Below are 56,898 nucleotides of genomic sequence, written 5' to 3'. Positions count from 1 at the left end.
CAGCCTGTACCGCATCGCCCATTCTGATCTGAAAACGTTGCATTAACCCTAACAGCCCCCTTCTTCTTTGTTCAAATACCTTGCGGGGGGTTCGGGGGGCGCAAAGCCCCCCGCTTCGAGGAGAGAACATATGGCCGCGCAACTCTGGTGCTTTGGTGAATCGGGTAACGCCTACAAGGCAGCCCTGACGATGGAACTCGCGGGTTATGACTGGACGCCCGTCTATGTTGATTTCTTCAACGGCGAGGCGCGGACACCCGAATTCCGCGAAATCAACGAGATGGGCGAGGTGCCGGTCTTCCGCGAGGTCGATCTGACGCTGACCCAGTCCGCGGTGATCCAGCTTCATATCGCCGAAAAGACCGGGAAATTTCAGGGCAGGGACCGGAACGAGGTTCTTCGCTGGCTGATGTTCGACAATCACAAACTGTCCGGCCAGGCCGGAGCCACCCGTTTCCTGATGAATTTCCTGCCGGAGGAAAAGCGCCCAAAAGAGGCGATTGCGTTCATGCAGGGACGGTTGAAGGCCACTTACAAGGTGTTGGAGCATCATCTCGCGGGCCGCGACTGGGTGGCCGATAGCGGCCCGACGATCGCGGATTTCGCCTGTTGCGGATATCTGTTCTATCCCGAACCTTTCGGCTTCGACCGCGCCGAATGGCCGAATATCGACCGCTGGCTGGATGGCGTCGCCGCCTTGCCCGGCTGGAAACATCCCTATGATCTGATGCCCGGCAATCCGTCCGACCGGGCCTAAGGAGGCAATATGACCGAAGCATATATCTATGACGCCGCCCGCACGCCGCGCGGCAAGGGCCGCCCCGATGGCAGCCTGCATGAAGTGACCTCGCTGGCGCTGTCGGCGCGGCTGCTGAACGCCGTGAAAGAGCGTAACGGGCTGGAGGGTCATGCGGTCGAGGATGTGATCTGGGGCAATGTCACTCAGGTCAAGGAACAGGGCGGATGTCTGGCGCGCTCGGCCGTGCTGGCCTCGGGCCTGGACGAATCCATTCCGGGCCTGTCGATCAACCGTTTTTGCGCCAGCGGGATGGAGGCAGTTAACCTTGCCGCCAATCAGATCAAGGGCGGCGCAGGGCACGGCTATATCGCCGGCGGTGTCGAGATGATGGGCCGTGTGGCCATGGGCAGTGACGGCGCCGCGATTGCCGTTGACCCGAGCCTTGCGATGAAGACTTATTTCGTGCCGCAGGGGATCAGTGCCGATATCATCGCGACCGAATATGGTTTCAGCCGTAAAGAATGCGATGCGCTCGCCGTGGAATCGCAGCGCCGTGCCGCACTGGCCTGGGACGAGAACCGCTTTGCCAAATCCATCGTTCCGGTCACCGATCAGAACGGGCTGACCATTCTGGAGCGCGACGAATACATGCGCCCCGGAACCAGTGTCGAGGATCTGGCGAAGCTGAAGGCCAGCTTCAAGGAAATGGGCGAGATCATGCCCGGTTTCGATCAGGTGGCGATGCTGAAATATCCGCATCTGGACCATATCGATCATGTCCACCATGCCGGAAATTCCTCGGGCATCGTCGATGGGGCGGCGGCTGTTCTGCTGGGCAGCAAGGAATTCGGCGAGGCGCATGGGTTGAAACCCCGCGCCCGGATCCGCTCGACCGCCAAGATCGGCACGGATCCCACGATCATGCTGACCGGGCCGGTTCCCGTGACCGAAAAGATCCTGGCCGACAGCGGCATGTCCATCGGCGATATCGACCTGTTCGAGGTGAACGAGGCATTCGCCGCGGTCGTGCTGCGCTTTATGCAGGCATTCCAGGTCGATCCGGCAAAGGTTAATGTGAATGGCGGCGCGATCGCGATGGGGCATCCTCTGGGCGCGACCGGGGCGATCATCATCGGCACGCTTCTGGATGAACTCGAACGGCAGGATAAGCAGGTCGGCCTTGCGACCCTGTGCATCGCGTCCGGCATGGGCGCGGCCACCATTATCGAGCGCGTGTAAGGAAGGGTACGGATATGACCGATTTCACCATCAAGACCGACGCCGATGGCGTGGCGATCATTACCTGGGACGTGCCGGGCAAGTCGATGAATGTGCTGTCTCTGGACGGCGCGGCAGAGCTGGACAAGCTGATCGACAGCGCTTTGGCGGATGATGCCGTCAAGGGAATCGTCATCACCAGCGGCAAGAAGGATTTCGCCGCCGGAATGGATCTGAACGTCATTGCCGGGATGAAGGACAATGGCGGGGCGCAGGGCGTGTTTGACGGCGTAATGACGCTGCACCACCTGCTGCGCAAAATCGAACGCGCCGGGATGGATCCCAAGACGCTGAAAGGCGGTAAGCCGATTGCGAGCGCCCTGCCCGGCACGGCGCTTGGCATCGGGCTGGAACTGCCTCTGGCGACGCATCGCATCTTTGCCGCCGATAACGCCAAGGCCAAGATCGGCCTGCCCGAAATCATGGTCGGCATCTTCCCCGGCGGCGGCGGTACGACCCGGCTGGTTCGCAAACTGGGGGCGATGGCGGCGGCGCCGTTCCTGCTGGAAGGCAAGCTGAACAATCCGGCCAAGGCGAAAGCGGCAGGGCTTGTCGACGAGGTGGTCGCGGATCCGCTAGCGGCGGCCCGTGAATGGGTGCTGAGCGCCAAGGACGAGGATCTGGTCAAGCCATGGGACAAGAAGGGCTACAAGATGCCGGGCGGAGAACCCTATCACCCGGCGGGATTCATGACCTTTGTCGGCGCAAGCGCCATGGTGCATGGCAAGACCAAAGGGGTCTATCCTGCGGCAAAAGCTTTGCTGTCTGCCGTGTATGAAGGCGCCATGGTGCCTTTCGATCAGGCTTTGCGCATCGAGGCGCGCTGGTTCACCAATGTGCTGATGAACCCCTCGTCAACGGCGATGATCCGCAGCCTTTTCATCAACAAGGAAGCCTTGGAAAAAGGTGCGAACCGGCCCGATGCCCCCGATCAGACGGTGAAGAAACTCGGCATTCTGGGCGCGGGGATGATGGGCGCAGGGATCGCCTATGTCAGTGCGAAGGCCGGGATCGAGGTCGTGCTGATCGACGCCAGGCAGGAGGCTGCCGATAAGGGTAAATCCTATTCCGAGGGGTTGATGGACAAGGCCATCAGCCGCAAGAAGGCAACCGAGGATCAGAAAACCGAATTGCTGGGCCGTATTCTGGCGACGACGGATTACGCCGCGCTTGACGGCTGTGATCTGATTATCGAGGCGGTATTCGAGGATCCCGGCATCAAGGCCGAAGTGACGAAAAAGGCCGAGGCCGTCATCCCGCAGGATGCGATCTTCGCCACCAATACCTCGACCCTGCCGATCAGCGATCTGGCCCGCGCAAGCGCCCGGCCGGAACAGTTCATCGGCATCCATTTCTTCAGTCCCGTGGACAAGATGCTGCTGGTCGAGATCATCAAGGGCCGCGAAACCGGCCCCCGCGCCGTGGCCAAGGCGCTGGATTTCGTGCGCCAGATCCGCAAGACGCCCATCGTGGTGAACGATGCGCGGTTCTTTTATGCCAATCGCTGCATCATCCCCTATATCAACGAAGGCATCCGCATGGTCGCCGAGGGTGTGAACCCGGTGCTGATCGAGAATGCCGCGAAGATGCTGGGAATGCCTCTTGGTCCGCTGCAACTGGTCGATGAGACCTCGATCGATCTGGGCGTCAAGATCGCCAAGGCGACCAAAGCCGCGATGGGCGATGTCTATCCCGACGGCGCGGTTGATGATGTGCTGTTCTGGATGGCCGATCAGGGACGGTTGGGCCGCAAGTCCAATGCGGGCTTCTATGCCTATGATGACAAGGGCAAGCGACAGGGGCTTTGGGACAGGCTGGAAGCGCAATATCCCGAAGCAAAAGAGCAGCCCGAACTGACCGAGATACAGCACCGTCTGATGTTCGCGCAATCGCTCGAGGCGGTGCGGGCGCTTGAGGAAGGCGTGCTTGAGGATATCCGCGAAGGCGATGTCGGCGCGATCCTTGGCTGGGGCTTTGCGCCCTGGTCGGGCGGGCCCTTCGGCTGGCTGGACATTCTGGGCGCTGCGCGCGCCGTCGAGATTTGCGACGGGCTGACCGAACGGCATGGCGCGCGGTTCGAAACGCCCGGATTGCTGCGTGAACTGGCGGAAAAGGATCAGACATTCTACGGCCGCTTCGTCGCGCAGCCCAAGGCCGCCTGACGCTGTCCGATGTGATGCAATCAGGTCACAGGAGATCGTTGCAATCTGCAAGAGGGGCGAGATTTTCGCCCCTCATTCGTGTTGTAAGCGTAACGAATCACCCTATGCTGCGCCGCAATACGGCCAACGCGGTCGTCAAAGTCAAAAGGGAAAACATGTCATGACCGAAGAGACGAAGCGTCGCGCCGAAGCCGTTACCAAGGATATCGAGGACGTCACCAAGGTTGTACTGCCCGAACCCGAGAGCAATCAGATCCAGATGGATTCCGCCGATCCCGGCACCACCGAGGAAATCCGCAAGCGGATGGATGAGATCGACATGACCGACTCGGCCTCGGTCATGCATTTCGGGGTTCGCGCCCAGACGGAGCTTCAGCAGATCAGCCAGAAAATGCTGTCGGATGTGAAGAACAAGGATGTCGGGCCGGCCGGGGAATCCCTGCGCGAGATCGTTACCACTATTCGCGGCTTTTCGGCCTCTGAACTCGATACGCGGCGCAAGCAAAGCTGGTGGGAAAGACTGCTGGGGCGCTCGGCTCCCTTTGCGAAATTCATTGCCAATTACGAGAATGTGCAAAGTCAGATCGATCAGGTGACAATCGATCTGGAAGGCCACGAACAGAAACTGCTGAAAGACATCAAGTCGCTGGACATTCTTTATGACCGCACATTGTCATTCTATGACGAGCTGGCACTGTATATCGCCGCCGGTGAAGCAAAACTTCGCGAGTTGGACCAGGATGTGATCCCCGCGAAAGAAGCCGTCATGAACGCGGCGAATGACGATGACAAGGTCATGGAAGCGCAGGAACTGCGCGACCTGCGGGCCATGCGCGACGACCTTGACCGCCGCGTGCATGACCTCAAGCTGACGCGGCAGGTCACGATGCAGTCGCTGCCCTCGATCCGGCTGGTGCAGGAGAATGACAAATCCCTTGTCACCAAGATCAATTCGACGCTGGTCAATACCGTGCCGCTTTGGGAAACGCAGCTCGCGCAGGCCGTCACCATTCAACGCAGCGCGGAAGCTGCAGGCGCGGTCAAGGCGGCAAACGACCTGACCAATGACCTGCTGACCAGCAATGCCAAGAACCTGCGTAAGGCCAATGCAGAGATCCGCACCCAGACCGAGCGGGGCGTCTTCGACATCGAGTCGGTCCGCACTGCCAATGCGGAACTGATCTCGACCATCGAGGATAGTTTGCGGATCGCGGACGAAGGCCGCGCCCGCCGCGCCGCCGCCGAAGACGAGCTGACGCAGATGGAGAAGGAATTGCGCAACACGCTTGCCGCCGCAAGCGCACAGCGCCAGGAGATCTCGAAGGGAGCGGGCAGGCAGCCCAAAGGGAAGTGATGTGATGCAAGCGACGGCCGGTTTTCCCTCTCATGTCTCTGCACGGCGTTCGTGGGCGATTCTGGCCCTTATGCTGACAATTGCCGTGACGGCCTGCACGGATCAACGCGGAAAGGACGTCCCTGTCACTCCGCCTCCTGTCGCCAAGCCGACGCCACCTGATCCGGGCCCCACACAGGCGGAGCTTCGCGAGGCGCGGGCGAAACGCAACCGCGAAGCCAATCTGGCGGCCTCTCGTGCGGCAGCCAATTCCACCAGTCAATCGCGCCGCAGCTATTACTCTGAAGTCGAGCAGCGGCTTCTTGCCGCCGGCCGGCTGCGTCAGGACCGCATTCCCGCGGATATTCCGATGAACGCCGAGTCATTGACGCAGGATTTCATCCAGGTCGCCCTGCGGGACGAATATGACAGCAACGGCGTGCAGAACCCGCAAGGCGCAGAAGCGGCGGCACCGCTGCGCAGATGGGAACAGCCGGTCAGTATCAAAATCGCATTCGGCCCATCGTCCGATGTGGCGGTCAGACGCGAGATTCGGGGCGAGGTCGCGGCCTATTCCGCCCGGCTGGCGGAAACATCCGGTCATACGGTCGGCACGACCGAGGGTAATGGCAATTTCACCCTGCTGGTGCTGGCGGAAGAAGAGCGGCATAATATCGGGCAATATCTGCGCGACATCGCCCCTTCGATTCCAAGCCATGACGTCACCACGCTCGGCCGGCTGTCGCCGGACATCTATTGCACGGTATTCGCCTATTCGCAGGGCAATTCCTACAGCTACGCCCATGCCGTCGCATTGATCCGGGCGGAATTGCCGCCGCTGCTGCGGCTGTCCTGCATTCACGAAGAGCTTGCGCAGGGCATGGGTCTTGCCAATGACAGCCCGACGGTTCGCCCCTCGATCTTCAACGATGACGAGGAATTCGCATTGCTGACAAGGCATGACGAATTGTTGCTGCGGATCCTTTACGATCCGCGCCTGCGCCCCGGCATGACCGAGGAGGAGGCAGCCCCGATTGTCCGGACGATTGCAGGAGAGCTTCTGGCCGACTAAGTTCCTGTTTATCACCATTGCTGATGTAAGGGCGGAACCATGAGTATCTTCGATATATTGGGCGGCGAATTCATCGAGGTCATCGAATGGGTCGACGACACGCGCGATACCATGGTCTGGCGCTTCGATACGGTCGGGCGGGCGATCAAATACGGCGCCAAGCTGACAGTGCGCGAAGGACAGACGGCGGTCTTCATCCATGAAGGACAACTGGCCGATGTGTTCACGCCCGGTCTTTACATGCTGGAAACCAACAACATGCCGGTGATGACCCGGCTTCAGCACTGGGATCACGGCTTCCGGAGCCCCTTCAAATCCGAGATTTATTTCGTCAACACTACCCGTTTCAACGAGATGAAATGGGGCACCAAGAACCCGATCATGGCGCGCGATCCGGAATTCGGCCCGGTCAGATTGCGCGCCTTCGGCACCTATTCCATGCGGGTCACAGATCCGGCCCGCTTCATGACCGAGATCGTGGGGACGGATGGTGAATTCACCAGCGACGAGATTTCCTTTCAGATCCGCAATGTGATCGTCCAGGAATTTTCCCGCATGATCGCGGGTGCGGGCATTCCGGTCCTTGATATGGCCGCCAATACCGCCGATCTGGGAAAACTGGTCGCGGATGCGATCAAGCCGGTGATCGACGAATATGGTCTGAGCATTCCGGAATTCTATATCGAGAATATCAGCCTGCCCCAAGAGGTTGAGAAGGTGCTCGACAAGCGCACCTCGATGGGCATCATCGGGGATCTCAGCCGTTACCGCGAATATGCGGCAAGCGAAGCGATGCTGAATGCCAGCAACAATCCCGGCGGCGCCGGTGCGGGCATGGGCGCGGCAATGGGGGCTGCGATGGGAATGGGCATGGCCGCTGGCGGCCCGTGGGGACAAGGACAGGAACAGCAGCGGGTTCCGTCGCAGAATGCCGCCGGTGCGACCCCTCCGCCGCTTCCCGGCCAACAGGACGCGCAGTGGCATGTGGCCATCGAGGGGCAGGCCAAGGGGCCATTCGGACAATCGCAGCTTCAGCAGATGGTCACAGATGGCAGCCTGACCCGCGAGACGCTTGTCTGGGCGCAGGGGCGCGACGGCTGGACCGCCGCAGGAGAAATATCGGAACTGTCGCGATTGTTTTCGGACATTCCGCCACCGCTTCCGGACTGATCCTGAATGACCGCGTTGTCGGCCGAGCATCGGTATCCCTGCGAGAATTGCGGCGCCAGTCTTCGCTATCAGCCGGGGCAGGAATATCTGGCCTGCGATTATTGCGGCCATCAGCAGCATATCGTCCCGAATCCGTCCAATGACGGCGATCCGTCGCGCATACCCAAAACCGGCCATGCGCTCCAATGGGATGCGGCGCATAAATCGCCTCAACTGACCGAGATCCCGCTTGATAAGGGATTGCGCCTCGATGCCGCTTCCGACATGGCCGAGAACATCCGCACCCTGTCCTGCCCGAATTGCGGCGCGCGTATCCAGATCACCGGGGCAAGCCATTCCAGAGACTGCCCTTTCTGCGCGACTCCGGTGGTCACGGATACCGGCGCCACCCGTCAGATCAAGCCGCAGGGGGTATTGCCCTTTGTCCTGAATGAAAATCAGGCACGCAGGGCCATGGAGGACTGGCTGGGCAAGCTGTGGTTCGCGCCGTCAGGACTTGTGGCCTATGCGCGGCGCGGTCGCCGGATGACAGGGATTTATTCACCCTTCTGGACCTTCGACGCCAGTACCCGCTCCTCTTACAGCGGGCGGCGCGGTGATGCCTATTACCAGACCGTCTATGTCACGCAAAACGTGAACGGCCGCCAACAGCGCGTGGCGCGGCAGGTTCGCCGCATTCGCTGGCGTCCTGTCTCCGGTCGTATCGCGCGGGATTTCAACGATGTGCTGGTGCTGGCCGCGGAATCGCTACCGCGGAATTTCTCGGACGGGCTGGCGCCGTGGGATCTGTCGCATCTGGCTGAATACCGGCCCGATTACCTTGCCGGGTTCAATGCCGAAGGATACACGGTTGCGCTTGCCGATGGCCACCAGATCGCCCGACAGGAAATGGCCAGCGTGATCGTGAACGACGCCCGGCGCGACATTGGCGGCGACGAACAGCGCGTCACCCATGTGCAGACCGATTACAGCGCCGAAACCTTCAAGCATATCCTGCTGCCCATCTGGATCGCCGCGTATAAATATAACGGCAAAAGCTATCGCTTTCTCGTCAACGGCCAATCCGGGCGGGTTCAGGGGGAACGTCCCTGGTCGATCTGGAAAATCGCGGCTGCCATTATCGCAGCCCTGATTGCGCTAACAGTTTTTCTGTATTTCGGTGAATCGACAGGTTATATCCAGCTTGGCGGCATCGAGCCGGCGGAAACTGTCGCCTTGGGCTAACACACAGGCGCAAGCAGTATAGGGAAGGACGCGATCATGATCCTGTGTTCGGGGGAAGCACTGATCGACATGGTGCCGGAGAATGGCGTTTTCAGGCCGCTTGCGGGTGGCGCGGTATATAATACCGCCATCGCTTTGGGCCGTCTTGGCGAGCCGACCGCCTATCTGTGGCCGATCAGCCGGGATTCCTTTGGCGAGGTTCTGCTGCGCCCGCTGACCGAGGCTGGGGTGGATACCGGGTTATGCCCCCGCTCGGATCGGCTGACCACGCTGGCGCTTGTGACCCTGGCCGGTGGCGAGGCGCGATATGCGTTCTACGACGAGGGCTCGGCAGGCCGTATGCTGTCTCCTGACGAGATCCCGGCCCTGCCCGCACAGACCGAGGCGATTTTCGCCGGCGGCATCAGCCTTGTGCCCGACCCTTGCGGCGCAGCGATCGAAGCCCTGATTCAGCGGAACCACGCCAAGCTGCCTGTCATGGTCGATCCCAATATCCGTCCGTTCTTCATCAAAGACGAACAAGCCTATCGCGCGCGGCTTGCCCGTATTCTGCCACAGGCGGATATCGTGAAATTATCCGCCGACGATCTGGAATGGCTGTATCCCGGATTTGGCATCGAAGACGCCGCGCGGCAGGTGCTGGCGCTTGGCGCCAGGATCGTCCTGCAAACCGGAGGCGCATCCGGCGCCCGCGCGATCTGGTCCGGCGAGACTGTCGAGGCCCCCGCAATCCGCACCAGTGTCGCGGACACGATCGGGGCCGGCGACACATTCAATGCCGGCGTGCTTGCCAGTCTGCGCAGGCAGGGCATCCTGAGCAAACCCGGCATCGCCGCGATCACAGGCGATCAGCTTCACGCGGCCTTGGGTCTGGGCGCGCAGGCCGCCGCGATCACCGTATCGCGCCCCGGGGCAAACCCGCCCTGGGCGCATGAGATGCCGTAACCGGCACATTCAAAGCACGGCCGCATCGCTGCGTCACGGGTTGAACCCCGCCGTCACTCGCGTCATCCTTTCCGGACCTGCAAGGAGAAACCCATGCTGCCACCCATTCTGCAAAATCTGCGCATTCCCGTTGTGGCGTCGCCGATGTTCATTGTTTCCGGCCCCTCTCTGGTCATCGAGCAATGCAAGGCCGGTATCGTGGGTAGTTTCCCCGCCCTGAACGCCCGCGAAAAGGATGGGGATCCGATTCAGCTTGAGGCGTGGCTGACGCGGATCACGGAAGAGCTGGACCAGCACAATCAGGACAATCCCGACCAGCCCGCCGCGCCTTTCGCAGTCAACCAGATCGTGCATCGCAGCAATGCCCGGCTGGAACGCGATATCGAAATCTGTCACCGCTTCAAGGTGCCGATCTGGATCACCTCGCTTGGCGCCCGCCCCGAAGTCAACGAGGCCGCGCATGATTGCGGCGGGATCGCCCTGCATGACATCATCAATAATCATTTTGCGAAGAAAGCCATCGAGAAAGGCGCCGACGGGCTGATCGCCGTCGCGGCCGGTGCCGGTGGCCATGCCGGTCCGCAATCGCCCTTTGCCCTGGTTCAGGAAATTCGCGAATGGTTCGACGGGCCGTTACTTCTGTCAGGCGCCATCGCCACGGGGCGTTCGGTGCTGGCGGCGCAGGTGATGGGAGCCGATCTGGCCTATATCGGCAGCCCCTTCATCGCCACCATGGAGGCGCGCGGCACCGAGGAATACAAGCAGATGATCTGCGACAGCGGAGCAATGGATATCGTCACCTCGTCGCTTTTCACGGGGGTTTCGGGCAATTACCTGGCGCCTTCGATCCGCAATGCCGGGCTTGACCCCGACAATCTGGAAAAGTCGGACGCCTCGAAGATGAATTTCGCTCAGGGTTCGTCCAAACCCAAGGCATGGAGCCAGATTCTAGGCGCGGGACAAGGGATCGGAGCCATACATGACGTCGTTCCGGCCGCCACCTATATCGACCGGCTTGCCAAGGAATATGCCGAAGCCAAGGCCCGGATGGCGAAGCTGTGAAGGCTGTGGCGCGGCCGGTCATCGGACGCCACGCGAAGGCTGCCCATCTTGGCAAATCGCGGCTGTCTTCCCATATAATCGCGCACGGAAGGTCATTTTACGGAGTGTTCAATGAATTTTACCAAATCACAGGACGCAATCGACAAGCTGACCCCAGAACAATACCGGGTCACGCAGGAAAACGGGACCGAGCGCGCCTTTACCGGGAAATATGACAAGCATTTCGAGCCGGGCATCTATGTCGATATCGTCACCGGAGAGCCACTTTTCGCCAGCTCGGCAAAATACAATTCGGGCTGTGGCTGGCCCGCTTTCACCAAGCCGATCGACAACAATATCACCGAACTCCGTGATGATTCTTTCGGAATGGTCCGGACCGAGGTTCGTTCCAGACATGGCGACAGCCATCTGGGACATGTATTTCCCGACGGCCCGGCCGAAGCGGGTGGGCTGCGCTATTGCATCAATTCGGCCTCGCTGCGTTTCGTTCCCAAAGACCGCATGGAATCCGAAGGTTATGGCGAGTATCTGAACCAGATAGAGGAGGGCTGAATGTCTGAACGTGCAGTATTGGCCGGAGGATGTTTCTGGGGCATGCAGGATCTGATCCGGAAGCTGCCCGGCGTCGTTTCGACCCGCGTGGGCTATACCGGCGGCGATGTGCCGAACGCCACCTATCGCGATCATGGCACCCATGCCGAGGGGATCGAGATCACATTCGATCCCGAGGTGATCAGTTACCGCCGGATTCTGGAATATTTTTTCCAGATCCACGATCCAACCACGCCCAACCGGCAGGGCAACGACCTTGGCTCCAGCTATCGCTCGGCCATTTATTACGTGGACGAAGCGCAGAAACAGGTCGCGCTGGACACGATAGCCGATGTGGATGCCTCTGGCTTGTGGCCCGGCAAGGTCGTGACCGAACTGGAACCGGTCGGCGATTTCTGGACTGCCGAGCCAGAGCATCAGGATTATCTGGTGCGTATCCCCAACGGCTATACATGCCATTTTCCGCGCCCGGATTGGGTATTGCCGAAACACGCCGCGGCAGAGTGATCGTCGGGCAGGCTCCTTGCCCAACGGGTTTGACTCGGGATCGGGCTTCGCGCCACTCTTCCCCTTAACCGAACCAAGGGGGCAGTATGTTCGAAGGATTCGTTGAGGAAACCGTAAAGATCGGCGATGGCCGGATCTTCATCCGGCGCGGCGGAAACCCGGACGCCGCGCCGGTACTGCTACTGCATGGCTATCCCCAGACTTCTGCAATGTGGCACGGGGTTGCGCCGTTATTGGCACGGGATTTTCAGGTCATCTGCGCAGATCTGCGTGGCTATGGCCGGTCGCACAAGCCTGAATCAGCTCCCGATCACGCCCCCTATTCCAAACGGGCGATGGCTGCCGAGATGGGCTTGCTGATGCAGGAACTGGGTTTTCCGCGCTTCCATATCGGCGCCCATGATCGCGGTGCCCGCGTGGCGCATCGTCTGGGGCTGGACATGCCGGACAGGGTTCTGTCGATGGTGCTGCTGGATATTGCCCCCACCCGCGAGATGTATGGCGCCACGAGCCGGGATTTCGCCGCAACCTATTGGCATTGGTTTTACCTTATCCAGCCCTATCCGATGCCGGAACGCATGATAGGCCACGATCCGGAGGCCTTCTGGAAGGAAAAATGCGGTAAACAAGCGGGCGGCGGGAATCCTTTTACCAAGGACGCGCTTGCCGAATATCTTGCCGCCTTCTCTGATCCTGCGTGCATCCACGCCACCTGCGAGGATTACCGCGCCGCCGCCACGATAGATCTCCGTCACGACGATGAGGACGAAGGGCGCAAGCTGACGATGCCGTTGCAGGTTGTTTGGGCGCGGCGCGGTGTTATCGAGAAATGTTTCGATGCGCTTGCCCTATGGCGGCTTCGCGCGGAAAAAGTCGAGGGAGGGGCCGTAGACGCAACGCATTACATGTCCGAGGAAATTCCCAAGGATATCGCGCAACGGATGGCAAATTTCTTTGCGCGTCATTCCGGTGGCGGCGCAACGAGTGATTAAATCGTTTCAGACCCAAGTTGAAACGCCTTTGCCGGTTGCCTGAAGCCTGTCGCGCACGCCCGGCTTCACATCCTCCTCTTCTTCTTTGCGGTAAATACCTCGGGGGTCGCCGGCTGGTGCGCCACTGGTTCAAGAACCAGCCGGCGACGGGCAGCGATACCTGACCGCCCTATCCCGCCACCCTTCGCCCCTGACGGGCCATGAGCAGACGCTCCAACCCCGACAATGCGTCATAGATCAGCACCGCCAGCGTGCCGACGATCAGCCCCCCTTGCAGGACAAAGGCCGTGTTGCCCGTCAGCAATCCGGCGATGATGACCTCTCCCAGCGTCCGGGCGGCGACTGTCGAGCCGATCGTGGCGGTGGCCAGTGCGATCACGGTTGAAATCCGGATGCCGGCCAGAATGACCGGCAGCGCCAGCGGCAACTCCACCTGCAACAGCCGCTGCCGTCCCGTCATCCCCGCACCACGCGCCGCCTCCATGACCCGGGGCGGCAGATTGGTGAATCCGGTCAGCGTATTCTCGAATACCGGCAGCAGGCCATAAAGGAACAGCGCCACCAGCGTGGGCCCGGTGCCAAAGCCCAGCACCGGCACCGCAAGCGCAAGCACCGCGACCGGGGGGAATGTCTGGCCGATATTCGCGATAGCGCGTGAAAGTGGCAGGAACTCCGCCCCGGCGGGCCGCGTCACCAATATGCCCAGCCCCACCGCGACAATTGTCGAGCCCAGGACAGCAACGGCAACAATCAGCAGGTGACTGATGGTGATGGCCAGTAAATTTCCCTGATTGTAGATTACCGGCTGCCCGGGTCTGGCAAACAGGGCAAAAAATCCGGCGAAGAGATCAGGACGTAACAGCAGGGCAATCAGAACCGCAAGGACCAAAAGCCTTATCAGGTTTCCAATCGTCATTTCGGGGCCACGGCCAGTCTGGTCAGGCTTTCAAGCCGGATACGGCCGATTACATTTCCCGCGGCGGTCACCACCGGCGCTGCGGTTCTGCCGGACCATAAAAGCTCGGAATAGGCGTCGCGCAGACTGGCGGTCGATGGCAGTGCTTCACCCATCGCCTCGCCGGGCTCGACATGATCGGCAAGCCGGGACAGTGATAACAGACGGAATGCACGATCCGACGGGCCCAGCAATTCGGCGACGAAGTCAGAGGCGGGGTTGCCTATGATCTCGGCCGGAGGTGCGAATTGCACCAGCTTGCCCTCGTCCATCACGGCAATGCGGTCGCCCAGATGAATCGCCTCTTCCATGTCATGCGTCACCAGCACGATCGTGGTGCCGAAGCGCTTCTGGATCGCAAGTAGATCGTCCTGCGCCTTGGTGCGGATCACAGGATCAAGCGCACCGAAAGGTTCATCCATCAGCAGGATATTGGGCTTGGCGGCCAGCGCTCTTGCGACGCCGACACGCTGTTGCTGCCCGCCTGAAAGTTCATGCGGCATCCGATCCCGAAACATGTCCGGATCAAGCTGGAACAGGCCCAGCAATTCATCCACCCGGGCCGAGATACGCTTTTCATTCCAGCCCAAGAGCCGCGGCACCGTGGCGATGTTCTGGCCAACATTCTTGTGCGGGAACAATCCATTCCCCTGAATGGCATAACCGATGCGACGGCGCAGCTCATGCGCGGGAACCGCTGTCACATCTTCGCTGTCGATACGGATCTGGCCCGAGGTCGGCTCGACCAGGCGGTTGATCATCCGCATCAGCGTGGTCTTTCCCGATCCGGACGTCCCGACCACGGCACAAATCGTATGGGGCTGGATGGTCAGGCTGACATCGTTCACCGCCAGATTATCGCCATAAGCCTTGCTGACACCGTCGATCTCGATCATGGGAACCTCTTAGCTTATCATCTCGACGATGGCGTCCAGCACGACCGCCGCCGCAAAGGCCAGCGCCACGGTCGGCACCGCGCCCAGCAGCACCAGATCCATCGCGGTCTGTCCGATGCCCTGAAAGACGAAGACCCCGAAACCGCCTCCACCGATCAGGGCGGCAATCGTGGCAAGTCCGATATTCTGCACAAGGACGATCCGGATCCCGGTCAGGATCACCGGAAAGGCCAGCGGCAATTCGACACCCAGCAATCGCTGACGCCGGGTCATTCCCATGCCGCGCGCCGCATCGACCGCCGCCGCCGACACGCCCAGAAGCCCGACGACCGTATTTGAGACGACGGGCAGAAGCGAGTAGGCGAACAGGGCCACCAGAGCAGGCGCGGTGCCGATGCCCGAGATGCCGATGGCGGAGGCGCCGGGGATGGTCGCGGCGATCCATGCCATCGGCGCAATCAGCAGGCCGAACAGCGCAATTGACGGAATCGTCTGCACGATATTGAGCACATTCAGCACCGCGGCACGCAGCGCCTTGCGCCTGTAACACAGAACCCCTATCGGAATACCGACAAGGATCGCCGCCGCGACCGAGCCGAAGGTCAGCAGGATATGCGTCCGGGCTTCTTGCCAGAACGCGCGGGAACGCGTCGCATATTCCTTGAGCATGGAAAGATCGTTCCAGCTGCCGCTCCAGAGCAGCAGCGTCACCACGACGCAGACCCCCAGCAGGATCCCGATCCGTATCCACGGGCCCAGCCGCAGCCGGGTCAGGACATCTGCCAGCATCAGCGAATTGGCGAATACCAATAGCCAGAACCCGGATGACGGAGAAACCCGCGCATAATTGTTCTCGGGCGGCATCAGGTTGCTGGCGGCCACGCCGATCAGCAGGAACAGCGCAAGCAATGCCGTGGCACTGGCGCCAAGCTTGACCATATTCGGGACGCGCAACAGCGCCGCCAGGATGCAGGCGATCAGCAAAGCCAGGAAAATAAAGCCCGGACCGCCGGGAAGCCCTTCCAGAATGCTACGGGCTTCACCCGGCACGATGCGGTTTGCCTTGAGCAATGCGAAAGGCAGTGCCAACCCCGCAGCCGCGATCAACGCAATCAACACGCCAAGCTTATCCAGAGTCAGCCATGCCGGACGGTTCCGCAGGTCGGTAACATCTGTCATTCCCAGCCGCCTTTCGGTGCTGCCTTCACGCAAGACGGGGCGGCAGTGCCTGCATCGCGCCCGGGCGCGCGCGCCCCGTATCCGGCCAGAACCGGCGCCCCTAGTTCAGAAGACCGTTCTGCGTAAGGTAATCCTCTGCGACGCTTGCCGCCGCTTCGCCACCGACCTGCACCCTGCCATTCAGCTCTTGCAGGACATCCAGCGTCAAGCCCTCGAAAACCGGTTTCAGCAGATCCTCGATCGCGGGATATTCCTCCAGAACCTCCTGGCGGATTACCGGGGCCGGCTGATAGACGGGCTGAACGCCCTTATCGTCTTCCAGAACGACCAGTCCCGAAGGTGCGATCCCGCCATCCGTGCCGTAGACCATGGCGGCATTCGCGCCGTTGGTCTGTTGCGCAGCAGCGGCGATCGTGGCAGCCGTATCGCCGCCCGACAGGGTGATCAGCTGATCAGGCTGAAGCGTAAAGCCGTAAACTTCCTGAAACCGGGGCAAGGCCGCCTCGGAATTCACGAATTCAGACGACGCCGCCAGTTTCACCTCGCCGCCGCCAGCGACATATTCCCCGAAATCGCTGAAAGTCTGAAGCCCTGCTTCCTTTGCAAGGTCACCGCGAATGGCGACCGCCCAGGTGTTATTGGCAGGAGAGGGCGTCAGCCAGACGATCTCATTTGCTTCAAGATCCAGTTTCGCGGCCTCCTGATAGGCGCTTTCGGCATCATTCCACAGCGGATCGCCCGCCTTCTCGAAAAAGAACGCGGCATTGCCGGTATATTCGGGATAGATATCGACCTCGCCCGCAAGAATGGCTTCGCGCAGGATCGGCGTCGCGCCAAGCTGGATCCGGCTTTCGACGGGGATGTCATTGGCCTCCAGCATCTGCAGGATGATGTTGCCCAGAACGCCACCCTCGGTGTCGATCTTGGACGAAACCACCACCTGCGCCGACGCCATGCCCGCGGCCAGGGTGAAGGCCGCGGCCGTCACGGATAGTATCTTCATCGGTCTCATCTCGTTTCCTCCGTGTTCCGGGCAGCCCCCGGCTTCGCCTGCCCCCTACCCTGCCATGTATGAAACGATTTGACAGCGATAAATTTTCCCACCCCTGGCGCAGGAACTCAAGTCACTGACTATACATAGAAAATATAGAAAATCACGCTGTAGCGGGACTTGCTGGCGGCAGGCGTGACGGAGCTTCACGGATGGGAAGATGGATCAGGGCACTGAACGCGCCGACCCCCACGCCGACCCACCAGACCAATGTGTAATCGCCAAAGCGGTCATAAAGCGTTCCGCCCAGCCAGACCCCCAGAAACGACCCGATCTGATGCGACAGGAACACGAACCCGTATAGCGTTCCCATATAGCGCAGCCCGTAGATATAGGCGACCAGCCCCGAAGTCAGCGGCACCGTCGCCAGCCACAGCCCGCCCATCACCACCGAGAAGATGATGACGGTTGCCGGCGTGATGGGGGTCAGGATGAATGCCGCCGCAGCGATCGTGCGCAGCGTATAAATGCCCGCCAGCAGGTATTTCTTGCTATAGCGCTTGCCCAGCCACCCGGCAAAGATCGCACCCGCCATATTCGCCAGTCCGATCAGCGAAATGGCGGCGGCGCCCAGCGCCGATGTCGTGGTGATCCCGATCGAGGCAAGCGTGCCCAGCGGATTGATCGGGCCGCACATTTCGGTGATCATTGCGGGGAAATGTGCCGTGATGAAGGCAAGCTGATAGCCGCAGGAAAAGAACCCGGCGAAGATCATCAGATAGGTCGGGTCGCGAAAGGCGCGCCGCAGCACGCTGCCCAGACTCTCTTCCAGTTCCGAGCGGGTGGCGGGTTTGCCGCCGCCCAGCATCGGCAGGAACAGCAGGCACAGCAGAACCAGCCCCCCGAAGATGATGAACACCATCTGCCATGTATAGAATCCAAGCAGGATCTCGGCCAGCGGCGCACCGATCACCTGCCCGGCCGAACCGGCCGCGGTCGCGATGCCAAGGGCAAGGCTGCGATTCTCGTCGCTCGCCGCGCGGCCCACGACGGCAAGGATAACCCCGAAACCCGTCCCCGCAACGCCGAATCCGACGATGATTTCCAGCAATTGCATCGTCGCGGGCGAGGTCGCGAAGGCGGTCAGAACCAGTCCGGCGGCATAAAGGAACGCGCCCAATATGATCGCCTGACGATCTCCCCAGCGTTCGGCGAAGGCACCGAAGATCGGCTGCCCGATTCCCCAAGCGAGATTCTGGATGGCAATTGCAAGCGAGAACTCGGCGCGCGGCCAGCCGAACTCCTCTCCGATCGGAATCTGGAACACGCCGAAACTGGCGCGAAGTGAGAAATTGATCAGCAGGATGAAACAGCCGCCAATCAGGACGGGCGTGAAAATCCGGGCTTGGCTCGACATGCAATAAACCTGGCAGCAAAGGCGAGGCTTACCGTTGACCTACACCGCCCCAGAGTTCAAGTGCGCTTTCGTGATAAATTACATCAACCAGACTGATGATTTGGCCCGGTTGATGCAGATCGGACAATGATTGGCGACAATTATTTGCGGCGTGCCAACTCATTCCTGATCGAGAATTTGGAGGACGCGATCGAGCCGCCCTTGCTCATCTCGCCAAGAATCACGGTGGTTTTCTCACCTGCGTCGTCGGTGACGACCCATTGACGCAATTCGGTTGGGCCGGGGGTGAAGACCATCTGGATATTGCCATATTCCGGATGTTCGGGGTCCTGAGCGGTCACGATGGTCGAGTTCTTGCCCTCGCTATGGCCGGTGACCATGTTTGCCCGGCTAAGATCGACATTGGCATCGAGGATGATCGAAAGCGGGGTCTGCGACAGCGGATATTGCTGCGGCCCGCCACTGGATTTCGGATCGAATATCGCGACATTGCCCGCCGATGCCAGGACCAGCGTGGAATCGTTGTTATATTCGAACCTGACACGGCCCGGTCGCTGGATATAGACTGTTCCGGTCGAAATCGATCCGTCGTTATTGACCTGCGTAAAAGCGCCCGTGAGCGTTTTCAGGCTGTTGAGATAATTCGAGATCTCATTCAGCGGAATCTTCTCGGCCAGTGCCGGAACAGCAAGGCCGATGATCAGGGCGGGCGCAAGTGCGAGTGAGCGTAGGTTCATATCGCCAATATATCCTTCTTCGTTGCAGACTGCACATCACGTCTGTTTCAGATGTCAGCGGCGAACGTCCCGGATGCCACGATGGTTCCGGGCGATCACAAGCAGTTGCAAAACAACCGGGAACTTACCGCGCCATACCCTGCCGGCAATCCGTCCGGTCTTGCTTGACATCACAACATACCGGCGTCAAATATCGCGTCGATGGGGCCGTAGCTCAGTTGGTAGAGCGCATCGTTCGCAATGATGAGGCCAGGGGTTCGATTCCCCTCGGCTCCACCAGAAGCATCCGTCCCTTTCGGCAGCAGCTCTGCAACTGAATTCACGCAGACGATGCAACCGCGGCAAAGCTATGCTGCGATTGCAAAACAGCTATGCGCTCTCTGGTATAACTAATTCCAGTTGCGCTCCCTATATAGACCGTATCGTTGAGCACACACTCAAGCATATGGAGCAAAAATCATGGCCTACACAAACATCGAACACTACATCCCTTCCGCCAAACGCGGCAGTTTCCTCGCAACCGTTTTCGCATTCCTGCGAGCCGGAGCATCGGTAAGAAGCGGTCGTAAACCCGCCGGAACCGAGCCTCTTCACTTCCACGGCAATCCCCGGGCTTTCTAAGCCGTGACGCGGATCAGGATCCCGTCTCCATCCAATGGCGACTCCAAGGCTGTCACCGAAAGAGAGCAGCTTTGGAGTCGTCGCATCCTGAACGAATTGTTACGAATCAGCTCGGGCGGATTATCCTGTCAGGAACATTGTCCCGGCCCGATCTGCAAGCCGAACCGCGCCGGCCCCGGTCTGTCGGGTGCGATGCGGTTTACCTGAACCTCGACCCGGCAGTCCCGACTGGCGATCTGATAGCCGTTCTCGATACTGGTGATACTCTCGATGGGTTGCTGCCCAAGGGCGTCAGCCACCCGATCATTGCCCAGAATGGCGTGAATGACCTTGGAACTATCCCAATAGCCGCTGAGCGCAGCAGAAACAGGCGTGGCGGCGGCAAGGCCGATAATGGCAGGGATAGCGAGGCGTCTCATCTCATGACCTCCGATATACGAACGGCCTCATATTGGCTGTTCATGGCATTAACGGCAAACTGTCGGCATGTCCCGATCCGCGTGCCGTTCGAAGCCCGGTTCCAATATGTCTTTTTTGCCGTATCTCATTCGTCAGGGCCGCGACAGCATCTGACGATAAGATCTGCGGCAACCGATCTGCATGCCAGGCGTTGTATTACAACGCAACCGATGGAGGCGGCTATGACAGATCAATCCAAAAAGGATAAGTCCCGGGAAAAGGCGAAGAAAGAGCGCGACGAGTTAAAGGACGCGGTCAAATCTCTTGATGACGAGGATGAAAAGCGCCCCGGCACGGATGATGATGACGATGCGGGCGAGGAAGCCGAGGAATAAGACCGGCACATGAACATGCCCGCACCTGAGAAGGCGCGGGCTCAATCGTAAAGTGACATATTCACCCTAAAATGCTCGTCGTTAATAGGGATGCATATAGACGATCTGACAGCAATCTGGATATGCGTAAGATTGCCTAGGTAAAATTACTCAAATCCGGCGCAACAAAACTCGCACGGGCCGGGTTGCGGGATGATTTTCGCGAAACACGGCGACAGGCGGGCCGATATCGCAACTTAATTCCTGATTAAATTACCCTGAAATTATTTACATACCTGAATGGGGGAGGTAATCCATCTTCCTGATACGGGCCGTTTATCCGGCAAGCTCCAATGTCGAGGAAAGAAATTCAATGCGTTACATCCCGCTGTCAGGGCTGTTTGCGCTGTCGCTCTGCGCCGCTGCGTCCGCAGCAGACGTAACCATCACTACATCGCAAGGCGAGGTAACCCTGCCCGAACGTCCGGAAAAGGTGGCCATTCTGGACGTCGCCGCAATCGATAGTTTGCACGCGCTGGGCGTCCTGCCTGCGGGACGTCCGGACAATATCCTTGTCGACTACCTGGACGACGTGACAGAAGCTGCCAAGCCCGTCGGCACACTGTTCGAACCCGATCTCGAAGCATTGGCTACGCTGGAACCCGATCTCATCGTGGTCGGAGGGCGTTCCGCCACGCAGCTTGATGCCGTGTCGCAAGTTGCCATGGCCATCGACATGACGATCGGCGCCGATCTCGTATCGGATGCCAAGGCACATATCGCAGCCTATGGGGAACTGTTCGGCAAGCAGGACAAAGCCGCGGAACTGGCCGCGGCTCTGGATCAGAAACTGACCGAAGCGCGGGAAGCGGGCGAGGGTAAGGGCACCGCTCTGATGGTCCTGACCAATGGGCCGAAAATGTCGGCTTTCGGCAAGGGCTCCCGTTTTGGCTGGGTCTTTGACGCAACCGGACTGCAAGAGGCCGCAACAGGCCTGAAAACGGATACCCACGGCAATGCGATCAGCCATGAATTCATTGCTCAGCACGATCCCGACTGGCTGATTGTTCTGGATCGCGGGGCGGCGGTCGGACAGGATGGGGCTTCGGCGGAAGTAACGCTGAAAAACCCTTTGATCGAGGGTACGAAGGCCTGGAAAAACGGCAATGTCGTGTATCTGAATCCGGCCAGCACCTATATTTCGGGCGGCGGCTATACATCCCTTATCGGAAATCTCGATATTCTGACGGATGCTTTGAACGCCTCGGACAGCTGATGCGCTTTTACCGGAACGATCTTCGGTGATCCAACCGTCTCTGATGCCGGGCAGCCCGTTACCCGGCATCGCAGCCGATAAAGCATCCTGCCCGGATCAGGCATTATCGCAACATAGGCAAAAAGCGATTCAGTTCAGATCCATAGCCCATTGATTACGCTCATACACTCGGCTAATAAAATTCCCGACAAATTTACATGGATATTCGCAGCAAGTCGATGCTGCCCCAATACTCAACCAATCGCCCCGAGGTCATGATGCCGAACCACACGCCCCGCATATCCAAACTCAGTACAGCGCTGCTTTCCTTCACTGCGCTTGTGATCCCCGCCATTGCGCTGGCACAGACCGAGGACACGAATGTTACCGCCCTGGATGAAATCGTCCTGACTGCGGGCGGTTTCGAGCAGGCATTGAGAGATGCTCCGGCAAGTGTTTCGGTGATTTCCTCGGAAGAGCTTGCGAAAGGCAGCTTTACCTCGCTGACGGATGCATTGCGTGAGGTTCAGGGCGTGGCCACCACGGGAACAGCGAATGAGCAGGATATCTTTATCCGCGGGTTGCCCGGCCAGTACACGCTTATCCTGATTGACGGGAAGCGCCAGAATACCCGCGATGCCCGCACCAACGGCAATGCCGGGATAGAGCAAAGCTTCATCCCTCCCGTCCAGGCTATCGAGCGTATCGAGGTCGTGCGCGGGCCGATGTCATCCCTTTATGGCTCGGACGCGATGGGCGGGGTCATCAATATCATCACGAAACCCGTTGCGGATCGCTGGACCGGCTCGGTCACGGCCGAAACGACGCTGCCAAGCGAAGACGGCTTTGAAAACAGCAGGCAATTGTCGTTCTATGCCTCGGGTCCGATCGTCAAGGATTCTCTGGGCCTGCAAATCTGGGGCCGGAAATTCGATCAGAACGCGTCATCTGTCACAGGCGGGCCGAACGCATCGGATGATTACGACATTACCGGCCGGCTGACCTGGCAGATAGATGACCGGAACGAATTGCTGCTTGAAGCCGGACGCACGCGGGTCACCAACGAGGAATATGGCGATCTGCGCTATCAGGACAACGACCGCTCGCATTGGTCGCTGACGCATAACGGCCAGATCGGCGATATGACAACCGAATTCAGCATCTCGCAGGAAACTGGCGAGCGCACCACTTATGATCGCCTGGATTCCGGAAGCGCCTTTGCCGAGGACATCCGTTCACCCAGGATCCGTAACACCGTCGTCGATGCCAAGGGCAACAAGGCCTTCGAGTGGAATGGTCATCATCAATTGACTTTCGGCAGCCAGTTCATCCGAACCGTCCTGCATGACCAGAATCCGGGCGCGCAGGCGCATTTGCCGGAAGACGAGCATTACGACGAGAAATTCTCGGTCGATCAGTGGGCGCTTTATATCGAGGACGAATGGCGGATGCGCGATGATTTCGCACTGACCCTTGGCATGCGGTATAGCGATCACGAACATTATGGCGGCCAGATCAATCCGCGGATCTATGGGGTCTGGGACGCAAGCCCCAACCTGACCGTCAAGGGCGGCATTTCTACGGGCTTCCGCGCTCCCGACATTCGAACGATCGCGCCGGGCTATGCCTATACGACCGGCGGCCGGGGATGCAGCGGAAACAATCCGCCGTCCTGCGGGGTCATTCTGGGCAATCCCGAGCTGGAGCCCGAAGAAACGACCAATATCGAAATCGGCATGACCTATGAGGCAGACAGCTTTTCGGTTAGCGCGACGGCATTCCATACCCGGTTCAAGAACAAGCTTCAGCAGATCAATACCGGAGAACTGTGGCTTGACGGTCCGCAATACACCGCGGATGACGGAAGCCGCCACCACTACATTCTGTACAAGGAATTCAATGTCGATAAAGCCGAGATTACCGGGATTGAATTGGCCGGGGATTGGTCGATCACCCCGACATTATCGGCCCGTGCATCCTACACCTACACGGATTCTGAACAAAAAACCGGTGATTTCGAAGGCTTCCCGCTTGCCCGGACGCCCGAACACATGGCAAGCCTGCGCTTCGACTGGGCCACGCCCGTTACCGGGCTGGATACCTGGGTCAGCGCCAATTATCACGGTTCGGAAATCGCATCCGGACTGCGTATCGGGGAGGATGGCCGCGAGGTGGAAATCAACGGTCAGACCGGTCGGAAATATGCGCCCTACACGACCGTGAATCTTGGCGTGAACTATCAGGTAAACCAGTATGCAACCCTGAACGCCGCCATATACAACGTTCTGAACAAGGAAATCCGAGAGGACGAGTTCAGAACCGTGGAAGAGGGGCGCCGGTTGTGGCTGGGTCTCACCACCAGTTTCTGAGGATGGGCATGATCGGCGCCATGCTTTTTGACACGGCTTCCCAGACGACAAGAGGTGCGACGTGATCGCAAAAAGCCGCCGCTCCCTGTTGGCGAGCATCCCCACCATCTGCCTTGCCGGGAAGCTTGCCGCACAGGGAAGCACGCGCCCGGATTTCACCGAAGCCCCGGAATACCGGATATTCGACGCTCCGCCCGATACGCACACGCTGTCCCGGCAGGACATGACCGTAGACGGGTCCGGCTATCGTCTGTTCCTTGCCGTGCCCAAGGCCACGGCTCCGGCTGATGGCTGGCCGTCCCTCTGGATGCTTGACGGGAATGCGGTATTCGACCGGATCGGGGCGGGTGATCTGGCCAGCCATCCCGGGCTGACCGTCATCGGGATCGGCTATCCCGTCGATCAGATTTTCGATACCACAGCACGGGCACTAGACTACACGCCGGGCAGCCGGGTCCCGGATCCGGAAGCTGGCAGAGGCCGCGCCACCGGCGGAGCCGACAGCTTTCGCGCGCGCCTGTTGGGCCCTTTACGCGATGCGGTGGAAAATCACGTTCCGATTGATCCGGCGCGGCGGGTGCTTTGGGGGCATTCCTATGGCGGACTGTTTGCGCTGCATTGCCTTTTGTCGGAACCGCAGGCCTTTGCGGGCTGGGTGCCAACCAGCCCCTCAAGCGGTTTTGGCGGGAATGTCCTGCGGCACCTGTCTGACGACGCGCCGCATCTGGAGTCGGGAAAGATTACTCCGGTTCACATCATGCTTGGCGATAGCGAATATCGGCGCGGCACCGAACCGCCGCCCGTTCCGCAACCTTCGCCTGACACGATGGCGCTGGCGAAGCTGCTGGAGCAGCGCGAGGATCTGGATGTACGGGTCACCGTCCTGAAAGGATTGGGTCATGGCCAGACCTTTGCCGCATCCTTTCCGCAAGCGCTCGATCTGGCTGCGCGCCTGCCAGGCAACTAAAGCGCGGCGTCTGCCGGCGGTGTTTTCAGCTATAACGACATTGGCGACGAAGCGTCGGGCCGGCAGGGCAAGCCTATCCCAAACACCCGGAACCCCGCCCTCACGCGGTTTCTGCAGCAACGTCGCCTTATTCCGGACACACCACCCGCAGAATTGCCGTTAGGAATGATGTAATTATCGTTTGATAGTCTTTCCCTCAGGTAGTAGTCTCTGGGTTTCAGTGGGCCGTCATGTGCCCATCGGCTCCGTCAGACTTGTATGAAGTGTTGTTTGTTTTCATGGAAAGGACCCGTTACACATGCCATTCTTATCACCCCCATATAGCTAAACAGCAATATCCGGCCCGGACGGCAGGTCTGCAATCGATGCGGGCTGACGTCGGCATGTGATATGGCCAGGCGCGGATCATCATTCAATCCGCCGAATTCGCCCTGCTGGTATTCCAGTTTGAACCTGCGCTGCCGGGCTGTCCAGTCAGTGCGCATTCTTCCCTGCCCGGCAGGTGGTCAGCGATTCGCACGTCCGCGCTTCGGTAATTTTCTTGCATTTCCAAACAGGACAAAACCTGATGTTCTATCCGCTTGCCAGCTCGACATGGGACGAAACGGAATACACGGCACTGCAGGAGGTGATTGCCTCGGGGCGGTTCACGATGGGCAGCCGGGTGCGGGCATATGAAGACGCTTTCGCCGCCCGGTTTGGCAAAAAATATGCGGTCATGACCTCTTCCGGATCGACAGCGAACCTTCTTGCCGTGGCTTCGGCCTTCTGGCATCCGGATCTGGGCTGGCGGCAGGGCGACGAAATCATCGTGCCCGCCGTAAGCTGGTCCACAACCTATTTCCCGATCACACAAACTGGCCTGAAACTGCGCTTCGTTGATATCGATCCCGCGACGCTGAACATCGATCTGAACAAGCTTGCCGATGCCATCACGCCGCATACGCGCGGGGTCTTTGCCGTCAATCTGCTTGGTAATCCCGTCCAGGCGGACAGGCTGCGGGCCCTGTGCGCCGAAGCAGGCATCCCGCTGTTTGAAGACAACTGCGAATCCATGGGCGCCCGCTACAATTCCGAGATGGCCGGCAGCTTTGGATTATTCGGCACATTCAGCAGCTTCTTTTCCCATCACATCTGCACGATGGAAGGTGGCATGGTCATTACCGACGACCGGAAGCTTTATGACATCATGATTTCGATGCGCGCACATGGCTGGGTGCGCGATTTGCCCGAGGACACCCATCTGCCGCTTGATCAGGATCCGTTCCTGCGCCAGTTTCGCTTCGTCCTGCCCGGATACAACCTGCGCCCGCTGGAGATGGAAGGGGCGATCGGCTTGCCGCAGCTTGCGAAATTACCCGGTTTCATTGCCGAACGCCGCAAAAATGCCACGATGTTCCAGCGGGATTTCGGCCAGCTCGATTTTCTCGATATACAACAGGAAACCGGTGAATCCTCGTGGTTCGGCTTCGCGATGATCCTGAAGGGGCGGCTGGCCGGTCAACGCGGTTCTCTGGTCGAGGCGCTGCGTGACGCCGAAATAGAATGCCGCCCGATCGTTACCGGAAACTTCCTGAACAATCCGGTTATCTCGAAACTTGATCACAGTATCGGATCGGAAATCGTCGCGGCAGAGCATGTCGACCGGAACGGGCTTTTCGTCGGCAATCACCATTACCCGATTGAACCGCAGATCACCCGATTGCGCGAAGTCGTTCAATCTGTTGCAGACCGTTTTTAACAAGGGCATTTTTCATGGCAAAAACCGCGCTCATAACCGGCATCACCGGACAGGACGGCGCCTATCTGGCAGAGCTTCTGTTATCCAAGGGATATGATGTCCACGGCATCAAGCGCCGTTCTTCCAGCTTCAATACCGGCCGTATCGATCATTTGCAGATCGACACGCACAGGCAGGGGAATTTCCACCTTCATTACGGTGACATGACCGATTCCACCGCGGTGATCCGCACCATCGCAGAGGTTCAGCCTGACGAAATCTATAATCTGGCCGCACAAAGTCACGTCAAGGTCAGCTTTGAAATGCCGGAATATACCGCGAATGCCGATGCGGTTGGCACGCTGCGCATCCTTGAGGCGATCCGGTTGCTGAACCTGTCCGACAAGACCCGGTTTTACCAGGCTTCGACTTCCGAACTTTACGGCAAGGTCCAGGAGGTGCCGCAACGCGAAATCACACCCTTCTATCCCCGCTCTCCATATGCGGCGGCCAAGCTTTACGCTTACTGGATTACGGTCAATTATCGCGAAGGTTACGGGATGTTCGCCTGCAACGGCATTCTTTTCAATCACGAAAGCCCGATTCGCGGCGAAACCTTTGTTACCCGCAAGATCACCCGTGCCGTTGCGGCAATCACGCTGGGGTTGCAGGATCGGTTGTTTCTTGGCAATCTCGATGCCCAACGCGACTGGGGGCATGCCCGCGATTATGTAGAAGGAATGTGGCGCATTCTGCAACATGACACGCCCGAGGATTTCGTACTGGCCACAGGCGAAATGCACAGCGTCCGCGAATTCTGCGAGCTTGCCTTTGCAGAGATCGGAACCACGATCGAATGGCGCGGCGAGGGTGTCGAGGAAAAGGGCTATGCCGCCGGAACCGATCGCTGCCTGATCGAGATCGATCCGGTTTATTTCCGGCCGACCGAGGTGGAACAATTGCTTGGCGATCCGACGAAGGCACGCGAAAAACTGAACTGGAACCACGAGACAAGCTTTCCACAGCTTGTCAGAGAAATGGTTGCCGAGGACAGGCGCCTGCTGGAAACCGAACGTCTGGCCCGTCGCGCTTACGGGGTCGCAGAATGACGATTACTCCGGTCCTGCTCTCTGGTGGTAACGGCACAAGGCTTTGGCCGGCGTCGCGTAAATCCTTCCCCAAGCAATTCGCGCCGCTGATCGGCGAGCATACGTTATTTCAAGCGTCTGCGCTGCGCCTGTCGGGCAGCGAATTCGGCGCCCCTGTGGTGATGACAGGCGCGGAGTTCCGCTTTATCGTGGCCGAACAGCTTTCCGAAATCGGCATCGATCCTGCTGCGGTCCTGATTGAGCCATCGGCGCGCAACACCGCCCCTGCTATCCTGGCTGCGGCACTCTATCTTGCCGCGAAAGATCCCGAAGCACTGATGCTGGTTGCGCCATCCGATCACGTCGTCCCCGATAGTGAAGCATTCGCGCGGGTCGTTCATCAAGGTGTCCCGATCGCGCGGCGAGGGCGCATCGTCACTTTTGGCATCCAACCCAGCCATCCCGAAACCGGTTATGGTTATCTTGAACTGGACGGCACGCCTTCCGATAATGTGTCCGCCTTGCGTCGTTTCGTCGAGAAACCGGACGAAAAGACCGCCGCCGACATGATAGCGGCAGGCAACTTCCTTTGGAATGCCGGTATTTTTCTGTTCGAAGCCCGAACCATGATCCTGGCCTTCGAAACATATGCACCGGAATTTCTGGAGCCGGTACGCGCGGCACTGAAAGAGTCGCAATGCGATCTTGGCTTTCTGCGGCTGGCAGCCGATCCCTGGAAGAACCTGCCCGATCTCTCGATCGATTACGCCATCATGGAAAACGCTTCCAATCTGAGCGTCGTCCGCTTTGCGGAACATTGGTCTGACCTGGGCGGTTGGGACGCAATCTGGCGCGAGGCCCAAAAGGACAAGCCCGCCATCCGCGGCGTGGTGACCGATGCCCGGTCGACGGCGGTAGATTGCGATAATGTCCTGTTACGTTCCGAAGAGGAAGGGATGGAACTTGTCGGGATCGGCCTCAGGGATCTGATCGTGGTAACCACGCGCGACGCGGTTCTTGTTGCGGATATGAACCGCGCGCAGGATGTCCGCGAAGCGGTTGGCGCACTGAGGGAAAAGAATGCGCGCCAAGCCGAAAACTTTCCGCGTGATCATCGACCCTGGGGCTGGTATGAAACGCTGGCACTCGCCGAACGATTTCAGGTCAAGCGCATCGTCGTCAAACCCGGCGCGGCCCTGTCGTTGCAATCCCATTTCCATAGGTCGGAACATTGGGTCGTGGTCAGTGGCACGGCACGCGTGACGATAGACGATACGGTAACGCTCGTTACAGAAAACCAGTCAATCTATGTCCCGGTCGGCAGCGTTCATCGGATGGAGAATCCCGGCAAGGTTCCGATGGTGCTTATTGAAGTCCAGACCGGAGCTTATTTGGCAGAAGACGACATCATCCGTTACGAAGATGTATATGCGAGGACGTAAACCATGCGCGTCCTGCTGACCGGCGGCACAGGCATGCTGGGGCGTGCCATGCGACGCATCCAGCCGCAACACGCACCCGCAATAAGGCTGTACACGCCGACCCGCGATGAGTTGCCGTTGACCGACCGCTCTGCCGTCGTCAGTTGGTTAAACATGAATCCGGTCGATGCCGTCATTCATGCCGCTGCCCGCGTCGGCGGCATACAGGCGAATATGAACGACCCCGTTGGATATCTGTCTGAAAACCTGCGGATAAATGATGCGGTCATCATGGGCGCATATGAGGCAGGGGTTGAACGGCTGATATTTCTTGGCTCTTCCTGCATGTATCCAAAGGATTATCGCCAGCCATTGGTCGAACAGGACATACTGGCCGCGCCACTGGAGCCGACGAATGAAGGATATGCTCTTTCGAAGATAGCTGCTGCGCGACTTTGCGACTATGTCTCGCGTCAATACCCCACGCGGGCCTTTCGGACACTGGTACCGTGCAATCTTTTCGGAATCGAAGATCATTTCTGCTCGATCGCGTCCCATCTGATTGCTGCCATCGTGACCAAGGTCATTGACGCACGCGATGACGGTCACAGTGAGGTCGAAATCTGGGGAAGCGGCAATGCGCGGCGGGAATTCCTGTTCGTGGACGATTTTGCGCGCTTTATAATGGACATTCTGCCGCGCCTTGAAACATTGCCCGATCTTCTCAATATCGGGATGGACCGCGATCATTCGGTAACAGAGTATTACCGGATGATCGCGCAGATCGCAGGATGGCAAGGGCGATTCACCCATGATCTCACCCGGCCAGAGGGGATGATGGCCAAGCTTATGTCCTCGTCACGCGCCCGCGAATATGGCTGGGCCCCGCCCAAAGATCTTGCATCGGCCTTGCGCCTCACGATCGCGGCGTATGAACAGCAAAAGGCGAGTGGCGTATGATTATACGCCAATAGCGGGGTCGACCCAAAACCTGTCGCGCCTACCGGATGTGCTTTTCCTTCTCCACTCAAATATCCCGGGGATTGCCGGCGGGTCGCGCCACTGGTTCGGGAAACCTGCCAGCAACGGCGCAGCGCCCCCGGCCATCATCGGCATCCGTAAATTCAGCACCTGTCTTTCACGGATAGTCCTGGCAAACACACATCATGACGGCTTTCTCATCTTGTGAATTTGTTTCTTGGCAAGATCCGTGACCTTTGACCCGGGCCATATTTCCTTCGCCATATCCGTATGCTTCTTAGCCAGGTTAAACTGACCAGAGCGCGCATAGCCAAGCGCGCAAGAAAGCTGCAGCCCATGACAATCCGGAGCAAGCTCCACTGCTTCCTTCAGATACATCAATGCCTTCGCTTCATGGCCGATACGATAATGAAGATCGGCTTGACGCTTCAGGTTCATCGGGGTGACTTCATTCCGAAGCAGAGCGTTCAAAAGATCAAGCGCCTTCTTGTAGCGACCGAATAACGACAAGCTCGACGCCATGCGGCCAAGCTGTAATTGGTGCAAGTGATCAGTCGGAGTCTGTCCGGCTGATAAGACATTTTGTAGAACTGCATTCATGTCCGGGCCAAATGCGTCAAGGCGTGGGTGCAGTGATGGGGTAGTACTTATTTCTCGTCGTCCACGGTTCCCTTTAATCAGATCAATCCAGTCCGTCATAATAGGCCAAAGCGACGTCAGTTTCACTTCTTCTTCCTGTGAAACAGCTTGCAATATTGTTTTTTTCCCTGAAACATTTTCGCCAAGCACGTCCAATCCATCGGGCTCTACCAGAAATGCCCTGCAGAACTTCGCATTCCCCAGATATTCCGTAGTTATGTTCTTAAGCAGATGCGATGCGGATGTTTCATTGGAATAATCGAAGATGGCGGCACAATAATCTTCCAATATTGCCAATGACTCAGGTTTTCGCCACTTTCGCGCGGCCAGATTTACGATTTTCGCCGCAATTTTATCGCGCTTCCAGATACCTTCCGCGGCGAAAGCTTTTTTCGAGAAAGCAAGTGCCACGTCACCATTTCCAGAGGCAATGGCCAGTTCTGATGTCAAACGCAACAGGAACGGATGATGAGAAAATATATTTTCGTCAAGTTTCATCATCGAATCGAGAAGTGGTTTGGTACGATTCGTAACCATCGCGTGACGCGCTGCAAATTGCAGCGACTGGGCAAGATCGCCGGGCACGAAAAAGCTTTCCGGTTTATCAATAGCTCTGTTCAATAGCCTGTCATGGGCGTCTTCAAGATGTCCCGAACCTAACCCCCGGGGCAGTGGGACAATAGGATTTCCTGAAATCAGGCTTGCCGCCGTCGAAAATGCGCTTTGCACCGGGGCATAGATTTTCGCAGCGTGGGACAGCACCAGCAATTCCAGCAAATCCCGCTGCGAGCGTGAAGATTTCTTCAGATCAAGTGCATCATAAATAGGGGTGATCCGTTCAGCACCGGGTTGCGTGCGGCGCAGATGTTCAAGCGCTGCCGGAGTATCGGTAAAGGCAACGATCGGACCGTCAACCTGCTTGACGGCTGCGGCATAAAATTCATCCGGAACATATTTCCGCGGCCAGCGGGTCAGAGACCAGGGGTCGCCGTCCAGAATATCTCCGCGCCGAACATGAAACGCTGCCAGAGAATCATCCGCTCCTATGTGGGACATTGCTTTCTTAAAACGCGCATTGATGAATTTCGAGAATTTTATTTCTGAAAAGGCAGCCCGAAACTCCATTGCCACCGTTTTCGGATTTTCATCCATCAAGTATAGTATATCAGAACCGTTCTCGGTCCAGAACCGGTCTCCCTGCTTCATCTTATTCAATGCATTCGTTTTATTTATTTTCTTGAACTCGATTGCACAATTATACCTGTCTTGCAGATCGGAAGGGATATCGGAAACAATCCGGATCCATTTTGCGATAAATTCTTCTGAAAATATCTCTGCCGGATCGGTGAGATCGGGATATGGCCCATCGGGCTGGCTGAGCCAAAGATATCGTCCATCGATATCCAACGCCCTGGCTACGCGAATAACGTTTGCCAATGTAACCAACCTGGCCCCCAACCGATCCTGACGGAAGCCAATCAGAAGCAGCGGGTTTTCATCCCCGGCATCAACGTTTGAATTTTTCATCCTGAACTCTCACATGCACCGCGTTACAACTTAACCTGAGCGTGAAATCCGTGATCTGATTTCAGCACGACATCGGAATGGTATCTCACATAACCATTAACAAGTCTTCAGAAAACCCACACGGGCCGTCTCCCCTGCCTTACCGATTGACTCCCCGTGTGGAATTAAGGCCGATGGCGATGAACGGAGCTTTTCAAAGGAATGTCGTCGGCCTTGGCAAAGGTCACTTTCACGCAAAATCCGTCATCGCGGTTTTCCAATGCAAGCGTGCCGCCATTCGCGTCCACGATTTCCTGCGCAAGAGCAAGGCCCAGCCCGGTGCCATCCGGGTCCTGCAACAGACGGACACCGCGCCGGGTCACTGTGCTCAGCTGCCCCTCGGGAATGCCCGCGCCGTCATCCCGGATACAGATCGAAAGCGTTGCGATATCGGCCTCGCTCCAGATATGCACCTGGCTGCGTGCATGACGCATGGCATTCTCTGCCAGACTTCCGACGATCTCGGTCAGATCATGGGGATCGACCCGGATGTTCTGCGCCGCGATCTCCTGCCCGATCGTAACTTCGCTCCCCCGCGCTGTGCGCCGCAATACCGCCGCGACCTTGCGAACGACTACAGCAGGATTGCTGACACCCTTGCCGCCGATCCTGTCACGCCCCAATTCGTGGTCGATCCGGCTTTGGATCATCTGCACGATTTCTTCGATTGCGTCGGCAGCATCCCCCTGCCCCGCGTCTCGCAAGCGCCCGGTTTCGCCGAACAACGCTTGCAAAGGCGTTTTCAGGGTATGCGCAAGGTCAGAGGACCGGTTGCGCGCCTTTTCAATCCGTGCCTCGCGATCGTCAAGAAGCCGGTTGACCGCTTCTGCAAGGGGGCGCACCTCATCGGGCATATCCCGTCCCAGCCTTGGCAGGCGACCCGCATTCAGATCGTCGATTCGGCGTCCGATCTGACGAAACGGACGCAATCCGACCGCCACCTGCAAGACCGACGCGCCGATCAGCACCAATCCCAGCACGATAAGGAAAGGGACAAGGCTGCGCGCGAATAATCCCTGTGCCTCGACCTGCGTGGCGCGGTTGATGGCGACCGAGACACGGGTTTCAACCTCACCGGGGCCAAGAAGAAGGGTCTGGTCAAGGATGATCAGCTCTTGCCCGTCAGGACCGGGGCCGGTCGTCACCCTGCTTTCGCCACGGGGCGGAGGTGCGGCAAGAGGCAATGTCGCATCCCAAAGCGACTCAGAGCGATAGGTCCGGTCGGCGACCCGGATACGCCAGTAGAAACCCGAATAGGGTTGCAGATATCGGGGATCCCCGCCAATGGTGTCCGCCGGTTCGCGCAGCGGAGCATTCGGATCCAGCCCTGACATCAGCGTGATCGCGCGATCGGCAAGTTCGTTCTCGGCCATCCGTCTAAGCTGATGACTGAACATGGCCGCGAGCGCCAGCCCTGCAAGGATTAACGCGACAGAGATCATCAACGCCGCCGCCAATGTCAATCGCCGTCGGATGGAATGGTTGCGGCTCACCTTCTCTGTTCCAGTTGTTCCAGATAATAGCCGAAACCGCGCCGGGTGCCGATGATCCCCGGCCCGGTCTTTCGCCGAAGGCGCGCCACGACCGCCTCTACCGCGTTCACATCGCGACTATCGTCATCGCCATAGAGATGTTCAAGCAGTTCGGTCGGCGGCACCACGCGAGCGGTGTTATATACCAGATAGGCCAGCAGCCGGAATTCCAGCGGCGTAATGCTCAACTGCCGTCCCGCAACGGAAACGCTTTGTCGGTTCGTGTCGATGACAAGCTCTCCTGCCTGCTGGATCGGGTTCATTCGTCCCGAGGCGCGCCGGACCAATGCGCGGGCACGGGCGACAAGCTCTTCCATGCGGAAGGGCTTGGGCAGATAATCGTCGGCGCCTGCATCGATTCCCTCGACCCGGTCGTTCCAGTCGCCGCGGGCGGTCAGGATCAGGATCGGCATATTGCGCCCCTCTGCCCGCCACCGTTTAAGAACCGTCATCCCGTCAAGCAGCGGCAATCCAAGATCCAGGACGACCAGATCATAATCCTCGGTGCCCCCGGCGAACCATGCCATTTCACCGTCCGCAAGCCGCTCTGAGCGAAACCCGGACGCGTTAAGCGCCGCCGCCATATCCGCCGCGATTCTGTCGTCGTCCTCGACGATCAAACAGCGCATTTTACCCTCTTACTCATTATCTTCCTCTTCAACCTCCAGAACGCGTCCCGTCGCGGCCTCGATCTCGATTTCATTCAATCGGCCGTCGGGACTGAGGATGTCGAATTCATAGATCAGTATCCCGTCCTCGAGTTCCAGCTGAATCTCGACGATTTCTCCCGGAAAATCCTTGCGCAGGATATCGAGTATCCGGTCAAGCGAAAGGATTTCGCCACGCAGCACAGCAGCGCGGGCCTCTCCGGCATCAAGGCCGTCTTCCATCTGAATGGAAGGCAAACGCTGCGCCGCCGCCACCGCTGGCAGAAGGCAGAGCAGGCAAAGCAGGATGATCCGGTGTCTGAGCATGGAAAATCTTACCCCGGCGTCGCTGACAAACCGCTGACAACCGGTGTCAGCGCCGCGTCAGGGTCAATGGCTATATTACTCCCTGTAGTCAGGAAGACACGTACCAAAAGGAAAAAATATGAAATATCTTGTCCTTACCTTACTTGCACTTGGCGCTGCCGTTTCCAGCCCGGCCATTGCGCAACAAAAGCCACTTCGCCCGCTATCGGAAACTGTGCTGTCCTTTGAAAAGCGCGGCTATGTCGTGACTAGCGCCGAAGATGATGGCCGGACCCATGAAATCGAGGCCATCGCACCCGACAACCGCCGCATCGAAGCCGTGATCGAGGCCGCGACCGGCGAGGTGCTGGAAGAGCGTCCGGATAACTGACACATCAATAAAATCAAAGGAGCTGTCATGATGAAGATTAAGAGTACTGCCATGTTTGGTGTTTTGTCTGTGCTTGCGGCATGTAGTGGCGGTAGCGGCGGCGGCGGTGACAACCCGGTTGCGGAATATGCCTCTGATTCTGGCCGCGCCGCCAGACTCGTTGCGGAAACCTCGGCCAGCAGCAGCACTGGTGTCGCCAGTATGCCGACGCAGGGCCGCGCGGAATATGACGGCATCGTCGGCATGGCATTCGGAGGCCAGCCCGCCTCACTCAGCGAGGCCGAGATGATCGGGGAAGTGGATATGAACGCCAATTTCGCGACAAACCGGATCACGGGCGAGCTGGACGATTTCAATACCCGCTCGGGCGAGAAAATTCGCGGAGAACTGCGGATGACGAACGGCCAGATCAACGGCTCCGGCTTTTCCAGCGACATCTCGGGCCGGCTGAGCGGTGGTTCCAGAAGCCCGGGGAATGTTTCGGGCAATATCTCGGGTGATTTCCTTGGCGAGAACGCCGCTTCCATCACCGGGCAGGGTTCGGCGACAAGCGATGGCGGCCGACTGGGTCTGAGCATTGTGGGCAGACGGGATCGTGATTGACCATAAAATATCAATGCGCCGGTTGCTCGGCGCATTGATACTGATTTTCGGTTTTGCGGGCGCGGCCGCAGCGCAGGATCTGCGCCTGCCGCTTCAACAGGGCAAACCGGATCTGGCGCTGTTCGTGCTTGAGCGGACAGAGACGCAAATCTCCGAGGCCGGCTGGCAGCTCTTGCATCTTCAGGGTTTTCTGCACCAGCGCGGGGGCGCGGCGCTCCAACCATTGACGTCCGGCCAGAATCTGGTGCCGACCCTGCGCCATGACCCGAACGTAAATGACGGTATCCCTTCGGATCATATCACGCTGGGCGGGCTGCGCTTTCGGGTGGATAAGGACTCACGCGCCAAAGGCGCCCTGCTGCCAGGGTTGCGATATACGCAATGGACCAATTATTCCTATGCCCCCGGAGCCCGGCTGCGCATTGCGCAATCCTACGCCGTGGAACCGGAACCCGTCTATGGCTATCATCAGGCCGCCGCGACCGCCCATATCTGCGCCGAGCAGCCCGTTGCCGATTGGACATGGATGGATGCCTGCCTGTCCGGCAGCGCGGCCTATGACGGCATCAAGACGGAATATTCGCTGGACAGCCGCCTGACAGCACGCCGGATTTTCAACACCGCTTTCGGCGCCCAGCAGGCCAGCTTCACGATCGGGCGGGTGACAACACAGGATTACGGCAAGGCAATACTGCAATTCGATACGACTCTTTTGACCGAAGATCACGGGATGTGGAGTCTTGGACTGACATGGGGCGAACGGGTCGCGGACGAAAACACCTTGCGCCAGGGTATCAGCCTTGAATGGTCGGGCACGTTGATGGAACGTGACCTTACCCTGGGTCTAAGCGAAATCCGCACGGATGGCGGCGCGCTGTTCGGCATCGCCCGCGAAGACCGAAGAACGCGGCTCAGCGTGGTTGTGCCAATGCGCAAATTCGATATCGGCGCCTATATCGATCGCAAACGCTCGACGATCGACGCATATCGGGGCACGTCCTTCGGAATGGATATCCGGTTTCGGATGAATTTGCTGTGACGGCGCGATGTGCGGGCCAAAGCGATCACGGAGCGCGCAAATACCGGCTTGGTCGCATCGATGGTCTCAGTCGCAAGAGTCAACCCGCGCCACTCACTCCCGCGATGCGGCGGCCCCGCCCAGAAGCCTGAAGAACCGGCCGGTTCCTGCGCCACTGCCAAGCTGCAATACGGCGTCCTCCAGCTCGGCACTCGTCGCAGCGCCCAGCACCGGCGTGGCATAGCGCCGGAATTTGTCTCGGACGGTCATATGAGTGACCGGAGCATCCGGGTCACCAGGGGCTTCAGTAGGCCCCGACTGTATGACCCGGCCGTCAGCCAGTTCCAGCCGCAGATCGGCAAAACGCCGGGCCGGAAACGCGGCGTTGAACTTGGGGCTTTCCCGTATGACCATATTGCTGGCCAGACGTCGAATTTCGGGATTCACACGATCCTGCCCGCCGACGTCACCCGGCCCGATCCGGCCATGCACAAGGGCCACGGCGGTCGGGAAAGCCGTGGAATACTGGGCCTGCTCCGTGGTTGCCGGATTGCGGCAGGCCAGACGAAGCGACTGGTGGAATGTGGTGATTTCGATCCTGCGAATCTGTTCGGAATCTAGGGTATATGTATCGCGCAACATCAGTGCCGCCTGCACGGCGGGCTGTGCCCATCGGCAGATCGGCCAGTGTTTGAAATATTGTTCGCGAATACGCCAATTGCTGCCCAAATCCGACCAGAGATCGGACAGGTCATCAGTTTCGACCGTAAGCGCGGGGGCGCCGGTAAAGCCTTCAGCCGCCAGATAGGCCGCCGAAACCCCCGCCATGGCGCCCCACCCCGAACCATCCTTGACCATGGTCGGATGATCTATGCAGCGCATCATTTGACTGCGGGGGCCGTGATATTCGGCAATGCCGATCGCCTCGCGCGTGCGGCGGCTGTCCAGTCCCAATAACCGCGCCCCGACGGCCGCGCAGGCGATGGCCACCCATGCGCCAGAGCTGTGATAATCGCAGGCGCTGCGATGCAAGGCGATGCCGGCGCGGGTTCCGATCTCGTATCCCAGCGCCAGCGCAGTCAGGAAGGCGCGGTCATCGGTAACGGCTTCGGCCTGCGCGACGGCAAGCAAAGCCGGGAACAGGCCGCAACCGACATGGCCCTTGGTCAGCTTGTGACCGTCATGCGCATCCATCGCATCTATCGTCATCCCGCCCGCCAAAGCCGCGCCTGCAGGGCTGACTTGGCGCCCATCCAGCAGCATGATCGCGGGTTTACGTCCCGGCGCGAAATGCTCTGCGGCATGGTCGCGGATAATACGCGACAATGCGGTCTGACTGCCTGCCGCCGCCACGCCGATCAGATCCAGCAGGGCGTGACGGGCCAGCGCCAGAACCTCGTCCGGCAGATCTTCGGCATGGGTATCGTGAAGGAAATCGGCAAAAGCCAGTGTCATGATCGGCCTCAGTCGCGCAGAAAATCAGGCACACCCAGAGTGCCAAGCAAACGCGCCGTCTCGTTATGGACCAATGCGATATTGCTGTCGCGCACGGTCGGCAACTGATGCCGCGCACGGCGAAGCTGGTCATAGTCGAGTGTGGCGGTAATCAGTTCTTCGCCCTCTCCGGCCACGGCCAGTTCCCGGCCGAAAGGATCGACGATGCGCGAGCCGCCCCAGAAGGTCAGATCACGCTCTGTCCCGGTCCGGTTCACCATGATTACCGGAGCACCATAGATCATGGCATAGAACCGGCAGGTCAGTGCCCAGCCGCCCGGATTGTCGAATTCCGCGCCCACAGCCTCGATGCCGGAACTGACCGGGCAGATCAGCATGGTTGCGCCATGCTGAAAGGCCAGATGGGTCAGGGCGGGATTCCAGACATCGGCGCAGATCAGCAGCCCGGCGCGCCAGTTTTCGTCAAGCGCCCATGTCTCGACAAAACGCCCCGAGGCATAATGCTTGCCTTCCTCGAGCTTGCCGTAATTGGGGATATTCACCTTGCGGTGCAGGTGAACAAGCTTGCCGTCCCTGAGGATGGCGGACGAGTTATAGAACTGCGCGGCCGGGCCTTCTTCGATGAAACCCAGGGTCAAAGCCATCGGCCCCGCAGCCTCGGCCAGCTTTTGCAGCCGGGAATCCTTGCGCGACATTGCGGTTTCAAGCAAGCATTCGGTGCCGTGATGACCATTCAAGGACAATTCGGGCAGAACCAGCAGATCCAGCCCGGCGGCGCGGCCCTGTGCAATCCAGTCCAGATGCAGCGCGATACCGGCATCGATATCGCCGATCACACTGGCGAATTGCGCGGCGCCGACGGATAAGGTGGTACGGTTACTCATGACCGGGGCCTTTTGGCGTTACAGTATTCCGACATTTCGTTGAAACATCGGCGTGCTGCAATTCTTCGTTTTCATGCTTTTCCGGACACAAGAACAATACCGGCTTTTACCGGGAATGCGTCAGGGCCGGGGGGGAGGATGGAAAGGCAGGGATACCGCCTTTCCGGTTTTTGAAATCAGATCAGTCCGTTATCCTTGAGAAATTTTGCCGCGGCATTCTCGATCGAAACCTTTTCGACATCGACGCTGGCGTTCAGCTGCGCCATGACCTCATCGTTCAGTTTGGCCGAAACCTCGTTCAGTACCTCGCCGATATCGGGATTGGCCTCCAACACCTCGTCGCGGATCACCGGCGCAAGGGCATAGCTGGGAAAATAGCCCTGATTGTCCTGAAGCATAGTGAAGTTGAAGGCGGGGATGCGGCCATCAGTAGCGAAAACCAGTCCGACATCGACCTGCCCATCCTTTAACGCCTGATAAACCAGCCCGGTATCCATGCGTTTGACATTGGCGCGGCCGAATTCAAAGCCATATGCCTCTTCAAGCGGTTTCAACCCATCCGAACGGGCATAGAACTCGGCGTTCGAGGCAAAGGTCAGCCCGGAGCCATCATTGATCGACTTGGCCAGATCGGAAATCGTGGCGATACCCTTTTCGGTGGCGTCATCGGCGCGCATCGCGAACCCATAGGTATTGTTGGCTTCGGACGGGTTCAGCCAGACGATGCCTTTCTCGGCATCAAGTTCTTTCACCTTTTCATAGGTCGCCTCGGGGTCAAGTTTTTCCTCGATCTTGTTATAGGTGATCAGCGATGTGCCGGTATATTCCCAGTAAACATCGATCTGCTTGTTCTCCATCGCCTGCCGCACGGCAGCTGAACCCATGCCGGAACGGTTGTCGACCTTGTGTCCCTTGGCCTCCAGCACCTGTTGGGTGATGGCCGACAGAAGTTGCTGTTCGGTAAAGTTTTTACCGCCCACAACGATGTCCGCAGCCTGAGCACTGAATGCGAATGCGGTCAGGGCAATCCCGGTCAAAGCGGATTTGATGCTGATATTCATCTTACACTCCCTTGTTTTTTGCTGGATTATATCTTGCTTAACGAAGCGGGTTCACGCCTTTCGGGATCAGCCGCAACTGGGCCTGCCCCATCAGGAAATCGACGGCGACGGCAAGGGCCGCGGTCGGGATGGCCCCGGCCAGCAGCATGCCCGTATCCATCAGGTCGATACCGGTAAAGATCAGCTCTCCCAGCCCGCCGCCACCGATCAGAAACGCCAGCGGCGTCGTGCCGACATTGATCGCCAGCGCTGTGCGGATACCCGAAAAGATCACATAAAGCGCATTCGGCAACTCGACCCGCCACAGGATTTGCTGCCGCGTCATGCCCATGCCGGTTGCTGCCTCCTTCAGATGCGCAGGCACGGTCAGAAGCCCGGCATAGGTGTTGCGGACGATCGGCAGCAGCGACGCAACGAACAAGCCGAAAAATGCCGGAGGGAATCCGATGCCAAGAATGGTCATCGACAAGGCGATGACGGCCAATGTCGGGATTGTGGTGCCGACGTTGAAAACCTGCATGATCGTTTCGGCATATTTCTCCATCGACGGGCGCGACAACAACACGCCGACCGGCACCCCGATCAGAATTGCCGCAAAGCCGGATGAACAGACCAGAACCAGATGCTGCTTGGTCAGATAAACGATATCATCCCAATACATGGCAATCGACTCGGTCAGGCCCGAGGCCGACACCCATATCCCAAGTGCGAAGACCAGAAAGAACGAGGCGATGCGTCCCAAACCCAGCGATTGTGTCATGGCGCCCCCGGATCATGCGCGGCATCCGGCGCAGAGGCATAAGTCGCGCGCAACGCCGTTGTCACATCCGGCTGCGAGATCACCCCGGCATAACGGCCGTTGTCATCGGTACAGGCCAGCCACATGGTATCATGGGCAAACATTTCGGACACCACGGCGCGCAGATCGGCACGGATCGGAACCGTGGCGGGCAGCCGGTTTGCCAATTCGCGAACCGTGCCCGATGCCCCGCGCATTTCATCCGCGGTGATAAAGCCGACCGGACGGTTTTCGCCGTCGATCACGACCGCAAAGCGGGCTTTGGATGCGGCCAGAACCTGTCTGGCATCGTCAACCTTGGTCGATCGCGACGTAATCGGGGCGTTCCGGTCGGCGACCTCTTCCGCGGTCAGCAGGCGCAGGCGTTTCAGGGTGCGGTCGGTGCCCACGAAATCCGCGACAAAGGCATTTTCGGGATGCGCCAGGATCTGGTCGGGCGAGGCATATTGCTCGATCTTTCCGGCCCGGAAAATGGCGATCTTGTCACCCATTTTCACCGCCTCATCTATGTCGTGACTGACAAACATGATGGTCTTTTTCAGCTCGGACTGCATCTTCAGGAATTCATCCTGGATGATCTCGCGATTGATCGGGTCGATGGCCCCGAAAGGCTCATCCATCAGCATCACCGGCGGATCGGCGGCCAATGCCCTGATCACGCCGACACGCTGCTGCTGCCCGCCCGACAATTCCTTCGGATACCGCTTGAGATACTGGCGGGCATCAAGACCGACCAGATCAAGCAGTTCCGCCGCCCGGGTTCTGGCCCTTTTGATGTCCCATTGCAGCAGCCGGGGCACGACGCAGATGTTTTCCTCGATGGTCATGTTGGGAAACAGGCCGATCTGCTGGATGACATAGCCGATATTGCGGCGCAGCTCGATATCGTTAAGCTGTGACGTATCCTTGCCGCCAATGAAAATCTTTCCGCTGGTGGGCGGGATCAGCCGGTTGATCATTTTCAGCGCGGTGGTCTTGCCGCAGCCCGACGGCCCCAGCAGAATGCAGATCTCACCTTCCGGAACTTCCATGTTCACGCGGTCGGCGGCAACGATGTCACCGCTGGGCGTTCTGAAAATCTTGGTCAGGTCTTCAAGGCGGATCATGCTGATACCCCGGCCGCCGCAAAAAAGCCGCGCCCCTTGAAATCCCGGGAATGGTGATCGCTTCCAACGGTGGGTGGCTTGATCCTGATCATGGCTGACTCCCTGTTATCTGATTTTGCTTGTTCCGAGATGTTCCGGTTGATGACTTCCCGTCTGGTTCAACGTTTCAAGCCGGCCGGGGTCAGCCGCTTCTGCAGCTTGAGCAATCCCCAGTCCGCGACGATGGCGAGGATCGACACCGCAATTGCCCCCGCGATCAGCTGGCGCGGGTCGGTTTGCGAAATGCCGCGGGCGATCAACACCCCAAGCCCGCCAGCGCCGATATAGGCCGCGATTGCCGCAACGCCGATATTCATCACGACCGCCGTCCGGACCCCGGCCATGATGACCGGCAGGGCAACGGGAATTTCAAGCCGCATCAGGCGCTGCATCGGCGTCATCCCCATACCGATTGCCGCCTCGCGCAGGGCCGGATCGACATTGGTGATTGCCGTGTAGGTGTTTCGGATGATCGGCAATTGCGAATAAAGCAGGATCGCGATCACCGCAGGCAGCCAGCCGATGCCCTGCCCGATCTTGGACAGCACCGGAATCATCAGACCGAACAATGCGATCGACGGGATAGTGACGATGATCGAGGTGATATAAAGAATCACATTGGCGACCCGCTTGTTCTGGGTGATGGCAATGCCGATGGGCACGCCGGTCAGGATCGCAAGACCGACAGCGACGATAACGATCGACAGATGCTCACCCGCCAGCCCAAGGATCACCAGCCAATTGCCCGTGATAAAACTTAGAACTTCCATATATACCCCCCTCTGAGCTCGGATCACGATCTGGTCAGTGGTTTACAAGGGATAACGCGGATCATCCTTTGCAACGTTACGCATTTCCGCCATCAGCTTGCATGAATCCGCCATCTGAACCAATAGCGGCCTTCCGGCGGGCTGAACGGACATTCCGCAGAACATTGCTCATGCATGGAATGCCGATACAGGCCCGGCCAGCTTTGCCACGTCAGTCATACGCCCGCGCGGATCAGCCCGGATCACCGGACACGAACCTGTCCTGCAGTTCCCGATCGCGCTTCAGACGGCTTCTCGTTCGCAGATTTGTTGGGGTTATACTATTGAATTCTTTAAACCATTTCGAGAAATGAGAGGTCGAGGCAAAACCGGTTGCGATAGCTATATCCATAATGGATTGTTCGGTATAAAGCAACATTTCCCGCGCCCGCTCGACCCGCAGAGACAGGTAATATCGTACCGGCGTCATTCCCAGATAGATCCGGAACAGCCTTTCAAGCTGCCGGGCGCTCAGGCCCGATGCCTCGGCAAGGACATCAATTTGCAAGGGTGTCTCGAGATTGCTCTGCATCTGCCGGATAACGCTTTGCAGGGGTTGGGGAAGTGCATTCATGCGTTGCAGTTTTCCGCCTTGCTGATCCTCATTCGCGGCGCGGATTCTTTCGTGATGGAATTGGTTGGCCACCGACTGCGCCAGATCCGCACCATGCCGATCCGCGATGATCCGCAGCATCAGATCCATCGCAGCCGTCCCGCCGGAACAGGTCAGCCGGTTGCGGTCGATCTCGTAAAGCGTGCCGGTGGGCGACAGATGCGGGAAATCCTCTTCGAAAGCGGCGCGGTTTTCCCAGTGAATGGTGCAGCGATAGCCATCAAGCAGCCCCGCCCGCGCCAGAAGATGGCTGGCCGTCGACAAGGCACCGATCGCAAGCCCGCCGCGCGCCGCCTTGCGCATCGCCGCCAGGTAAGGGCGTTCATCCACCGGATTCACCCGGAATCCGCCGCAAAGGAATATCGCGTGATTGCGCGACAAACCGATCTCGACCGGCGCCGCATGAAACGGCAACCCGTTCGAAGCCTGCACCGGATGGCCGTCAAGGCTACACAGCTCCCACCGGAAAGCTTCGCGCTGCAACAGGCGATTGGCGGCGCGCAACGGCTCGGTCGCGGACGCCAGGCTCATCATGGATTGCCCTTCGGTCATCAGAAAGGCGAAACAGAGCGGCTCGGGGATGGTGCTGTAAAACATCATTCGTTCCTGGCGGCGATCCGCCATTCTTGACCGACCCCTGATGCAACCGCAAGCAGCCGGATTCAGACGGCTGCCAGCCCGGCGGGCAACCAGCCCTGCAATTCCGCCCAGTCCGGCTCCAATGCACTGAAACGATCAAGCCCAAGACTGGAGATATCGGCGAAATCGCAATGCCCCTGCAGGACCAGCTGCATCAATGCCCGTCCGCTGGCAGGTGACAGGCCAAAGCCCACGCCGGACATGGTCGCCACGGTCAGATTGCCGGGACCGGCCGGGTTATCCAGAACCGGGCGGCCGTCCGGAGTATTCTCGATAATACCCGACCAGCTACGGATAACGCGGGCATGGGCGGCCTTTGGCAGAAGCTCGGCCACCCGGCGCGCGATACTGCCCGCCAGAGGCGTCGAGGGCCGTATGCCACCCGCGTCCTCCTCGGTCTCGACCCATTCATGCGGACCGCCGCCATAGGCAAGATTGCCGCGCAGCGTCTGACGGCCGTAAAGCCCATTGCCATCGATCCCGCCAAGCGGCATCAGCGGCAAAGGCTCTGTCACGATCATCTCGGCGCGGGCAGAGCGCATCGGGATGGTCACATCCAGTCGCGCCGCCAATTGACCGGTCTGAGGACCTGCCGCAATCAGCAGATGATCACAACCGAACACCCCCTGATCGGTTTCGACCGCGGTCACCCGCCCCCCCGCCTGCCGGAAGCCGGTCACACGGATATGCTGCCGCACCCGGCCGCCGCGATCCCGCAGCGCCCACGCGAATGCCTGCACGGTCCGGTGCGGGTTCGCATGGCCGCCGAAATGATAATAATGCCCGGCATGGACGTTATCGCCCGCCAAAGGCACCAGTTCGCGTACCGTCTGCGCATCCAGATCGTCAGCGCGAAAGCCCTGTTTGCGGGCATTGGTTACCGCACGACCATAAAGCCGGGATTGTTCAGGACTCAGGGCGATGCGGATACGGTCGGGGCGAAATTCGGTCGGATAGCCCAGCAATTCGTCCATCATCGGCCAAAGCCGCTGCTCTTCCGCGAAAAGCGGACTGTGATGATGCGAGCAGCCCCCACCATTGCGGCCCGAGGCTTCCCAACCCACGATGCCCCGTTCAAGCACCAGCACATCGACGCCGGCTTCGGCCAGCCAGAATGCCGCGCTAAGACCGGTAACGCCGCCGCCGACGATAACAACGGCTGCGCCCCGGGACGTATCGCCTTCCAGACCGGAAACGGGATTATTCGCTGACATGATCTTTTTCCGTTACAAGCGAGGCGACGGTATATTTTTCCTCGACCTCCCAATAAGGCACCCATTGGCGCGGCATTCCGAACCAGGAATCCCAGACTCCGGCGATTGCGGGATCCTCGGGCAATGAGGCTGCGGCCAGCGTCATCGGCCGGACCGGGCTGCGATATCCGGCCAACGGCACCGCTTCAAGCGGCAGGTCCTCGTGCAGCGCCACCAATGCCTGTATCTGTTCGCGGCAGCGGCGACCCTGACAGGGGCCCATACCCGCGCGGGTCAACCGTTTGATGTGATCGGGATCCGGGGGGCCATCGCCAAGGATCTCGGCCAGACTGCGCTGCGTATTCGGCAGTCGCGGCGCATCAAGGTAACGGGGCGGGCTGACATCAAGGATCTCTGCCGCGGTGATCTCCTCGCATTGGCAGACATGGGTTTCGGAGGGCGCCCCGACGACAGACGCATGAACCCATGCTTTGCGATAATCGCCAAGACCGTCACCGGCAGGATCGCCGGAACGTTCCGGCCGGGGCACGGCGATATCAGGCACAGTGGCGGCCAATCCCATCGCGTCAAGTGCCGCTGCGGCGGCCAGCCGCCCCTCGGCTTCCGCCAGTGACGCATCGGCGGATTTCTTCGCCCAGATCCCGGCACAATCACCGACTGCACGAATGGCTTTCAGGCTGGTTTCGAACCCGGCTCCAAGTGCCGGGACATAGCCGCTGCGCATACCATCAAAGCGGCAATCCGCACCGGCGGCCTGCAACAGATCGATCATCGGCACCGCACCGACACCCAGAATGACAGTATCGCAACTGATCGTCCGGTCCTGCAAAACCAGCCCGGTGACGCCGTTTGCATCAGAGGTCACGCCTTTTGGCGCTTCATTCAGCATGATCTCGATACCGGCATCGTGAATTCGTCTTGCCAGTTCTTCATCAGCCACGGATGCGCCCGCCTGTTCGACGACCGCGACGATCTCGATACCGTCAGCGATCAGGTCCAGCGCCGCGATAAGCGCCTCGGATGTCGCGCCAAGCATCACCGCGCGTTTACTGTCCAGCGCACCATATAGCCGCGACAGCGTAAGCGCCGCATTGGCCCCCATAACCCCCGGTTGATCCCAGCCGGGAAAAGCAAGGCCCATGTCACGCCGCCCGGTAGCGATAATGGCCTGCTGAAAACCGATCAGATGGCTGTTTTTCTCGATATCCATCAGACCGGCCACGCGGCCCGGCATCCAGCCCAGATTGGTCTGATTGGTGAACACCCCCCAACAGGCTGTCCCCAGACGTATATCGACACCTGCCTCGAACAATTGCATCAGATCGGGTCTGGCGTCGAGCATCTGCTCTTGTATGGCATTGCGGTTGCGAACCGCACCGCCCATCCTTCCGCCCCAGATCTGCGGCACATGCTCGGCCATCGTCTCATAGGGAACCGGGTTTTCGTCGATCAGCACCACCTCCGCGCCACCGGCCCGCGCCTCGCGTGCGGCGGCAACCCCTGCGGGTCCGGCACCGACAACCAGGATCTGGATGGCCTCATCGATCACAAGCTGCTTGCCCGCGACGGATCTGGGATCGGCAATCATTGCCCTGTCCCGGCTGGTCTGCGGCGCGACAGCCCAGGTCTTTGGCAATGGAAAGCAGATTTTTGCATGATACTCTCTTAGTTCAGGGAAATTTCGACATCCGAGGTCGCGCGGCTTGAACAGGCAAGAATATAACCGTCTTCCGCCTCTTCGGGGGTAATGCCGCCATTCGGACTGGCGGTAATATCGCCGGATACCAGCCGGACCATGCAGGTGCCGCAACGCCCTTCGCCGCAGCCGCATGGAATGACGACGCCCTGACGCAAGCTGGCTTGCAGCAGCGTCTCATCCGGGGTGGTGGCCAAAGCCCGGCCGTTCACCTTCAGTTGAAACGAAGGTCCCGTGACACCCGCCGGACTTGCCAGGACCGGGGTCACGACGGGACCGGTATCACCGCCGAAGCTTTCGGTATGAAACCGTGAACTTGCGCCGCCTTCGGCTGCGTGGATCAGTTGCGTCTCCTGCATGAAGCCTTGCGGGCCGCAGCAGAATACCTCGCGCCGGCCGAAATCCGGCACTGCCGTGGCCATCAGCCGGCGATTCAGGCGTCCGCGATATCCGAACCAGCCCGGCGCGGTCCGGCTTACCGTAACGGCGACTGTCAACCGGGGCATGATGCGCTGCAACCTGATCAGTTCGGCGGCGAACAACACCTCGTCCGGGTCACGAGCGGCATGAAACCATGCCACATCGGCCAGCGGTTCCGTTTCCGCCAGTTCGCGCAGCATGGCCATCATCGGCGTGGCCCCCGATCCGCCGGAAACAAAGGCGAGCGCAGGCTGCTGGCGCAATGCAAGCGTGAAGTCACCACGAGGCGCACGCGCGTCAACATCGCATCCGGCGATGACATTATCATGCAGCCAGCGGGTCGCCCCGCCCTCGGACTGTGCCTTGATCGTCAGTTCCAGATCGCCATCCCGCACACCCGACACGGTGAAACTGCGCCACACAGGACCGGAAGGCAAAGGCACCTTAAGCACCAATGCCTGACCGGGAATGACAGGAACCTGGCCGGACCCTGCCCGCAGGCGGAAGGTCTTGATCGATGCTGTTTCGTCGCGCACCAAAACGCAGGCGAATGACAGCAGCCCTTTGGGCGGAACCCTCATATCCATGTGTCACTCGGCCGCGAACTGGGTTTGCCGGACGCCCGCATATTCGGCCATCTTGCCCGCATACCAGTCGGTAAAATGGTTCAGCATGAATTCCGATGGCGCATAGGGTCCCGGCCGGTAGGCGCGAGACAATATGCCGAGATGGTTGTTCTCGGCCAGTTCGCCGTCCTCGCTATTGGTCGCCAGCCACACAGCGGTAAGATGCTCGACATCATAGTCGACACCTTCGACCGCATCCTCATGCACCAGCCAGGTGGTCCGCAGTTCGGTGCGGTTGGCCGAGATCGGCAAGACGCGAAAATGGATGATGTGATCGGACAGGAAATGGTTCCAGTTATTCGGCACCCTGAACATCCTGACCGAACCCAGATCCGGCTCGGTGAAATCTGCCAGCAGCTTCTTGCAGGCAGATGTGCCGTCCATCGTGAACGAGATGCAGTTTTCGTTGAACGGCAGGCGGATGCAGCGGAATTCATTGCCGCCATCCGCCGGCTGATGCGGCAAGCCCAGCGCATCCCAGCGCGAGGTCGAGCGATCCATCAACGCCTGGAAGCGACCGGCGACCTGCGGGTCATCCGGCAAAGCGAACTCGACCATCGAAACCAGCAGTTCCGGATGGTTTGCCGCACAATGATAGCATTCGCGGTTATTCTCGATCACCAGCTTCCAATTGGCTTCCTCGACGATGGTCGAGGTAAACGCGACCTTGGTGCGGTCGGGCATATGGGGCGCGATATAAGGCGTGACACCGGCACGAAAGCGATGCAGCGACGGCGGCGTGTCGGCAAGGCAGATATAGACCATGCCACAGACAAGTTCGACATGCACCGGGGTAAGGCTGTGCTGCGTGGTATCGAATCCCTCGGGCATCTGGCGGGCATGGATCAGACTGCCGTCAAGCTCGTACACCCATTGATGATAAGGACAGACAAGCCGGTTGGCGCGCCCCTTGTCCTTCAGGCACAGCTTCGATCCGCGATGGCGGCAGGTGTTATGAAACGCCGAGATGCCGCCGTCACGGTTGCGCAGCACCACGACCGGATTATCGCCCACCTGCAGGGTCAGATAATCGCCGGGGCGCGGGATCTCGGTTACCGAACATGCAAACAGCCAGTCGGTTTCATACACCGCCTTCATATCGGCGCGGAACATATCCTCATCCACGTAAAAGTCGCGCGGCAGTGAATATCCGGGTTTCCGCTGCGAAAGCAGGTCCGCGATCCGTTCTTTCTGCATCAGCACGTTCTCCTGGTTCACGTTGTCTGGGGTGCGTCACTGGGTTCCTTGTCCCGCCCATTCTGCCCAGCTTGCCGCGAAGATTGCGCCAACGATCCGACATCAAGCGCCAGAATTCCGACCGCCCGCGCGGGTCGCGGCCACATCCGCCACCGCCAGGAAACCACGCCGGGAGGCGCATATCGCGCGCCGAGCGCGACATGCCCGGCACAGACGCATCGGCGAAATCCGTCCGCAGCTTGCAAAGCCGCACAGATTAAGCGACCAATCGAGAAAATCAGGGAGGTAAGGAATGCGCTTTTCGGGCAAGCACAGGATGCTGTTGACGGTCATGGCGCTGTCCGTGGCGTGGCCCGGTCTTTCCATGGCCGAGAACTACCCCCATGCCGACGAAGAGATCGGCACGGTCGAACAGATATATGACGGTCACCTGACCCCTGATCTGGCCGTCAGCACATTTCGCAATATCGACAGGCTTTTTCCGGTGCGCAGCATTCCGGCCGGGAATGCGGTTCGCGATCTGCCAGAGGCACCGCAGAACCTGCCCGGCAAGGTGGCCTTTGATATCGACGGGACGGAATATGACTTCTTCGACTTCCTTTCGCTGGACAACGTGACCGGCCTGATCGTCCTGAAGGACGGTCAGGTGGTCCATGAAACCTATCAACGTGGGAACACGCCCGAGACGCGCTGGATGTCGATGTCGGTCGCCAAGTCGATCACCTCGACCCTTGTCGGCGCAGCCATCGAGGATGGGCTTATCGGCAGCGTGGATGACATGGTGGTGGACTATGTGCCCAGCCTGGCGGGCAGTGCCTATGAAGGCGTCAGCATCCACGATATCCTGATCATGGCATCGGGCGTGAAATGGGACGAAACCTATACCAACCCGGACTCCGACCGGCGCGAACTGCTTCGCGCGCAGATCGCACAGGAACCGGGCGCCGCCATGCAGGTTATGGCCGCCCTGCCGCGTGCGGCCGAGCCCGGTACCGTGCATGTCTATTCCACCGGCGAAACGCAGGTCCTGGGCGAGATCGTCCATGGAGCGGTCGGCAAACCGCTGGCCGAATACCTGTCCGAGAAAATCTGGCAGCCTTACGGAATGGAGGCTGACGCGAACTGGTGGCTGGATTCGCCCGATGGCGTCGAGATCGGCGGCAGCGGTATCTCGGCCACATTGCGGGACTTTGCGCGCTTCGGGCAGTTTTTCCTTGATGGCGGCGTGATCGACGGAGATCGGGTGCTACCGGAAGGCTGGACAGAAACCGCCGGCAAGCCACAGCAACTGGCTGACGGATCGACCATCGAATACGGGCTGATGTGGTGGCCCGGATGGACTGACGCGTCCATTGCCGACGGCGCTTATGCGGCAATCGGCATTCAGGGCCAGAACATCTATATCAACCCGACGAAGAACATCGTCATCGCAACCCATATGGCGCAACCGAAACCATTGGGAGCAGAGCCGATCGATCCAATGGTGTTCTTCGACGCGGTTGCGGCAGCGCTGGAGTAACGGATGCCTATTGAGTGATGGCGCCCCCTTGCTGCCATCACCCTGCTCGCCCCTCCACGGACAGGCCGTCGCGATCAACCCGACCTTTGCCCGACATGCCGCCCCATCGCGGACGGGCGGGGCATATGCGCATGGGCCTGCGCCAGTGCCGTCACGCGAGCGATCAGATCGGGCGGGGCGGCCACCGCCTTTTGCGCCTTTGCGTCGACATGCAGCAGCATCTGTTCGGCAGAGGCAAGGACCGCGCCCGTATCCCTGTTGCGGATATGGTGGAAAACATGCAGCCGCTTGTCATCGGCATGAAGGATCTGCGTCGTCGTGTCGTAATGCGCACCCTGCCGGGCCTCGCCCAGATGCATGATATGGGTCTCGACCGTGTAATAGCTGCGCCCGGAAGCGATATAATCGGCATCGACCCCGATCTGCTCCAACAGGGCATCGGTGGTATTGCCGAAAACCTCGAGATAGCGGTGTTCGGTCATATGGCCGTTATAATCGATCCACTCGGCGGGAACGGTGCCGCTGACCAGTTGCAGGGGCTCCGCGGAATCTGTGCCACGCAACGCCGCTTCCTGCTGGCGCAGCAAGTCGCCCGCACCCCAGCCGCGCCCGCCCTGCTGCGCCGCAAGCGCCCGCATGATCGCCACCAGATTGTCGTCGCGGATGCGTTCCAGTTCGCGGATCGACAGACCGGCGGCCTGTTCATCGGACTGATCGGCGATGCGGGTGATCAGTGCCTCATCCATCTCTGGCACGTCCATCAGTTTGGTCCATGGCCATTTCAGTGCCGGCCCGAACTGGCTCAGAAAATGGCGCATCCCGGCCTCGCCCCCGGCAATGCGGTAAGTCTGGAACAGCCCCATCTGCGCCCAGCGCAGCCCGAAGGAATAACGGATCACATCGTCGATCTCGGTCACGCTGGCGATATCGTCATGAACCAGCCATAGCGCCTCCCGCCACAGGGCTTCCAGAAGACGGTCACCGACAAATGCCTCGATCTCGCGGCGGATGGCGACGGGCTTCATGCCAAGCGTGGTATAGATCGCCTGCGCCCGTGTCAGGGTTTCCGGTGTGGTGGCCTGACCGCCGACCAGTTCCACCAGCGGCAGCAGATAGACCGGGTTATAGGGATGCGCGACGACCAGCCGTTCGGGATGCGCCATCCCCTGTTGCAGATCGCTGGGCAGCAGCCCCGAGGTCGAAGAGCCGATGATCGCATCCGCCGGCGCGGCGGCGTCGATGGCGGCCAGAACGGCGCGTTTCAGATCCAGCCTTTCGGGCACGCTTTCCTGCACCAGTTCGGCACCTGCCACCGCATCGGCAAGGTCTTCGGCAAAGCGCAGCCGCCCCGGGGGTGGCAAGGATATATCCAGCAGGCGCGGCATGGATCGCCGGGCATTGGCAAAAACTTCCGCCACCACCCTTTCGGCGTCGGGCGCGGGATCATAGACATCGACATCCACGCCAGACAGGATCAGCCGCGCCACCCAGCCCGCGCCGATCACGCCGCCGCCGATACAGGCGGCCTTTGCAATGGTCCCGTTCACCAGCGTTTCTCCAACCCTAGTTTGGCGCGTGTTTCGGCAGGCCCCAGAATACTGCCTCCCAGCGATTGCACCACATTCACCGCGCGGGCCACCAATGCCTCATTCGTGGCCAGAACGCCCTTGTCCAGCCAGATGTTATCCTCTAGCCCGACGCGGATATTCCCGCCCCCCAGCATCGCCAGCGCCGCATAGGGCATCTGATTGCGCCCGATCGAAAAGGCCGAGAAAGTCCAGTCATCCGGCACATTGTCCACGATGGCCTTGAACGTTCCCAGATCGTCTGGCGCGCCCCACGGAATGCCCATGCAAAGCTGGATCATCACCGGATCATCGATCACTCCCTGCGCTTTCAGCCATTTGGCCAGCAGCAGATGGCCGGTATCGAACACCTCGATCTCGGGGCGCACGCCAAGCGCCTGAATCTGCCGTGCCATCTCTTTCAGCATGGCGGGGGTGTTGGTCATCACGTAATCGCCCTCGCCGAAATTCATGGTGCCGCAGTCCAGCGTGCAGATTTCGGGCTTCAGTTCCGCGATATGAACCAGACGCTCGGTTGCGCCCACCATGTCGGTGCCGGCAGGATCGGCGGGAAACGGAGCTTCGGTCGAGCCAAGGACAAGGTCGCCCCCCATCCCAGCGGTCAGGTTCAGCACCATGTCGGTGCCGGAATCGCGGATGCGCTCGACCACCTCGCGATACAGGGCCGGGTCGCGCGACCCCTTGCCCGTTTCGGGATCGCGGACATGGATATGCGCGATGGCGGCGCCAGCCCGGGCGGCCGCGACCGAGGCTTCGGCGATCTGTTCGGGTGTGACCGGAACCTTATCCGACCGGCCGGTCGTGTCGCCCGCGCCGGTGACGGCACAGGTGATGAACACCTCTCGGTTGGGGGTAAGCGGCATCTGCGGTTCCTCACTGGTTATGCAGCTTGAACTTGACGCAAAGCGGAATTACGCATTTAACATAAAACGCATGTAAGTTGACAAACAGCGCAAAGATGGTGTTACAGCAATCCGATCAGCCCCTGACCGTCACGATCCTTGTCCTGCCCGAGGCGTCGTTGATGAGCCTTGCCGCCACGCTGGACCCGATGCGGGCGGCGAATCGGATCACGGGCGAGCCTTCCTATCGCTGGAAAGTGGTATCCTTCGAGGGACAGGCTGTCGCCACAAGCTGCGGATTGAAAGTCGAGGTCGATGCCACATTCGACCCGCGCGAGGGATGTGATCTGCTGATCGTGGTCGCCGCTTTCAACGCCACCCGCCATGCCAGCCCGGCGCTGGTCGCGGCGGTGCGGCAGGGCGCAAGACATGCGCGGATGGTCGGCGGAGTCGAGGCAGGCAGTTGGGTTCTGGCCATGACCGGTCTGCTGGACGATCGCCGCGCCACCACCCATTGGGAGGATTTCGAGGATTTCGCCGCCCGTTTTCCGCAGGTGCAGGTGATCCCGGACCGCTGGATCGTGGACGGACCGGTTTTGACCACCGGCGCCGCCGTGCCAGCGCTGGATTTCATGCTGGCACTGATCCGGGCGCGGCAGGGTTTCGCCGCCGCACTGAATGTCGCCAGCCTTTATGTCTATGACGAGACGCGGCGACCATCGGATGCGCAACCGCTTGTCTCGATGGGGCGGGTCGGCCAGCAAGAGCCCCGTCTGGCTGCCGCCGTGCGGATCATGGAAGAGCATCTGGATGCGCCCCTGCCCGTCCGGGCCATCGCCAGCCGGACGGGATGTTCGGTGCGCACGTTGGAAGGACTGTTCCGCGATGTGGTGCAGATTTCCCCCGGCGCCTACTACCTGTCGCTCAGGTTGCAGGCCGCACGGCGGCTGACCGTGGATACAAGGTTGTCCATGGCCGAGATCGCCGTGCGCACCGGCTTTTCCTCGGTCGCGTCACTGTCGCGGGCGTTCAAGCGGCATTACGGGTACCCGCCCTCGACCGCCCGGCGGCGGCTACAGGCCTAGCGATTGCTGCACCGCCGGCAGGCCCGGCTCGCCGTCCAGCGTGGTGACATCGGCCAGCCAGGCATCCAGCACTTCCGGATTCTCGGACAGCCAGCGTTCGGCAGCGTCGCGCGGCTCCAGCCCTTCGTCAAGAATATAGGCCATCATCAGATCCTCGGCCTCGACGTTAAAGACGAGGTTTTTGAAGAACTTGCCCAGATTCGGACAATCCTCGGAAAAGCCTGCGCGGGAAACGGTCAGCACCGTGGCCGCGCCATCATCTGGCCCGAACATGTCGTCTCCGTCGGTCAGATATTCCATTTCATAGCGCACATTCATCGGATGCGGGCGCCAGCCGAAAAACAGGATATCCCCATCCGCGCCCATCGCGCGTTCGACTTGCGCAAGCATTCCCTGTTCACTGGACTCGACCAGTTCGAAATCGGACAGGCCAAATGTGTCATCCGTGATCGCCTCCAGGATCGTGGCATTGGCGCTGCTGCCAGCCTCGATGCTGTAGATTTTGCCGTCCAGTTGATCATGAAACGCAGCAATGTCGGAATAGGTCTTCAACCCCGCGTCAAAGGTATGTTTCGGAACCGCAAAACCGATCCGGGCACCTTCAAGATTTGTCTGGATGATTTCGATATCGCCCGCCTCGACCAGCGGCGGCTGAATCTGTTCCTGCACCGGCATCCAGTTACCCAGAAAGATGTCGGTATCGCCCTGTTTCAGCGACTCGAAAGTCACCGCCACCGACAGGACCGAGACATCGGGCGCGTAGCCCAGCCCTTCCAGAATTCGCGCCGCCGTTGCCGTCGTCGCCGAGATATCCGTCCAGCCCACATCCGAAAAGCTGGGTGCCTGGCAGGTGGCCGGATCATCCGCCGCGCTGGCCTGACCGGCCGCAAGCGATGCCACAATACCGGCTGCAAGAATGCGCTTCATTATCATCCCCTCCGTTGTTGGATCGGCTGGCGACAAGGGCGCGCCGCGCCGTCCCGGCAAAGATAGGTGAAAATGTTGCTGTCTGATTGTCGTATTACGTAATTAATTTTGCATTTTACGCAGCGGCGCCGGCTGAACCACCATATAGCAGTTACGGTCCTATGTGCAGCGCCGACCTTACCGTTTGTGCCGAAGTCCGGCATAATGCCATATCCCATGCGGATATCGCGGAGGGATTTTTCACGACCGATGCCGATCTGCTGGCCGCGCCGCCCGCCGCCCGATATCATGACAACCTAGTTTCGCGATCATCGCCGGCAATACTGACGTCACCGGGGTTCCGAATCCTGAACCGCGGCCAATACGAATAGCCGCAGGGCCGTGGCCAGCCCGATCTCGGGCGCGCGGCACCGATCGATCTGGCCGATCAGCGTGACACGGGTTATGCCGCGCCGTTCCGCAAGCTGACCCAATGCCTGCCAGAACGCATCTTCAAGCGACACCGATGTCCGATGCCCGTCAATCGTGACCGACCGCTTCAGCGGAGGGGTCATCGGCGGCAGTTCAATCATCGCGTTTATGCGCTTCGTGCAGCCGCGTCACTCGCTGCGCCTCGCTGTCGCGCGCCTTCCGCTGATGCTTCCTTTCGCCGAACTTCGCGGCATTCGCATCGCCCTGCGCCCGTTTCTCCTGCCGCGCATGCTGTTTGCGGTGCTGCCGAAGATTGACGGGTTTGTTCATCCCTGCCCCTCGGGCTGCTGCATGAGCTGCCAGCTGACGCCAAAACGATCCGCGATCCAGGTGAAGCGCGGCGAGAACGGATAGCTGTCCAGCGGCATGAAGGTCTTGCCCCCGTCGCCAAGCACCCCGGCCAGATGATCCACCTCATCCGCCCGCTCGCAACTCACGACAATAGAGATCGAAGGCGTGAAGTCGAACTGATGGCTGACCGGGCTGTGAAACAGGATCAGCTCCTGCCCGGCCGGATTCACGCTGACCCGGCGGGGTTCACCCTTGGCTGCCAGTTCAGTCACGGTCATATCCGGAAATGCCTGCGTCCACAGCGCGACAACCTCGCCCAGATCACGCTGAAACATGAGTTGCGGTAGCGCCTTCATATCTCCTCCGGGATGATCAGTCTTTGGGGCCGATCATGTCTTCGGGTCGGACGATCCTGTCGAATGTCTCGCCGTCCACCAATCCTAGCGCAATCGCCTCTTCGCGCAAAGTCGTGCCGTTTTTATGCGCGGTCTTGGCCACTTTGGTGGCGTTG

General features: G+C 59.6%; 56 protein-coding genes and 1 tRNA gene (1 of these 57 cut by a window edge). 27 read left to right on the top strand and 30 right to left on the bottom strand.

Features of this window, described 5'->3' with window-relative positions:
* Positions 1–130: 130 nt before the first annotated feature.
* The 12 genes from Q0601_RS11360 (at position 131) to Q0601_RS11305 (ending at position 13,036) form a co-directional block, all read left to right on the top strand.
* A complete protein-coding gene (locus Q0601_RS11360) occupies positions 131–757 on the top strand; it encodes a glutathione S-transferase family protein (protein ID WP_305289942.1) in 627 nt (208 codons plus the stop codon).
* Between the two features lie 9 nt (positions 758–766).
* The gene (locus Q0601_RS11355; protein WP_305289941.1) at positions 767–1,978 is read left to right on the top strand and encodes an acetyl-CoA C-acetyltransferase; all 1,212 of its coding nucleotides are present in this window, start codon (positions 767–769) and stop codon (positions 1,976–1,978) included.
* Positions 1,979–1,992: 14 nt separating this feature from the next.
* Positions 1,993–4,179, top strand: coding sequence for a 3-hydroxyacyl-CoA dehydrogenase NAD-binding domain-containing protein (locus Q0601_RS11350; RefSeq protein WP_305289940.1), 2,187 nt, complete (start codon positions 1,993–1,995; stop codon positions 4,177–4,179).
* A 160-nt stretch (positions 4,180–4,339) separates the two neighbouring features.
* Positions 4,340–5,533 (top strand): toxic anion resistance protein, encoded by a 1,194-nt coding sequence (locus Q0601_RS11345; protein ID WP_305289939.1) that lies wholly within the window; start codon positions 4,340–4,342, stop codon positions 5,531–5,533.
* A gap of 4 nt (positions 5,534–5,537) precedes the next feature.
* Positions 5,538–6,584: a DUF2927 domain-containing protein gene (locus Q0601_RS11340; RefSeq protein WP_305289938.1), complete on the top strand. Its 1,047-nt coding sequence runs from the start codon at positions 5,538–5,540 to the stop codon at positions 6,582–6,584.
* Between the two features lie 39 nt (positions 6,585–6,623).
* Positions 6,624–7,754, top strand: coding sequence for an SPFH domain-containing protein (locus tag Q0601_RS11335; RefSeq protein ID WP_305289937.1), 1,131 nt, complete (start codon positions 6,624–6,626; stop codon positions 7,752–7,754).
* Positions 7,755–7,769: 15 nt separating this feature from the next.
* Positions 7,770–8,978 (top strand): TFIIB-type zinc ribbon-containing protein, encoded by a 1,209-nt coding sequence (locus Q0601_RS11330; protein WP_370656123.1) that lies wholly within the window; start codon positions 7,770–7,772, stop codon positions 8,976–8,978.
* Between the two features lie 36 nt (positions 8,979–9,014).
* On the top strand, positions 9,015–9,923 hold the full coding sequence (locus tag Q0601_RS11325; RefSeq protein ID WP_305289935.1) for a carbohydrate kinase family protein: 909 nt from the start codon (positions 9,015–9,017) through the stop codon (positions 9,921–9,923).
* A gap of 93 nt (positions 9,924–10,016) precedes the next feature.
* Positions 10,017–10,985: an NAD(P)H-dependent flavin oxidoreductase gene (locus tag Q0601_RS11320; protein WP_305289934.1), complete on the top strand. Its 969-nt coding sequence runs from the start codon at positions 10,017–10,019 to the stop codon at positions 10,983–10,985.
* Positions 10,986–11,096: 111 nt separating this feature from the next.
* Entirely contained in the window at positions 11,097–11,537 is a 441-nt protein-coding gene (gene msrB / locus Q0601_RS11315) for a peptide-methionine (R)-S-oxide reductase MsrB (RefSeq protein ID WP_305289933.1), read from the top strand.
* Positions 11,538–12,044 (top strand): peptide-methionine (S)-S-oxide reductase MsrA, encoded by a 507-nt coding sequence (gene msrA / locus Q0601_RS11310; RefSeq protein WP_305289932.1) that lies wholly within the window; start codon positions 11,538–11,540, stop codon positions 12,042–12,044.
* An 86-nt stretch (positions 12,045–12,130) separates the two neighbouring features.
* A complete protein-coding gene (locus Q0601_RS11305; protein WP_305289931.1) occupies positions 12,131–13,036 on the top strand; it encodes an alpha/beta fold hydrolase in 906 nt (301 codons plus the stop codon).
* A 169-nt stretch (positions 13,037–13,205) separates the two neighbouring features.
* Here the strand turns inward: Q0601_RS11305 and Q0601_RS11300 are convergent, their stop codons facing one another.
* From Q0601_RS11300 to Q0601_RS11275, 6 genes are all read right to left on the bottom strand, one after another.
* Positions 13,206–13,952 (bottom strand): ABC transporter permease, encoded by a 747-nt coding sequence (locus tag Q0601_RS11300; protein ID WP_305289930.1) that lies wholly within the window; start codon positions 13,950–13,952, stop codon positions 13,206–13,208.
* Entirely contained in the window at positions 13,949–14,887 is a 939-nt protein-coding gene (locus tag Q0601_RS11295; RefSeq protein WP_305289929.1) for an ABC transporter ATP-binding protein, read from the bottom strand. Before Q0601_RS11295 ends, Q0601_RS11300 begins: the two co-directional genes overlap by 4 nt.
* Positions 14,888–14,896: 9 nt before the next feature.
* Positions 14,897–16,066 (bottom strand): ABC transporter permease, encoded by a 1,170-nt coding sequence (locus Q0601_RS11290; RefSeq protein ID WP_305289928.1) that lies wholly within the window; start codon positions 16,064–16,066, stop codon positions 14,897–14,899.
* Positions 16,067–16,166: 100 nt separating this feature from the next.
* Positions 16,167–17,069: a glycine betaine ABC transporter substrate-binding protein OsmF gene (gene osmF / locus Q0601_RS11285; protein WP_370656122.1), complete on the bottom strand. Its 903-nt coding sequence runs from the start codon at positions 17,067–17,069 to the stop codon at positions 16,167–16,169.
* A 151-nt stretch (positions 17,070–17,220) separates the two neighbouring features.
* Positions 17,221–18,474: an MFS transporter gene (locus Q0601_RS11280; RefSeq protein ID WP_305289926.1), complete on the bottom strand. Its 1,254-nt coding sequence runs from the start codon at positions 18,472–18,474 to the stop codon at positions 17,221–17,223.
* Between the two features lie 140 nt (positions 18,475–18,614).
* Positions 18,615–19,211 carry a LolA family protein gene (locus Q0601_RS11275; protein WP_305289925.1) on the bottom strand — a complete coding sequence of 199 codons (597 nt, stop codon included), beginning with the start codon at positions 19,209–19,211 and terminating at the stop codon, positions 18,615–18,617.
* A 203-nt stretch (positions 19,212–19,414) separates the two neighbouring features.
* Between Q0601_RS11275 and Q0601_RS11270 the strand changes: the two genes are divergently transcribed.
* Together Q0601_RS11270 and Q0601_RS11265 are read left to right on the top strand one after the other, a co-directional pair.
* Positions 19,415–19,490 (top strand) — tRNA-Ala (locus Q0601_RS11270).
* 180 nt (positions 19,491–19,670) lie between these two features.
* Entirely contained in the window at positions 19,671–19,832 is a 162-nt protein-coding gene (locus Q0601_RS11265) for a hypothetical protein (protein WP_305289924.1), read from the top strand.
* Positions 19,833–19,960: 128 nt separating this feature from the next.
* Here the strand turns inward: Q0601_RS11265 and Q0601_RS11260 are convergent, their stop codons facing one another.
* Positions 19,961–20,251, bottom strand: a complete 291-nt coding sequence (locus tag Q0601_RS11260) for a hypothetical protein (RefSeq protein WP_305289923.1) — start codon at positions 20,249–20,251, stop codon at positions 19,961–19,963.
* Positions 20,252–20,473: 222 nt separating this feature from the next.
* Here Q0601_RS11260 and Q0601_RS11255 point away from each other — a divergent pair, with 222 nt between their 5' ends.
* The 4 genes from Q0601_RS11255 to Q0601_RS11240 all read left to right on the top strand — a co-directional run bounded on the left by Q0601_RS11255 (position 20,474) and on the right by Q0601_RS11240 (position 25,196).
* Positions 20,474–20,626 (top strand): hypothetical protein, encoded by a 153-nt coding sequence (locus tag Q0601_RS11255; protein WP_305289922.1) that lies wholly within the window; start codon positions 20,474–20,476, stop codon positions 20,624–20,626.
* 352 nt (positions 20,627–20,978) lie between these two features.
* Positions 20,979–21,881: a siderophore ABC transporter substrate-binding protein gene (locus tag Q0601_RS11250; RefSeq protein ID WP_305289921.1), complete on the top strand. Its 903-nt coding sequence runs from the start codon at positions 20,979–20,981 to the stop codon at positions 21,879–21,881.
* 197 nt (positions 21,882–22,078) lie between these two features.
* A complete protein-coding gene (locus tag Q0601_RS11245) occupies positions 22,079–24,229 on the top strand; it encodes a TonB-dependent receptor domain-containing protein (RefSeq protein ID WP_305289920.1) in 2,151 nt (716 codons plus the stop codon).
* A gap of 61 nt (positions 24,230–24,290) precedes the next feature.
* Positions 24,291–25,196 (top strand): alpha/beta hydrolase, encoded by a 906-nt coding sequence (locus Q0601_RS11240; protein ID WP_305289919.1) that lies wholly within the window; start codon positions 24,291–24,293, stop codon positions 25,194–25,196.
* A gap of 248 nt (positions 25,197–25,444) precedes the next feature.
* On the opposite strand, the gene Q0601_RS11235 is transcribed toward Q0601_RS11240, so the two are convergent.
* A complete protein-coding gene (locus Q0601_RS11235) occupies positions 25,445–25,681 on the bottom strand; it encodes a hypothetical protein (protein WP_305289918.1) in 237 nt (78 codons plus the stop codon).
* A gap of 83 nt (positions 25,682–25,764) precedes the next feature.
* Between Q0601_RS11235 and Q0601_RS11230 the strand changes: the two genes are divergently transcribed.
* From Q0601_RS11230 to Q0601_RS11215, 4 genes are read left to right on the top strand one after another with little or no spacing between them, the layout of a single operon-like run.
* Positions 25,765–26,937 (top strand): DegT/DnrJ/EryC1/StrS family aminotransferase, encoded by a 1,173-nt coding sequence (locus Q0601_RS11230; RefSeq protein ID WP_305289917.1) that lies wholly within the window; start codon positions 25,765–25,767, stop codon positions 26,935–26,937.
* 14 nt (positions 26,938–26,951) lie between these two features.
* Positions 26,952–28,025 (top strand): GDP-mannose 4,6-dehydratase, encoded by a 1,074-nt coding sequence (gmd, locus tag Q0601_RS11225; RefSeq protein WP_305289916.1) that lies wholly within the window; start codon positions 26,952–26,954, stop codon positions 28,023–28,025.
* Entirely contained in the window at positions 28,022–29,446 is a 1,425-nt protein-coding gene (locus Q0601_RS11220; RefSeq protein WP_305289915.1) for a mannose-1-phosphate guanylyltransferase/mannose-6-phosphate isomerase, read from the top strand. Before gmd ends, Q0601_RS11220 begins: the two co-directional genes overlap by 4 nt.
* 3 nt (positions 29,447–29,449) lie before the next feature.
* Positions 29,450–30,385, top strand: a complete 936-nt coding sequence (locus Q0601_RS11215) for an NAD-dependent epimerase/dehydratase family protein (RefSeq protein WP_305289914.1) — start codon at positions 29,450–29,452, stop codon at positions 30,383–30,385.
* 204 nt (positions 30,386–30,589) lie between these two features.
* Here the strand turns inward: Q0601_RS11215 and Q0601_RS11210 are convergent, their stop codons facing one another.
* The 4 genes from Q0601_RS11210 to Q0601_RS11195 form a co-directional block, all read right to left on the bottom strand.
* Entirely contained in the window at positions 30,590–32,572 is a 1,983-nt protein-coding gene (locus Q0601_RS11210; RefSeq protein ID WP_305289913.1) for a tetratricopeptide repeat protein, read from the bottom strand.
* 164 nt (positions 32,573–32,736) lie between these two features.
* The gene (locus Q0601_RS11205; RefSeq protein ID WP_305289912.1) at positions 32,737–34,104 is read right to left on the bottom strand and encodes a sensor histidine kinase; all 1,368 of its coding nucleotides are present in this window, start codon (positions 34,102–34,104) and stop codon (positions 32,737–32,739) included.
* Positions 34,101–34,772, bottom strand: a complete 672-nt coding sequence (locus tag Q0601_RS11200; protein WP_305289911.1) for a response regulator transcription factor — start codon at positions 34,770–34,772, stop codon at positions 34,101–34,103. Before Q0601_RS11200 ends, Q0601_RS11205 begins: the two co-directional genes overlap by 4 nt.
* 9 nt (positions 34,773–34,781) lie before the next feature.
* Positions 34,782–35,117, bottom strand: a complete 336-nt coding sequence (locus Q0601_RS11195) for a PepSY domain-containing protein (protein ID WP_305289910.1) — start codon at positions 35,115–35,117, stop codon at positions 34,782–34,784.
* Positions 35,118–35,235: 118 nt separating this feature from the next.
* Here Q0601_RS11195 and Q0601_RS11190 point away from each other — a divergent pair, with 118 nt between their 5' ends.
* The 3 genes from Q0601_RS11190 to Q0601_RS11180 are packed head-to-tail and all read left to right on the top strand — an operon-like array spanning position 35,236 to position 37,129.
* Entirely contained in the window at positions 35,236–35,487 is a 252-nt protein-coding gene (locus Q0601_RS11190) for a PepSY domain-containing protein (protein WP_305289909.1), read from the top strand.
* A 27-nt stretch (positions 35,488–35,514) separates the two neighbouring features.
* Entirely contained in the window at positions 35,515–36,090 is a 576-nt protein-coding gene (locus Q0601_RS11185; RefSeq protein WP_305289908.1) for a transferrin-binding protein-like solute binding protein, read from the top strand.
* Positions 36,091–36,103: 13 nt separating this feature from the next.
* Positions 36,104–37,129: a hypothetical protein gene (locus Q0601_RS11180; protein ID WP_305289907.1), complete on the top strand. Its 1,026-nt coding sequence runs from the start codon at positions 36,104–36,106 to the stop codon at positions 37,127–37,129.
* Positions 37,130–37,222: 93 nt separating this feature from the next.
* Here the strand turns inward: Q0601_RS11180 and Q0601_RS11175 are convergent, their stop codons facing one another.
* From Q0601_RS11175 to Q0601_RS11125, 11 genes are all read right to left on the bottom strand, one after another.
* Positions 37,223–38,563: an MmgE/PrpD family protein gene (locus Q0601_RS11175; protein ID WP_305289906.1), complete on the bottom strand. Its 1,341-nt coding sequence runs from the start codon at positions 38,561–38,563 to the stop codon at positions 37,223–37,225.
* 8 nt (positions 38,564–38,571) lie between these two features.
* Complete coding sequence (locus tag Q0601_RS11170) at positions 38,572–39,447, bottom strand: nitrilase-related carbon-nitrogen hydrolase (RefSeq protein ID WP_305289905.1); 876 nt, start codon at positions 39,445–39,447, stop codon at positions 38,572–38,574.
* 176 nt (positions 39,448–39,623) lie between these two features.
* Positions 39,624–40,508: a glycine betaine ABC transporter substrate-binding protein gene (locus Q0601_RS11165; RefSeq protein WP_305289904.1), complete on the bottom strand. Its 885-nt coding sequence runs from the start codon at positions 40,506–40,508 to the stop codon at positions 39,624–39,626.
* Between the two features lie 37 nt (positions 40,509–40,545).
* Positions 40,546–41,268 carry an ABC transporter permease gene (locus tag Q0601_RS11160; protein WP_305289903.1) on the bottom strand — a complete coding sequence of 241 codons (723 nt, stop codon included), beginning with the start codon at positions 41,266–41,268 and terminating at the stop codon, positions 40,546–40,548.
* Positions 41,265–42,413 carry an ABC transporter ATP-binding protein gene (locus Q0601_RS11155; protein ID WP_305289902.1) on the bottom strand — a complete coding sequence of 383 codons (1,149 nt, stop codon included), beginning with the start codon at positions 42,411–42,413 and terminating at the stop codon, positions 41,265–41,267. The genes Q0601_RS11160 and Q0601_RS11155 overlap by 4 nt, the downstream gene beginning before the upstream one ends.
* A gap of 158 nt (positions 42,414–42,571) precedes the next feature.
* On the bottom strand, positions 42,572–43,222 hold the full coding sequence (locus Q0601_RS11150) for an ABC transporter permease (protein ID WP_305289901.1): 651 nt from the start codon (positions 43,220–43,222) through the stop codon (positions 42,572–42,574).
* A gap of 232 nt (positions 43,223–43,454) precedes the next feature.
* Complete coding sequence (locus Q0601_RS11145) at positions 43,455–44,471, bottom strand: GlxA family transcriptional regulator (RefSeq protein WP_305289900.1); 1,017 nt, start codon at positions 44,469–44,471, stop codon at positions 43,455–43,457.
* 65 nt (positions 44,472–44,536) lie between these two features.
* Positions 44,537–45,727, bottom strand: a complete 1,191-nt coding sequence (locus Q0601_RS11140) for an NAD(P)/FAD-dependent oxidoreductase (protein ID WP_305289899.1) — start codon at positions 45,725–45,727, stop codon at positions 44,537–44,539.
* Positions 45,714–47,315, bottom strand: a complete 1,602-nt coding sequence (locus Q0601_RS11135; RefSeq protein WP_305289898.1) for an FAD/NAD(P)-dependent oxidoreductase — start codon at positions 47,313–47,315, stop codon at positions 45,714–45,716. The genes Q0601_RS11140 and Q0601_RS11135 overlap by 14 nt, the downstream gene beginning before the upstream one ends.
* A 77-nt stretch (positions 47,316–47,392) precedes the next feature.
* Positions 47,393–48,430 carry a flavin reductase family protein gene (locus tag Q0601_RS11130; RefSeq protein ID WP_305289897.1) on the bottom strand — a complete coding sequence of 346 codons (1,038 nt, stop codon included), beginning with the start codon at positions 48,428–48,430 and terminating at the stop codon, positions 47,393–47,395.
* A gap of 3 nt (positions 48,431–48,433) precedes the next feature.
* Entirely contained in the window at positions 48,434–49,666 is a 1,233-nt protein-coding gene (locus tag Q0601_RS11125; RefSeq protein WP_305289896.1) for an aromatic ring-hydroxylating oxygenase subunit alpha, read from the bottom strand.
* A 292-nt stretch (positions 49,667–49,958) separates the two neighbouring features.
* Between Q0601_RS11125 and Q0601_RS11120 the strand changes: the two genes are divergently transcribed.
* Entirely contained in the window at positions 49,959–51,185 is a 1,227-nt protein-coding gene (locus Q0601_RS11120) for a serine hydrolase domain-containing protein (protein WP_305289895.1), read from the top strand.
* Between the two features lie 74 nt (positions 51,186–51,259).
* On the opposite strand, the gene Q0601_RS11115 is transcribed toward Q0601_RS11120, so the two are convergent.
* Positions 51,260–52,732: a carnitine 3-dehydrogenase gene (locus Q0601_RS11115; protein ID WP_370656121.1), complete on the bottom strand. Its 1,473-nt coding sequence runs from the start codon at positions 52,730–52,732 to the stop codon at positions 51,260–51,262.
* A complete protein-coding gene (locus Q0601_RS11110; protein WP_305289894.1) occupies positions 52,729–53,634 on the bottom strand; it encodes a beta-keto acid cleavage family enzyme in 906 nt (301 codons plus the stop codon). Before Q0601_RS11110 ends, Q0601_RS11115 begins: the two co-directional genes overlap by 4 nt.
* Before the next feature lie 77 nt (positions 53,635–53,711).
* On the opposite strand from Q0601_RS11110, the gene Q0601_RS11105 reads away from it, so the two are divergent.
* Positions 53,712–54,698, top strand: coding sequence for a GlxA family transcriptional regulator (locus Q0601_RS11105; RefSeq protein WP_305289893.1), 987 nt, complete (start codon positions 53,712–53,714; stop codon positions 54,696–54,698).
* Here the strand turns inward: Q0601_RS11105 and choX are convergent.
* From choX to fumC, 5 genes are all read right to left on the bottom strand, one after another.
* A complete protein-coding gene (choX, locus tag Q0601_RS11100) occupies positions 54,687–55,625 on the bottom strand; it encodes a choline ABC transporter substrate-binding protein (protein ID WP_305289892.1) in 939 nt (312 codons plus the stop codon). The genes Q0601_RS11105 and choX overlap by 12 nt on opposite strands.
* A gap of 329 nt (positions 55,626–55,954) precedes the next feature.
* Positions 55,955–56,197, bottom strand: a complete 243-nt coding sequence (locus Q0601_RS11095) for a ribbon-helix-helix domain-containing protein (protein WP_305289891.1) — start codon at positions 56,195–56,197, stop codon at positions 55,955–55,957.
* Positions 56,190–56,366: a DUF4169 family protein gene (locus Q0601_RS11090; protein ID WP_305289890.1), complete on the bottom strand. Its 177-nt coding sequence runs from the start codon at positions 56,364–56,366 to the stop codon at positions 56,190–56,192. Before Q0601_RS11090 ends, Q0601_RS11095 begins: the two co-directional genes overlap by 8 nt.
* Complete coding sequence (locus tag Q0601_RS11085) at positions 56,363–56,743, bottom strand: VOC family protein (protein ID WP_305289889.1); 381 nt, start codon at positions 56,741–56,743, stop codon at positions 56,363–56,365. Before Q0601_RS11085 ends, Q0601_RS11090 begins: the two co-directional genes overlap by 4 nt.
* Positions 56,744–56,759: 16 nt before the next feature.
* A protein-coding gene (gene fumC, locus Q0601_RS11080; RefSeq protein WP_305289888.1) for a class II fumarate hydratase crosses the window boundary here: on the bottom strand, positions 56,760–56,898 show its 3' portion. 1,256 nt of this gene lie beyond the right edge of the window; 139 of the gene's 1,395 nt are visible here — the last part of the coding sequence; its start codon lies off the right edge, out of view — the gene reads right to left on this strand; the stop codon is at positions 56,760–56,762.

This window comes from Paracoccus wurundjeri (assembly GCF_030678915.1).
Taxonomy (GTDB): Bacteria; Pseudomonadota; Alphaproteobacteria; order Rhodobacterales; family Rhodobacteraceae; genus Paracoccus; species Paracoccus onubensis_A.
This window is presented reverse-complemented; position numbering and strand designations above follow the sequence as displayed.

Excerpts from the sequence above, each read along its gene's own strand:
- Q0601_RS11235 (WP_305289918.1), bottom strand. The coding sequence starts at position 25,681 with ATGCGCACTGACTGGACAGCCCGGCAGCGCAGGTTCAAACTGGAATAC.
- Q0601_RS11335 (WP_305289937.1), top strand. The coding sequence starts at position 6,624 with ATGAGTATCTTCGATATATTGGGCGGCGAATTCATCGAGGTCATCGAA.
- Q0601_RS11165 (WP_305289904.1), bottom strand. The coding sequence starts at position 40,508 with ATGAATATCAGCATCAAATCCGCTTTGACCGGGATTGCCCTGACCGCA.
- Q0601_RS11355 (WP_305289941.1), top strand. The coding sequence starts at position 767 with ATGACCGAAGCATATATCTATGACGCCGCCCGCACGCCGCGCGGCAAG.
- Q0601_RS11120 (WP_305289895.1), top strand. The coding sequence starts at position 49,959 with ATGCGCTTTTCGGGCAAGCACAGGATGCTGTTGACGGTCATGGCGCTG.
- Q0601_RS11305 (WP_305289931.1), top strand. The coding sequence starts at position 12,131 with ATGTTCGAAGGATTCGTTGAGGAAACCGTAAAGATCGGCGATGGCCGG.
- msrA (WP_305289932.1), top strand. The coding sequence starts at position 11,538 with ATGTCTGAACGTGCAGTATTGGCCGGAGGATGTTTCTGGGGCATGCAG.
- Q0601_RS11145 (WP_305289900.1), bottom strand. The coding sequence starts at position 44,471 with ATGTTTTACAGCACCATCCCCGAGCCGCTCTGTTTCGCCTTTCTGATG.
- Q0601_RS11190 (WP_305289909.1), top strand. The coding sequence starts at position 35,236 with ATGAAATATCTTGTCCTTACCTTACTTGCACTTGGCGCTGCCGTTTCC.
- Q0601_RS11175 (WP_305289906.1), bottom strand. The coding sequence starts at position 38,563 with ATGACACTGGCTTTTGCCGATTTCCTTCACGATACCCATGCCGAAGAT.
- Q0601_RS11290 (WP_305289928.1), bottom strand. The coding sequence starts at position 16,066 with ATGACAGATGTTACCGACCTGCGGAACCGTCCGGCATGGCTGACTCTG.
- Q0601_RS11125 (WP_305289896.1), bottom strand. The coding sequence starts at position 49,666 with ATGCAGAAAGAACGGATCGCGGACCTGCTTTCGCAGCGGAAACCCGGA.
- Q0601_RS11090 (WP_305289890.1), bottom strand. The coding sequence starts at position 56,366 with ATGAACAAACCCGTCAATCTTCGGCAGCACCGCAAACAGCATGCGCGG.
- Q0601_RS11250 (WP_305289921.1), top strand. The coding sequence starts at position 20,979 with ATGCGTTACATCCCGCTGTCAGGGCTGTTTGCGCTGTCGCTCTGCGCC.
- Q0601_RS11095 (WP_305289891.1), bottom strand. The coding sequence starts at position 56,197 with ATGATTGAACTGCCGCCGATGACCCCTCCGCTGAAGCGGTCGGTCACG.
- Q0601_RS11110 (WP_305289894.1), bottom strand. The coding sequence starts at position 53,634 with ATGCCGCTTACCCCCAACCGAGAGGTGTTCATCACCTGTGCCGTCACC.
- osmF (WP_370656122.1), bottom strand. The coding sequence starts at position 17,069 with ATGAAGATACTATCCGTGACGGCCGCGGCCTTCACCCTGGCCGCGGGC.
- Q0601_RS11180 (WP_305289907.1), top strand. The coding sequence starts at position 36,104 with ATGCGCCGGTTGCTCGGCGCATTGATACTGATTTTCGGTTTTGCGGGC.
- Q0601_RS11150 (WP_305289901.1), bottom strand. The coding sequence starts at position 43,222 with ATGGAAGTTCTAAGTTTTATCACGGGCAATTGGCTGGTGATCCTTGGG.
- Q0601_RS11260 (WP_305289923.1), bottom strand. The coding sequence starts at position 20,251 with ATGAGACGCCTCGCTATCCCTGCCATTATCGGCCTTGCCGCCGCCACG.
- Q0601_RS11350 (WP_305289940.1), top strand. The coding sequence starts at position 1,993 with ATGACCGATTTCACCATCAAGACCGACGCCGATGGCGTGGCGATCATT.
- Q0601_RS11155 (WP_305289902.1), bottom strand. The coding sequence starts at position 42,413 with ATGATCCGCCTTGAAGACCTGACCAAGATTTTCAGAACGCCCAGCGGT.
- Q0601_RS11170 (WP_305289905.1), bottom strand. The coding sequence starts at position 39,447 with ATGAGTAACCGTACCACCTTATCCGTCGGCGCCGCGCAATTCGCCAGT.
- Q0601_RS11140 (WP_305289899.1), bottom strand. The coding sequence starts at position 45,727 with ATGTCAGCGAATAATCCCGTTTCCGGTCTGGAAGGCGATACGTCCCGG.
- Q0601_RS11195 (WP_305289910.1), bottom strand. The coding sequence starts at position 35,117 with ATGCTCAGACACCGGATCATCCTGCTTTGCCTGCTCTGCCTTCTGCCA.
- msrB (WP_305289933.1), top strand. The coding sequence starts at position 11,097 with ATGAATTTTACCAAATCACAGGACGCAATCGACAAGCTGACCCCAGAA.
- choX (WP_305289892.1), bottom strand. The coding sequence starts at position 55,625 with ATGAAGCGCATTCTTGCAGCCGGTATTGTGGCATCGCTTGCGGCCGGT.
- Q0601_RS11085 (WP_305289889.1), bottom strand. The coding sequence starts at position 56,743 with ATGAAGGCGCTACCGCAACTCATGTTTCAGCGTGATCTGGGCGAGGTT.
- Q0601_RS11325 (WP_305289935.1), top strand. The coding sequence starts at position 9,015 with ATGATCCTGTGTTCGGGGGAAGCACTGATCGACATGGTGCCGGAGAAT.
- Q0601_RS11265 (WP_305289924.1), top strand. The coding sequence starts at position 19,671 with ATGGCCTACACAAACATCGAACACTACATCCCTTCCGCCAAACGCGGC.
- Q0601_RS11160 (WP_305289903.1), bottom strand. The coding sequence starts at position 41,268 with ATGACACAATCGCTGGGTTTGGGACGCATCGCCTCGTTCTTTCTGGTC.
- Q0601_RS11320 (WP_305289934.1), top strand. The coding sequence starts at position 10,017 with ATGCTGCCACCCATTCTGCAAAATCTGCGCATTCCCGTTGTGGCGTCG.
- Q0601_RS11340 (WP_305289938.1), top strand. The coding sequence starts at position 5,538 with ATGCAAGCGACGGCCGGTTTTCCCTCTCATGTCTCTGCACGGCGTTCG.
- Q0601_RS11230 (WP_305289917.1), top strand. The coding sequence starts at position 25,765 with ATGTTCTATCCGCTTGCCAGCTCGACATGGGACGAAACGGAATACACG.
- Q0601_RS11245 (WP_305289920.1), top strand. The coding sequence starts at position 22,079 with ATGGATATTCGCAGCAAGTCGATGCTGCCCCAATACTCAACCAATCGC.
- Q0601_RS11275 (WP_305289925.1), bottom strand. The coding sequence starts at position 19,211 with ATGAACCTACGCTCACTCGCACTTGCGCCCGCCCTGATCATCGGCCTT.
- Q0601_RS11215 (WP_305289914.1), top strand. The coding sequence starts at position 29,450 with ATGCGCGTCCTGCTGACCGGCGGCACAGGCATGCTGGGGCGTGCCATG.
- Q0601_RS11300 (WP_305289930.1), bottom strand. The coding sequence starts at position 13,952 with ATGACGATTGGAAACCTGATAAGGCTTTTGGTCCTTGCGGTTCTGATT.
- Q0601_RS11220 (WP_305289915.1), top strand. The coding sequence starts at position 28,022 with ATGACGATTACTCCGGTCCTGCTCTCTGGTGGTAACGGCACAAGGCTT.
- Q0601_RS11130 (WP_305289897.1), bottom strand. The coding sequence starts at position 48,430 with ATGGATATGAGGGTTCCGCCCAAAGGGCTGCTGTCATTCGCCTGCGTT.
- Q0601_RS11200 (WP_305289911.1), bottom strand. The coding sequence starts at position 34,772 with ATGCGCTGTTTGATCGTCGAGGACGACGACAGAATCGCGGCGGATATG.
- Q0601_RS11295 (WP_305289929.1), bottom strand. The coding sequence starts at position 14,887 with ATGATCGAGATCGACGGTGTCAGCAAGGCTTATGGCGATAATCTGGCG.
- Q0601_RS11255 (WP_305289922.1), top strand. The coding sequence starts at position 20,474 with ATGACAGATCAATCCAAAAAGGATAAGTCCCGGGAAAAGGCGAAGAAA.
- Q0601_RS11280 (WP_305289926.1), bottom strand. The coding sequence starts at position 18,474 with ATGTCGAGCCAAGCCCGGATTTTCACGCCCGTCCTGATTGGCGGCTGT.
- Q0601_RS11345 (WP_305289939.1), top strand. The coding sequence starts at position 4,340 with ATGACCGAAGAGACGAAGCGTCGCGCCGAAGCCGTTACCAAGGATATC.
- Q0601_RS11360 (WP_305289942.1), top strand. The coding sequence starts at position 131 with ATGGCCGCGCAACTCTGGTGCTTTGGTGAATCGGGTAACGCCTACAAG.
- gmd (WP_305289916.1), top strand. The coding sequence starts at position 26,952 with ATGGCAAAAACCGCGCTCATAACCGGCATCACCGGACAGGACGGCGCC.
- Q0601_RS11185 (WP_305289908.1), top strand. The coding sequence starts at position 35,515 with ATGATGAAGATTAAGAGTACTGCCATGTTTGGTGTTTTGTCTGTGCTT.
- Q0601_RS11210 (WP_305289913.1), bottom strand. The coding sequence starts at position 32,572 with ATGAAAAATTCAAACGTTGATGCCGGGGATGAAAACCCGCTGCTTCTG.
- Q0601_RS11135 (WP_305289898.1), bottom strand. The coding sequence starts at position 47,315 with ATGATTGCCGATCCCAGATCCGTCGCGGGCAAGCAGCTTGTGATCGAT.